Raw genomic sequence first — 55194 nt, forward strand, 5'->3', positions numbered from 1 at the left:
CGTCGTTGCCTGAATTGCGTGACATGGCACTGGCGCTTGGCAAAGTTGCCAACCCGGCCTGCCAGGTCGTAGGCATTTCGGTGAACACACAGCACATGCCCGAGGATGAGGCCAAGGCCTATCTGGCCGAACTGGAGGCCGACATGGGCCTGCCCGCCACCGACCCGTTCCGCTTTGGCGCGGAAAAGCTGGTGGATGCGCTGGCGGCAATCTGATCTAAGCGTGCCGCCGGAGGAGGAGTTGATCCGCCCCCGGCGGCCGTATTTTGAACGAGAAGAAGGATGGGGCGCGTGCAGATAGAAGTCACCCGTGATGTGTTCAAACTGGCGCAGGTGTTCACCATCTCGCGCGGATCGCGGACCGAGGCCCATGTGCTGACGGTGCGGATCACCGATGGCGAACACCAGGGCGTCGGCGAATGTGTGCCCTATGCCCGCTACAACGAAACGCTGGAGTCGGTCGAAGCCGAAATCCGCGGCCTACCCGAGACATTCGACCGCGAAAGGCTGATGGATCTGCTGCCCGCAGGGGCTGCGCGCAACGCGGTTGATTGCGCTTTGTGGGACCTGGAAGCCAAACGTGCAGGCAAACGCGCGTGGGAATTGGCGGGGCTTGAAGCTCCGGGTGCTGAGATCACCGCTTATACGCTGTCGCTGGCCTCGCCTGAGGAGATGCGAAAGCAGGCCGAAGAAAACGCGTACCGCCCGCTGCTCAAGATCAAGCTGGGTACGGCAGATGACATGCCGCGTCTGGAAGCAGTTCGCGCAGGCGCGCCGAACTCCAAGATCATCGTGGACGCCAACGAAGGCTGGTCGGCCGAGGTTTATGCCGATCTGGCACCGCATCTGGTGCGCCTTGGCGTGGCTCTGGTCGAGCAGCCGTTGCCTGCCGGTGAAGATGACGCGCTGATCGGGATGGATCGCCCGGTGCCAGTTTGTGCTGATGAAAGCTGCCATGACCGCACCAGCCTGCCCAAACTCAAGGGCAAGTATGATGTGGTCAACATCAAGCTGGACAAGACCGGTGGCCTGACCGAGGCGCTTAAGCTGCGCGATGCGGCCTTGGCCGAAGGGTACGAAGTCATGGTTGGCTGTATGGTTGGCAGCTCGCTGGCGATGGCCCCTGCGACACTGGTGGCACAAGGTGCGGTTGTGACCGACCTTGACGGCCCGCTCTTGTTGGCCGAAGACCGCGACACACCGCTGAATTTTGACGACGCCGGAGTGCACCCGCCGGAAGCGGCACTCTGGGGCTGAGGAGACAAACATGACCCGTACTGTTTATGTAAATGGCGAATACCTGCCCGAGACCGAGGCGAAGGTGTCGATTTTTGACCGCGGTTTCCTGATGGCGGATGCCGTTTACGAGGTGACCAGTGTTCTGGACGGCAAGCTGATTGATTTCGAAGGTCACGCCGTGCGCCTGAAACGCTCGCTGGACGAGTTGCAGATGGCCGAGCCCTGCACCAAGGACGAGCTTCTGGAGATCCACCGCAAGCTGGTGGAACTGAACGACATCAACGAAGGTCTGGTCTATCTGCAAGTCACCCGCGGCAGCGATGGCGACCGTGACTTTGTGTTCCCTTCAGCCGACACCAAGCCGACGATCGTGCTGTTCACCCAGAACAAACCTGGTCTGGCCGACAGCCCGGCAGCAAAGAAGGGCGCCAAGATCATCTCGATCGAGGATATCCGTTGGGGCCGTCGTGATATCAAGACCGTTCAGTTGCTGTACCCCTCGATGGGTAAGATGATGGCCAAGGCCGCCGGTTGTGACGATGCTTGGCTGATCGAGGATGGTCATGTGACCGAGGGCACCTCTAACAACGCTTATTTCGTCAAGGACGGCAAAATCGTGACCCGCCCGCTGTCGACCGACATCCTGCACGGCATCACCCGCAAGGCAGTTCTGCGTATGGCGGCTGAGGCCCAGATGGAAGTCGAAGAGCGTTTGTTCACCATCGACGAGGCAAAAGAGGCGGATGAAGCCTTCACCACCTCCGCCTCGGCCTTTGTGATGCCGGTTGTTGAGATCGACGGCGTTCAGCTGGGCGACGGCACTCCGGGCCCGATCGCCAAGCGTCTGCGCGAGATCTACCTGGATGAAAGTCGCAAGGCCGCCGTTTAAATTGCGGAACGCGACGCCTCTCTGACGAGAACGGAACAGTTTGCAATCCTCCCTTGGGTCAGCCTGACCTGAGGGAGGATTTTTTTATGCGACCGTTCGAAGGTTTGCGGGTGCTGGACCTGACCCATGTGTTTGCAGGTCCCTTTTGCACGTATCAACTGGGTGCTCTTGGGGCTGAGGTCATCAAGATCGAACCTGTCAATCAACCCGACATGACCCGTGCTGAAGGCGCAGATACAGCACTGAACGCTCAAGGCATGGGCCTATCTTTTCAGGCGCAGGGCGGCGGGAAGCGGACATTGGCCTTGGATTTGAAGGCCGAGGGTGGCCGTGAAGTGTTTGACCGACTGGTCGCGACGGCGGATGTTCTGGTGCAGAACTACACGGCACATGCGATTGAAGAGCTGGGGTTGGGATACGACCGCCTGTCTGCGCTAAAACCCGATCTGATCTATTGCGCGATCAGCGGGTTTGGAGCGACAGGACCCAAGGCGGCGCATGCGGCTTATGACGTCGTGATCCAGGCCTTTACCGGGATCATGGCCGCCAATGGCGAGGCCGACGGTGATCCGGTGCGGGTCGGGCCCGCGATGGTGGATTATGGCACCGGCGCACAGGCGGCGATGGCGATCTCGGCGGCTTTGTTCGGGCGGACGCAGACCGGATTGGGGCGGCGGATCGACGTATCCATGGCGGATTGCGCGCTGATGTTGATGAACTCGCACACGGCGACGACGCTGGCGACGGGGCAGGCGCCCAAGCCGCACGGCAATCAGGACCCCAACTTGGCGGGCTACGCGACTTATGACACGGCAGACGGGCAGGTGATGATTGGCGCCTTCTCCAACGCGCAGATGGCCAGCCTGATGCGCGCCATCGGCCATGACGCGCGGGCAGATGCCATCCTGGCAACGCCCCGGGCGAAGATCGGTGCACGACGAGAGGAGGATGCGGCGACTTTGGCTCAGGTCCTCGCGACGCGCTCAGCGGTTGAATGGGAGGACAGGCTGAATGGGGCCCACGTTCCGGTAGCACGGGTGCGCGGTTTGGCTGAGGCTTTGGAAGAGGAACAGATTACGACGCGTCCAGTGATCCAGTCGGTGGGCAACATGACATTGGCCGTAGCCGGATTTGGCTTTGATCACGGCGGGCCGTCGTTGAACCACGCTCCACACGCACACGGGGCCGACAGCCGGGGCATTCTGGCCGAGTTGGGGATCGGCCAAAGTGAGTTTGATGCCTTGCAGGCTAAGGGGGTGGTGTTCAGCCCTTCTTAGTCACGTTCTCTTCAAACGCGACCTCGAATGCGGCCTGTTTTTCGGGGCTGGCTTCGGTTTGATAGTTGGCTTTCCACTCATCCATGGTCATTCCATAAAAAACCTCCCGCGCCTCGGCCTTGCCCATCTCGATGCCTTTTTCGTTGGCGGCTTCCTGATACCAGCGCGACAGGCAGTTGCGGCAAAAACCGGTCAGGTTCATCATGTCGATGTTTTGTACATCGGTGCGATCTTCCATCAGGTGCTTTTGGAGGCGGCGAAAGGCGGCGGCACTGGAGTTCGATTTCTGTCTGCTGGTCCATGAGGTGGCTCCGAATGGCTGTGCTTTGACGTAGAGGTAACAACCAAGCGGGCGTGTTACAACGGGCGTGACGTTGACGGTTGGTTCTGTCCTTGCACACGGTGCCGTAAGTGGGCTGCGACCCCGGATTTGAGCAGGTAGAGATTTCGATGACCATCACGACGAGATTTGTAACAGGGGCTGCCCGTCCGGCGTGGGAGCGCATGTTTCTGGCCTATGCCACCTTTGGCAAGACCGAGCAGACAGAAGAAATGCGTGCGCGTGTCTGGGACTGGGTCTTGTCACCAACAGCACAGACCCGCTGTATTGTTGCCGAGACCGAGGCTGGCGAACTGGTGGGGTTCACGCATTTCAGATCTTACGAGCGACCATTGCCTGCCACCATCGGTGCCTACATCGACGACATGTTTGTCGATCCAAAGGTGCGGGGGCAGGGCGTAGTTGATCTGATGATCAAGGCCGTCGGGGACTTTGCCGAAAGCCAGGGCTGGGACGTGGTGCGCTGGATGACCCGCGAAGGCAATTACCGCGCACGCGCCGTCTATGATCGGCATGCGGACAAGACCGATTGGGTGACATACAGCTGGAGGAGATAAGAGTAGCGGAGCGCGCGTTAGCGCGTTCCGCCGAAGGTCAGGCGAGTTTCAACGCAAGGTACGGCGCCACGGCAAAGACCAGAGTCAGTGTCTTGTACTTTGCGAGGTAGGCGAAATACGCCTTGCGGACGTCAGCCTCTTCCATCTTGAACATCCGGGCATGAACCCCGGTTACCCAATTCTGCATCGCCAAAAGCATCACTGTGGTGAAGGTCAGAAAGCCTATGTTCAGAACGGTCATCCATCCAAAGACGGTGGTTAGGAATTCTACGGTCATGATACGCTCCTTTCTGGGGTATCTGTTGTCCTCCTTGCCCATAATATGGGGTGTGAGGCGCGATCTCACAAGAATGTGAGCGTCGAAACCCACACCTTTTGACCCTGCGTCATGTTGCAAGGTCAGAGCTCGCTGTCCTCCAACGCTGCAGTCAGGATCGGCGCCAGTCGCTCGGCCCATGCCCTCTGGCCGGTGTGATCTGCGATCAGGTCATTTCGCAGTTCAATCAATACGTTGGGGCGGCCATGAGCGGTGCAATGTGTGTCGATAGCATCGCCGGGCAAAACTCCGGTGTAGGGCTCGTTTTCACCCACGGTGAGATCCCCCTCGGCGTTCAGCCGGTTGATCAGGGGGCGCGAGAACCGCTCGTCTGGGGTGTAGAGAATGCCAATCTCCCACGGGCGGGGTTCGCGACCGCGCAGCTGGCGGGTGAAGGAGTGAACTGAGACGATCACCGCATGCGGTAGCGCGGCCATACGCGCCAGTTCGCGATGATAAGGGCGATAGCACATGTCCAGTCGTCGTTCTCGCTCGGCTGCGTCGGCGTGACGGTTTCCGGGAATGATCGAGCCATCATAGAGCTTCATCAGCAGGGTTGGGTCGTCCTCGCCCCGGTTGGGATCGATCACCAGACGCGAGAAGTTCGAGGCCACCACCGGCGCATTCAGGATCTCGCCCAGGTGGCGCGACACCTCATAGGCACCGACGTCGTAGGCGATATGACGCTCCATATCCTCACGCGGGAGGCCTAGGTCACCACCGTTAATCTCGGGCGGGACGGTGTTGGTGGCGTGATCGCAGGTGATCAGCCAGCGGGAGGGTTTGTTTTCGCCGTGGATATAAAACGGGGTGTATGTCATGCGCCTGTCATCTCTTTTGTCGCAGGTGTAGGACAGTTGCCGCAGAAAGGGAATTGCGCGATAAGCAGTGCAAGACCGTTTGCGGTAACATTTTGACGAACCAGAGGAGCAACCATGCGACGCCTTAGAAATGTGAAAATCGTGGCGACGCTGGGACCGGCGTCAGAAGACTACGACATGATCCGGTCGCTACACGAGGCGGGTGCTGACGTGTTTCGTCTGAACATGAGCCATGGCTCGCACGACGAAATCCGCGAAAAGCACCGCATAATCCGGCAGGTCGAAAAGGATCTAGATAGTCCGATCGCCATTCTGGCGGACCTGCAGGGGCCCAAGCTGCGAGTCGGTGTTTTTGCCAATGACGCCGAAGAGCTGGTGCAGGGCGCGACCTTTCGGTTGGATCTTGATGAGGCGCCGGGCGATGCAACCCGCGTGTGCTTGCCCCATCCCGAGATTTTTCAAGCGTTGGAGTCGGGCGCGCACTTGCTGGTCAACGACGGAAAAATCCGTTTGGTGGTCGACAGCTGCGGTACGGATCACGCAAATTGCACAGTCGAAATCGGTGGCACGATCTCCAACCGCAAGGGCGTGAATGTTCCCGATGTTGTGCTGCCACTGGCGGCTCTGTCGGAAAAGGACCGCGCCGATCTGGAATTTGTCTGTCAGCTGGGGGTCGACTGGCTGGCGCTGAGTTTCGTGCAGCGGCCTAAAGATGTGTTCGAGGCGCGCGCTTTGGCCGATGGCCGAGCCGCGATCCTTTCCAAGATTGAAAAGCCAGCCGCAGTTGAGGCGTTTGCTGACATTCTGGATGCCTCGGACGGAATTATGGTTGCTCGTGGTGATCTGGGGGTCGAATTGCCGGTGGCAGCCGTGCCCCCGATTCAAAAGCGCCTGGTGCGCAAGTGCCGGGCTGCAGCCAAACCGGTGATCGTTGCAACCCAGATGTTGGAAAGCATGATTGAAAGCCCGATGCCTACCCGGGCCGAAGTGTCCGACGTGGCCACTGCCATTTATGAGGGCACCGATGCGATCATGCTTAGCGCGGAATCGGCTGCGGGCGGCTATCCGGTTGAGGCGGTGCAAACCATGGACCGTGTCGCGACCGAGGTCGAGGCCGATCCGACGTATGAGCAGATCATCGCGGCCTCGCGTACGGCCAAGGGCACAACTGTGGCCGATGGCATCGTGGCAGCTGCGCGTGAGATTGCGGAAAAGACTGACGTCAAGGCGATCTGCTGTTTCACGCAAAGTGGGACGACCGCTCTCAAGACGGCACGTGAACGCCCGGGGGTTCCGATCATTGCGATGACGTCCCTGCGTGGGACAGCCCGCCGTTTGTGCCTGACTTGGGGATGCCACTGTGTGATGACACCCGAACTTGAACGGTTCAAAAGCGCGGTGGTCAATGCGGCTCGCGCGGCTCGATCAGATGGGTTCGCGATGGAGACGGATCAGATTGTTGTAACCGCTGGGATTCCGTTCAACGTGCCGGGCTCCACCAATATCCTGCGGGTTGCGCCCTGTGATGAACGGCTGATTTACAACACAGACCCAGGCTAATATCCTCTTCACATAGGTGGAGGGCAAAGCAATGGATACGGACCTGATGCTTGTGGTTGGGATGGTTCTCGCCGTATTTTCGGTTCCTGCCATGATCTCGGCTTACAGCGATGGTCGATCACCGCGAGCCCCGATGTTGATACTCTTGATTGCCGCGCGGTTTGTTCGTATACGCGATCAGCACGCACCCCGGCGGGTATACCATGGCCCAGATCCCGGACGTTTTTTTGGCGTTGTGGCACGAATCCTGCCCTGACCCTCTTGCCTAAGTGATCCGACTTGCGTACACGGCGCTTCTGACCGCGCGACCGGCTTATAGTGGCATGCCGAGTCGCGTCTGAACCGAACCCGAACTCAAGGAGACGGAAATGCCCAAGATGAAGACCAAGTCGAGCGCCAAGAAGCGCTTTAAGGTGACAGCTACTGGTAAGGTCCTGGCGGGCCGGCTAGCAAGCGCCACGGCATGATCAAGCGGACAAAGAAATTTATCCGTGATGCCCGCGGCAACACCACACTTTCTGCCCCCGACGCCAAGATCGTCAAGGGCTTCATGCCCTACGATCGTTAAGAGGAGATCTGAGATATGTCCCGCGTTAAAGGTGGAACCACGACTCACGCCCGTCACAAGAAGGTCATAAAGGCCGCCAAAGGTTACTATGGCCGCCGCAAGAACACCTTCAAGGTCGCAACTCAGGCCGTCGACAAGGCAAACCAGTATGCAACCCGTGACCGTAAGAACCGCAAGCGCAACTTCCGCGCTCTGTGGATCCAGCGTATCAATGCTGCTGTGCGCAGCCACGACGAGGCGCTGACGTATTCGCGCTTCATCAACGGCCTGAACCTGGCCGGTATCGAAGTTGACCGTAAGGTCCTGGCCGACCTGGCCGTGCACGAGCCCGACGCATTCGGTGCCATCGTTGCCAAGGCACAGGCGGCTCTGGCCGCGTAAGACGGTAAACGAGCGACAGTGAAAAGAAGGGTCGATCCAAAGCGGATCGGCCCTTTTTCTTTGTGTGCTAAGGCTTTGGGGTGGCGGGGCTCTGGTTGAACGGAGCACTCCCGTACCCGAGCGGTCCTGACTGTGTCAGCACCCATAGCGGCCTTGGTCCAGGCTCATAAGGGCAAGGCCCTCACGAGCCTGGCCCAACGGGAGGAGGTGTTTCGTCAGAAACATCGACGACGGGCGGGAGCACCCCTTAGATGGGCAACACACTTGCAGGTTCCCGAGCACAGAATAGTCATCTCTTTCTCAGTATGGCGGTCAACTTCGGGTAAGCGCCCTTTGGGTCAAGGCCAACAAAGCGCCTATCATCAACAAGACCGAGGCTGTCATCAGGCTATCACCGATGTCGCCCGTCATATCTCCAATCAGCCCGGCTCCGATGGGGCCAACGGTTTGGGAGACCGCAAAGACTACGGTGAACATGCTGATCGTTGCGCCCCAGCTGTCCTGCGGCATGTTTTGACGCGTAAAATTGGTGATCGCACCGGGTGCCATAAACACCGACAGGCCAAAAACGATGGCCGACACCATCAACCCTAGGGCCGATGGAGCAAAAATTGGCAATGCGGACCCAATTGCAATGCCAGTCAGGATCAGAGCCAGTGGAACACCGTTTGCAAATCGTGCAAAAACAGATCGCCAGATAAAGGGTGATAGGGTGATGCAAACCCCCAACAGAACCCAAGTGCTCGAGATCATGAATGCGCTGTAGTCGCGTTCTTTCATCCACAAGGCCAGGAACGTCAGATACACGATGTATCCTAGACCAAAGCCAGCATAGCCGCATATTTCGCCAAGCATCTTTCGTATTGGCACTGGGTCGCGGGTTGGCGCGGGGGCCGATTGGACCCGAAGCGACTCTCCGGCCCAGATGCTCAGAGGGCAGATGGCAAAACTGACCAAACCAATGCCAATCCAGCCCCAGGGCCACGCCCTTGGGCCCAGCCAGTCCAGCATCATTGGCAAGGTCGCACCGCAAACAATGATGCCAAGACCTCCTCCCCCGCCAAAATAGAAAGCGATCGACAGGGCATTGCGCTTTGGATCGTCCTGAAACAGGGCAGCCGCCAGGGCACCGCTGACCACAAAGGACCCAGCACCAAAGACCCCCGCCAGAATACGCCAAAAGCTTTGGGCAAAAATCGATGTGTTTGTCCCGGTGGCAAACAGGCAAATGGCAGTCAGAACAACGCCGGTGCTGAACAGCCGAGATGGCCCTACCCGACGGATCAGGGTCGCGGTGAACAAGGCACCCAGGACATAACCCAAAGCATTGGCCGTGTTGAGCCAACCGGCTTCGGCATAGGTCCAATTTTGCGATGATTTCATTGCAGGCAGGATCAGCCCATAGGCAAAACGAGCAAAGCCGTTGGTGACACAAACACCCAAGGCCAGTCCCAAAAGGACCAGCCAGGGTCTGGGTGGGGTTGCGATCTGCATGTCGAAAGGTCTCTCCTCACTGCAAACGCTCGGGCAGGAAGGACGCCGGTGCAAGCGGAACGCTGCGCAATACTGCTATTTTGATGCTGATTTCAAAATTAGACCCTACTTTTGCCAGTTTGCGACAACATATAGAAACCCAGAAACAAAGAGTGATGCTAAGCCGTGGCCCGTATCAGTGAACTTCACTACTCCAATGCCTATGCCCGTGCTTCGGGTGTGTCGGAATTTCTTGAGGTTTCGCTTGGGGCAAACCAGGATCCGGCAGACTTTACGGTGTCCTTCTACCAAGCCAACGGGAATGTTGGGGTTGAGGTTCAACTGGACAACCCGCTTGTTCAGGTCTCGATTGATCCGGATAATGGTGAAATCGTCTATGTGATCTCGGCGGATTATTTCAATATTCTGCTGACTGATCCGAATGGCGGTGGCGCAAACAACTTTGAAGCCTATGCGCTGACAAACACCGCCGAGAATGAGGTGGTCGATTTCTACGACATTGGCGGCGGCACCCAGAACATCACGGCAAACAACGGCGCGGCGGCGGGGGCGACCTCGGACAATTTGCCGGTGCTGGTTGGTCCAAATTCCACAACGACCACTTTGCAGTTCAATCAACCGAACCCGGACGTGCTGACATACGGCACAGTCAGTCCCGGCGATTCGGGGATGGCGTGTTTTGTTGCCGGTACATTGATCGATACCGCGAGCGGCGAACGCCCGGTCGAGATGATAGAACCCGGCGATTTGGTGATGACTCGGGATCACGGATTGCAACCGGTACGCTGGGTCGGGTCACAAACGGTGCGGGGACTTGGACGGCTGGCTCCGGTTCGGATTGGAAGGGGCGCATTTGGGGCGAGCCGCGATGTGATGGTTTCGCCGCAGCATCGTATCCTGATCTCGGGCTGGCAGGTGGAGCTGTATTTTGGCGAGGATGAGGTTTTGGTTCCGGCCAAGTCCCTGATCGACGGCCGTGATGTGTGCCAGGTGCCCATGGACATTGTCCGCTACGTTCACATCCTGTTTGATGCGCATCAGATTGTTTCGACAGGTGGTGTCGACAGTGAGAGTTTTTACCCCGGACAATTGGGGTTGGGTGCGCTGGTCAATGAAACGGCGCAAGAGCTCTTTGCACTTTTCCCCGAGTTGCGTGACACGCCCGAGGTCTATGGAGCTCCCGCCCGCGCGATCCAAAGCGGCCCACAGGCCACATTGTTGCGCCGCGCCTGACGCCGTGCTCTTGCTTTCGGTGACTGCTGTGATAGCAGGGCAACAACATGTGATCAGGGGACCGTCATGGACGATCTTAAGGCAAAATATCTGGGTCAGATCGCCGATGCGGGCGACGAGGCAGCGCTTGAGGCGATCCGCGTCGCAGCGGTTGGCAAAAAGGGCGAAGTGGCGCTGAAGATGCGCGAACTGGGCAAGATGACGCCCGAGGAACGCCAGGTGGCAGGCCCCGCGCTCAACGCGCTCAAGGATGAGATCAACTCGGCACTGACCGCCAAGAAGGCCGGTCTTGCCGACGCCGCTCTGGATGAGCGTCTGCGGACCGAGTGGCTGGATGTGACTTTGCCCGTGCGCCCGCGCCGTCAGGGCAGCCTGCACCCGATCAGCCAGGCTAGCGAAGAGCTGACCGCGATTTTTGCCGAAATGGGCTTTGCCGTGGCCGAAGGGCCCCGGATTGAGACCGATTGGTATAACTTTGATGCGCTGAACATCCCCGGTCACCACCCCGCGCGGGCTGAGATGGACACGTTCTATATGCACCGTGCCGATGGCGACAACCGCCCGCCGCATGTGCTGCGCACGCATACCTCGCCCGTTCAGATCCGTTCGATGGAGAAAACCGGCGCGCCGATCCGAGTGATCTGTCCCGGTGGTGTGTACCGCGCCGATTATGACCAGACTCACACGCCGATGTTCCATCAAGTCGAAGGTCTGGCCATCGACAAGGACATTTCGATGGCGAACCTGAAATGGGTGCTCGAAGAGTTTGTGAAGGCGTTTTTTGAGGTCGATGGCGTCGACCTGCGCTTCCGCGCCTCGCATTTCCCGTTCACCGAGCCGTCGGCCGAGGTCGACATCCGCTGCTCGTGGGAGGGCGGGACGCTCAAGATTGGGGAAGGTGATGACTGGCTGGAGATCCTGGGCTCGGGCATGGTCCACCCCAAGGTGATCGCCGCCGGTGGTATTGATCCTGACGAGTATCAGGGCTTTGCCTTTGGCATGGGGATCGACCGGATCGCGATGCTGAAATATGGCATCCCCGACCTGCGCGCCTTCTTTGAAAGCGACCTGCGTTGGCTGCGCCACTATGGCTTTGCCGCGCTGGACATGCCGAACCTGCATGGTGGTTTGAGCCGCTAGATGTACAGTGTCAGCCATTACATGGCTGTCATTTACAATTGGATGTTGCGGCACGCCGAGGCGATGCCACGCTGGAAAGGCCGCGTCATCATTGGCGTGGCCTTTGTTTTTTCTGTGGTCGTTTTGTTCTTCACGCCGGTTTGGGTGTTCTTGGCCTATTCCGTTTTCGTATGGGGTCCTGTTTCCGTTTTCGCGCACGCGTTCGATTCGGTTTGGAAAAAACGAGATCAAATTGCGCGGCATCGAAGCGAAGGTGTCTACCGCACCAAAAAACTACTAAAAAGCTTCAGAAAGTAGATCGTTTCGCGGCGCAGAATCAAGGCCGTAGGCCTCCGCGCCATCGACAGACCGACCGCCAGGGCTGGCGATTTGGATACGTCGCATTTTCAATCAGAGCACAGACGAATTTGGCGGGGACAAAGTGGCCCAAGCCCCCGTTACATCGCCATTCAGTGGTCTGCCGATGGCGCGACTTTCTCCCCACAGAGATGTGACGTGACATGGTCCGCAGGGCGGGTAGGGTCGAGCCATGATCAGAACCGCGCTTGCCTGCTTTCTCCTCTCTGCAACTTCGGCCCTTGCCATGGGGCCGTGGAAATCCGACTGCCACGGGCAGACCGCCTGTGAACTGGGCGATCGGTCGTATCACGTGCTGGAGCCTGATGGCTGGGATGGCGAGACGCCCCTGCCGGTGCTGATGCATTTCCACGGTTGGTCGCGGCAGGGCGATCTGGTGGTGCGGCATCAGCGAATTGCAGGGCACACGAAATTGCGCGGCGTCTTGTTGGTGGCCCCGAACGGGCGGCACAAAAGCTGGGATTTCTGGACCTCGGACACCGATGACGTGGGTTTTGGTGATGATGTATTGGCCGATGTGGCTAAGCATTACCCGGTAGACCCCGAGCGTATTTATGTCTCGGGGTATTCTTATGGCGGCGCGATGGCGTGGCGCTTTGCTTGCCAGTCCGAAACGTCAGTTGCTGCACTCATGGGCATCGCAGGCACCATTCGCCAGACCGAACATTGTCCCAGCACCCCGCGTGAGGTGCGCCATGTGCATGGGCTGCGCGATACTGTGATGGGTTTTCCCTTTGGTCCTAACGGGGAAACCACTCATCCCGTCGCCTTGTGGCGGGCGCAATATGATTGCGGCGATGCGACTCCCAAAGGTGATTGGAGTGTTGAGCCGTTCCTGACCCTCAGCCGAACAGAATGGACCAGTTGCGCGCAGGGCAAGGTCACGCTCGACACCCACCCAGGCGGGCATTTCATCCCGCACGGTTGGGTCGGGCGTCAATTGGACGAGCTGTTGGGCCGCGCGCCGACTTACCCCTGAGCACCGATCAATTCACCCACGTCCTTTTGCCTGTCGGGGGCAAGCGATGCATCCTCGGCCAGCCAATTGGTACAGATCTCTTTCAGGCGATTGATCCGGTTTTCCTTGTCCGGGACGATGATCGACTTCAGCTTTTTCTTGACCATGCCGGTCATCAGCCGCCCCATCAGGTTGCCGCCTTTGGGCGTTGCAAAGCGGATCTTGATCATCGTGCCATCGCCAACCGACACCAGCTCGTTGGTTTCATACATCGTCAAGCCCATCGGCAGATTGTAGCGGCCTGTCACGTATTCACCGGGGCGCCAATCGATGATCTCGAAAGGGAATATGTCGTCGCCGTGGTGACAATGATACATTGTGCCGGGTTCGACTTTGCCTTTGTTCAAGCCCAGCAGATCAATGGCATCTGCGCCCAACCACTTGGCGCGCATGTCTGGGCGGGTGCATGCTGTAAATGCGGCCGCAGGAGATACCGTTACCGGGATGGCCCATTCTTCCATCAGTAAGTCTTCGTCGGGTTTGACGAACACCTGTTCCGAGCCACGCCTGCGTTCCCACGCCTGTTTCAGGTCACGCACCACATACTCGAGCTCTCCAATGTGCTCGATGTCCTCGGTATAGAACTCGTCTTGGGAAAACAGCTCTTTCATGTCCATCTTACGCAGTGCGTCGCATGAGACGAGCATATAGGCGTCCATTCCGGTGCGTTCTTTGACCGTGTTCTTGAGAAGGCGAAATGCGGTGATCACATCCGTCCCAGCCAGTTCTTGTCGCCCGCCGGTTTCCTGCACGACACATTCGCCGTAATGCACCACAATTTTGAGCTCAAGCCCGTCCACATTGGCGCAGGCCCCGCATTCGCATGAGGTGTTGATCTGCATCTTTTCCTTGCTGCGGGCAAAGGCGCAGTAGATCTGTTCGGCAAAATCGATGATGAATTGTTTGGTCATCACATCGCTTTCGAACGCAAAGGCAAAGACAGCGTCGCCCTGTAGGCCAGATATGGTTAGTGGAGATCGGATTGCCGGGACTAACGCACCAAACAATTGCTCTAGGATTCCCTTAGCGTGCGTGATCTCCGTCTCGGACATGAATTTAGTGTACCCGGATATGTCCGCAATCACGAAAAATGCAGACTGCGGCCCGGTATTTTCGGATGTCATATTGATACGCCCCCAAGATCAATATCCCCAGCGTACGCACAATTTCGCGAACAGGTCAAAACATTCTGATTTGTGCATTCGGCCAACGGATGTAGGCAAATTGCCATTGCAGGCCCTTGTCCCCTTTCCCCATCCGTGCTGATCCGATAAAGCCTGCTGTAACTTTCTGATCAATCGCGGACGAGACGCAATGAAATTCACCCTATCCTGGCTGAAGGATCACCTCGACACTGACGCATCGGTGGACGAGATCGCTGAGGCCCTGACCGATCTGGGTCTTGAAGTCGAAGAGATCACCAACCCGGCCGACCGGCTGAAGGGGTTCACCCTAGGTTATGTGAAACATGCCGAAAAGCACCCTGATGCCGACAAGCTGCGGGTGTGCAAGGTCGACACCGACGAGGGCGAGATGCAGATCATCTGTGGCGCCCCCAATGCCCGCGAAGGCATCACTGTCGTGGTTTGCAAGCCGGGCATGTACATCCCCGGCCTCGACATCACCATTGGTGTCGGCAAAATCCGCGGTGTTGAGAGCTTTGGCATGATGGCCTCCGAGCGTGAGTTGGAGCTGTCGGACGAACATGATGGCATCATCGAGTTGCCGTCGGGCGAAGTGGGTGACAGCTTTGTTGATTGGCTGGCCGAGAACGCGCCTGCCAAGGTTGACCCGATGATCGAGATCGCGATCACGCCCAACCGTCCCGACGCGCTTGGCGTCTATGGCATCGCCCGCGATCTGGCGGCGCGTGGTTTGGGTACGATCAAGGCGCGCGAGATTGCCCCGGTTGAGGGTGAATTCTCGAACCCGATTAACGTGACCATCGACGACGATACGCGTGAGGCGTGCCCGGTGTTTTATGGCCGCCTGATCCGCAACGTCAAAAACGGCCCCTCGCCGCAGTGGCTGCAGGATCGTCTGACCGCGATTGGCTTGCGTCCGATCTCGGCACTGGTGGACATCACCAACTTCTTCACCTTTGACCGTAACCGCCCTCTGCATGTGTTCGACGCAGACAAGGTGCAGGGCGACCTGCGGGTGCATCGGTCCAAAGCGGGCGAGACGCTGGTGGGGCTGGACGAGAAAGAGTACACCTTCGGCGACGACATGACCGTGATCTCGGATGACACTGGCATCGAGAGCATTGCTGGGGTCATGGGCGGTCTGCACACGGGCTGTACTCAAGAGACAACCAATGTTTATGTCGAGGCGGCGTTCTTTGACACGGTGCGTACCGCACTGACGGGCCGCGCTCTCAAGATCAACTCGGACGCGCGCTATCGCAACGAGCGCGGGATTGACCCCGATTGGTGCAAGGACGGGATGGAAGCGGCGACGCAGATGATCCTGGACCTGTGCGGCGGTGAGCCGTCGAATGTGATCATGGCAGGCGCACAGCCCGACCACAGCCGTGCCTATAAGTTGGACCCCGAGCGGGTGAAATCGCTGGTCGGCATGGATATTCCGGAGGCGGAACAGCGCCAGACCTTGACCCGTTTGGGCTTCAAGATCGAAGGAAACATGGCGCAGGTGCCTAGCTGGCGCCCGGATGTACAGGGTGAGGCGGACCTGGTGGAAGAGGTGGCGCGGATTGCGTCGCTGACCAAGCTCGAAGGCAAACCGCTGCCGCGTCTGACCGACGGCATCCCAAAGCCGGTGATGACGCCGCAACAGCGCCGCCAGCAGATGGCACGCCGGACCTGTGCGGCTTTGGGCTACAACGAATGCGTAACGTATTCCTTTATCGATCAGGCCTCGGCGGCCCTGTTTGGCGGCGGCGATGACGCGACCATGCTGGCCAATCCGATCAGCTCGGATATGTCGCACATGCGTCCCGCGCTGTTGCCCGGCCTGTTGCAGGCCGCAGCCCGCAATCAGGCGCGTGGGTATATGGATTTGGCCCTGTTCGAGGTTGGCCCCGCCTTTCACGGTGGTGAGCCAGGCGAGCAGCACAATCTGATCTCGGGCCTGTTGGTGGGGCGCACTGGACCGAAGGACGTGCACGGTGCTTCGCGTGCGGTTGATGTCTATGACGCCAAGGCGGATGTCGAGGCGGTACTGGCCGCTATCGGAGCGCCCGCAAAGGTGCAGATACTGCGCGGCGCACAGGACTGGTGGCATCCGGGCCGTCATGGCAAGATCTGCCTTGGTCCCAAGAAGGTATTAGGTGTCTTTGGTGAGTTGCACCCGCGCGTGCTGCAAGCGATGGACATCAAAGGTTCGGCCGTGGCGTTCACCATCTGGCCGGATGAGGTGCCGATGCCGCGCAAATCGGGCGCCAGCCGTGGTGCGCTGGAACTGCGTGACCTGCAAGCGGTCGAGCGTGACTTTGCCTTTGTTGTGGATGAGGGCGTCGAGGCGCTGACGCTGGTGAATGCAGCCGCTGGTGCTGACAAGGCGATGATCGAAGACGTCCGTGTCTTTGACGAGTTCATCGGCGGCTCGGTTGGTGAGGGTAAGAAGTCCCTCGCGATAACCGTGCGATTGCAGCCCACCGAAAAGACGCTCAAGGAAAAGGACATCGAGGCGATCAGTGATAAGATCGTTGCCAAGGTGACCAAGGCCACAGGCGGTGCGCTGCGCGGTTGATGTCGCGCAGGCCCGTATTTGAAACGAGAAGAAGGGGCCGGATGTGCCCCTTTTTTGATGGAGGGAGAGAAAGATGATGAAAGTTTACCTGTCCGGTGAAATTCACACCGATTGGCGCGAGCAGATCACCCAAGGAGCCGAGGGGCTGGATGTAACGTTCTCAAGTCCGGTGACCGATCACGATGCCAGCGACGATTGCGGTGTGGCTATCCTGGGGGCGGAGCCCAACAAGTATTGGCACGACCACAAGGGCGCGATGGTCAACGCCATTCGTACCCGCAAGGGTATCGAGGATGCGGATGTTGTCGTTGTGCGCTTTGGCGACAAGTACAAGCAGTGGAATGCCGCCTTTGACGCGGGTTATGCCGCAGCACTTGGTAAGTCGATCATCGTGCTGAACCCGCCCGAGCATCAGCACGCGCTGAAAGAGGTTCATGCCGCGGCCCTGGCCGTCGCCGAAGAGCCGCAGCAGGTTGTTGAAATCCTGCGCTATGTGCTGACAGGAAAGCTGCCCGTTTAATCGCGGGGAGGGATGTTTGCGCCGCGCTGTACGGCGGGGCGCTGCATGAAGCGGTCGAGATAGGCTAGCACGTTTTTGCGATCTGCCAATTCAACCACCTCGGTCGCGCCGTAGAAGTCCAACCCCTTGAGCCAGGGCGCAATGGCCATGTCGGCGATGGAGTAGTCGCCGGCAATCCAATCGCGACCTTCCAGCTGGCCATCGATCACACCCAACAGGCGCTTGGCCTCGTTGATGTAGCGCTCGCGGGGGCGGGGATCTTCGATCTCGGCGCTAAGCAAATTTGTAGAAAAAGCCCAATTGGCCCAGCATCGGGCCGACACCGCCCATCTGGAACATCAGCCATTGGGTGATGTGATGTTTGTCGGCGGCCGTCTGACCGATGAACTTGCCGGTCTTTTCGGCCAGATACAGCAGGATTGCGCCGCTTTCAAAAAGACCGATAGGCGTGCCATCCGGTCCGTTGGGGTCAATGATGGCAGGAATCTTGTTGTTGGGATTCAACGACAGGAATTCCGGGCTTTTGACATCCGCATCAGCCAATGTGACTTTGTGTGCTTCATACTCCAGCCCGGTCTCTTCGAGCATGATCGAGGCTTTCACCCCGTTGGGCGTCGGAAAAGAATAAAGCTGCAGAATGTCAGGGTTTTGAGCGGGCCATCTGCGCGTGATAGGAAAAGCGGACAAGTCGGTCATTTCGGTCTCCGGTTGCGATGTCACCAACCTATGGTACGTATCACGCAATAACAGGGGGTAATCTGTGCATTTGGTGCTGCCCAACTGTTCGCTGGTGAACATCAGTTCACGCACTGCGGGGAACAGAGGCCTTGCAAAAACCTAGACGTCGCAAAGTTTTCTCTTAATTTCTGCTCAAATTCTGCGCAGGGTCACCCTGATGCGAAATGAATGTGCCGATGTAAAAGGAGACGCACGTGGAAGAAGTTGTTACACAAGCCGGTGCTTTTGGTCCGGTCCTGTTGAATGCGATCAAGGCCTTGATCGTTCTAGTAGTTGGCTGGATTGTTGCCGGTGCCGTAGCTGGAATGGTGCGCCGACGCATCAACAGCACGCCGCAGATTGACCCAACACTGGGAAATTTTGTCGCCAGCATGGTGAAATGGGTGATCTTGGCAATCGTCTTGGTCGCGGTTTTGGGCATCTTCGGTATCCAGGCCACAAGTATCGTCGCCATTTTGGGCGCTGCATCCCTGGCGATCGGCCTGGCATTGCAAGGCACATTGAGCGATTTGGCGGCAGGCGTCATGCTGGTTGTTTTTCGCCCATACAAGTTGGGTCAGTATGTGGACATTGGGGGTACTGCGGGCACGGTGAAAGACTTAAACCTCTTTGTGACCGAGCTTGTGACACCCGATAATGTACAGATCATTGTTCCCAATGGTCAGGCCTGGGGCTCAGTCATTACAAACTATTCCGCACATGACACGCGTCGCGTCGACCTCGTGTTTGGTATCGACTATGGCGATAGTGCGGACACAGCAAAAGAAATCATTCTGGAGGTGGCCAAGGCGGATCTCGCGCATTCATTCAGATCCCGAACCTTGGGTCAAAGTTACCAATCTTGGTGACAGTTCCGTAGATTTGACCGCGCGTCTGTGGTGCGATGCGATCGACTATTGGGACGCCAAATTTGAACTGACACAAGCAGTAAAAGAGGCATTTGATGCCAAGGGAATATCGATCCCTTATCCGCACTCGGTCGAGATTCAGAAAAAGGGCTGAGATGCCAAAAAATTTGGGCCGGTCTGTCAGGAATCCGTTTGACACCGGCCCAAGCCTTGGGTAGTGGACGCCCCACTGGTTACGGCGTGATAGCTCAGTTGGTTAGAGCACAGCACTCATAATGCTGGGGTCGGCGGTTCAAGTCCGCCTCACGCTACCAGTCCTACCTTACCGATGCAGAAACAGACGAATGTCGCGATGTTGCATTTGTGGCCTTTGGACATGGTGAATTTGTATCAAAACCAAAAAGCCCCGGCGCAGTGGCCGGGGCTTTGGTGTCTTATCTGGTCGGGTCTTACTTGATTACCAGTTGGGGCGAAACGACGTCGATCCCCAGAGCTTTGCCAACAGCGTAGTAGGTCAACTGACCCGCGTGCACATTCAAGCCGTTGAGCAAATGCGGATCGTCGGCGCAGGCCTGTTTCCAGCCTTTGTTGGCCAAGTTGAGCATGAAGGGCAGGGTGGCGTTGCCCAAGGCCTGAGTCGAAGTGCGGGCCACGGCGCCGGGCATGTTTGCCACGCAGTAGTGCATTACGCCATCAACCTCATAGATCGGGTCGGCGTGGGTGGTCGCTTTGGAGGTTTCAAAACAGCCGCCTTGGTCGATGGCCACGTCAACAAGTGCTGCGCCGGGCTTCATCTCACTCAGCTGGGCCCGTGATACCAGTTTGGGGGCTTCGGCGCCGGGGATCAGAACCGCGCCGATCACCATGTCGGCTTCGCGAACCAGTTCAGCTGTGGCGCCTGCAGTAGAGTACTGGTTTTTGAAGTCACGGCCAAAGACGTCATCGAGGTATTTCAGGCGGTTCAGCGAGCGGTCCAGAACTGTGACGTCTGCACCCATGCCTGCGGCGATCTTGGCGGCGTGGGTGCCGACGACGCCGCCGCCGATGACCACGACCTTGGCTGGAGCCACGCCCGGAACACCACCCATCAGAACGCCACGGCCGCCGTTGGCCTTTTGCAGAGTCCATGCACCGACCTGGGGCGCCAGGCGTCCGGCGACTTCGGACATTGGCGCCAGCAGCGGCAGGCCACCACGGTCATCGGTCACGGTTTCATAGGCAATCGCGGTACAGCCAGATTCGATCAGGTCGTGGGTCTGATCTGGATCGGGTGCCAAATGCAGATAAGTGAACAACAGCTGGCCTTCACGAAGCATCTTTCGTTCAACGGCCTGGGGTTCTTTGACTTTCACGATCATGTCGGCCGTGGCAAAGATCTCTTCTGCGGTGTCGATGGTTGCCGCGCCGGCCGAGACATAGTCCTCGTCGGTGAACCCGGCACCTGCACCTGCGCCTTTTTGTATGACCACCTGGTGGCCGTGGTTAACCGCCTCGCGGGCGGCATCCGGCGTCATGCCGACGCGGAATTCCTGGGGTTTGATTTCTGTGGGGCACCCGATTTTCATTGTGCTTCCTCCGTTCACAATCTGCCTAAAATATGGGCAGGTCAGAGCCGCAAATCTTCTGAAACCCCCTCGTATACTGTGGCATTTTCGGGATAATATCGCGCCAATGGGGTCAACGACGCAAAGGATGTGCACGAATGAGCTTGGACGCAACAGATCGACGGATTCTGCGGGCGCTGCAAATCAAAGGCCGCATGTCCAATGCGGAATTGTCGGAAAAGGCCAATCTGTCTCCGTCGGCTTGTCATCGACGAGTGCAGCGGCTTGAGGCGGATGGATACATCCGCGACTACGTTGCATTGCTTGATTCCCGAAAGCTCGGCGTTCCTACGACAGTTTTTGTAGAGATCACGTTACAGGGGCAAGCGGACGAGGTTCTGGATGCATTTGAAAAAGCAGTGGGTCGGATACCGGACGTATTGGAATGCCACCTGATGGCGGGAACGGCGGACTACATTCTGAAGGTCGTCGCCGAAAACACCGAGGATTTTGCGCGTATTCACCGCCAATATTTGGCCCGTCTTCCGGGCGTGGCGCAGATGCAAAGTTCGTTTGCCTTGCGTACCGTGTTTAAAACCACTGCCCTGCCGGTCTAAGAGGGGCCAGAGCCGCCGAGAGCAGCAGGGGCACCGCCTGAGTGCGATGATCCTGTTCCAACAACGGGCGCCATGACAGTAGCAGGGCAAAGAATACCAACGGTTTGTCGGCATTCAAATGGAGGGTAAAGGGACTGCTGTCTGGCCCCGACAGGACATTGTCCAGAGCAGTGGGGTTGTTGAACCCCGGTACCAGATGCGCGGCCATGGCCAGCGACCACAGGATCAGCGCGCTCCACCCCGCAGCAGCTAATGGCCCGGAAGCGTTTCGGAGCCATGCGGCCAACCCCAACCCTATGGCGACAGCTATTAAAGCCGTGGTGGATAGGATGCCAAAATATGTCGCAACGCAGATCCATGCCGCAAGCAGAGCAAAGGCCGCGCGACGGAACCCGACCCAACCGCTGCCCAACGCAAGCATAAAGATCAGCCATGGCCAAAGCTCGGGCAAATGAGACAGCAGATAGATCATGCCGTTTCCTGCAAGTTTTTTTGTGTTCGAGCGCCCCACGTTGATCAAAATCAATGCATTGGCAAGCACAGGCCTGCAAACAAATTGCGGTTGTGTTGATTTGCCAGCCATATCATCATGTCATGTCTCAAACCTGCCGTTCTTCTTTGGTAGGTTGTGTCCGCCGTATTGAAGGCTGACACCAAAGCGTTACCTGATCTTCGTATTAGGTGTTTGTTGAATTGAAGGAAGGAACCGGCCCCGTGACCGAGGAATCTAACACATCTGCAATGGACTGGTTGGAAGCCGAGCTCGAGGACACGCTGGACGAGGATTTTGAGATCGAGTTCAGCGAACCGATGCTGTCGATGGAAATCCGCAAGATCTATCGCGCGCAGCACCCCGAGATGCTCGACCGAAAAGTGTATTTTCGCAACCTTCTGCGTCTGCAGGCCGAATTGATCAAGCTGCAGGATTGGGTGCAGCACACGGGCCAAAAGGTGGTGATCCTGATGGAGGGGCGTGATTCTGCTGGCAAAGGGGGCGTGATCAAGCGGATCACCCAACGCCTGAACCCGCGAATTGCACGCGTGGTTGCGTTGCCTGCGCCCTCGCGCCGCGAACAGAGCCAGTGGTATTTCCAACGCTACGTGCCGCACTTGCCCGCAGGCGGAGAAATCGTGCTGTTCGACAGGTCATGGTACAATCGTGCCGGGGTGGAGCGCGTTATGGGCTTTGCCACCGAAGACGAGGTTGAGGCGTTTTTTCGTGACGTGCCCGAATTTGAAAGGATGCTGGTGAGGTCGGGCATCATCCTGTTGAAATATTGGTTCTCGATCACCGACGAAGAGCAGCAGCTGCGCTTCCTCATGCGCATCCACGATCCGATGAAACAGTGGAAACTGTCCCCCATGGACTTGGAAAGTCGAATTCGGTGGGAGCAGTACACAAAAGCCAAAGAAGAGATGTTCGAACGCACCAATATCGCCGAAGCGCCTTGGTATATTGTCGAAGGCAACGACAAGAAGCGTGAACGGTTGAATTGCATCGAACACTTGCTGACGCAGATTCCGTACGAGGATGTGCCGAGCGAGAAGGTCAATCTGCCAGACCGCAAGTACAACCCCGAGTATGAACGGCAGTTTCTGCCAGACGAACTTTATGTTCCCAAGATCTACTAGGATTGTCCCGCGCTAGATCTTGTCTGCCAACAAAACCTTCTGCGCATTTTCGATCAGGACCCGCGCGTGCTCGCGAGGGTCCTGATCCGTACGTCCTGATAACCAGCCACGGCAAAACACCTGTGCCGGACCTATCAGTTGGGCAAAGAACATGATGTCGGACATTGGCGTGAGCAGTTCTGCCTTCAACAGTGGGGTTCGCCAAGCGGCCACCTCTTGGGCAAACCTTTCGTTTTCAGCAGCTTGATCTGCGCGGATTTCCTGAAGCCATTCTGTGTGTGCGTGTTCAAACAGGAACCGTGCCGATGGGCCTGATGTGACAACCCATTTCAAATGGGCTTGGATCAAAGCGGCAATACCTTCGTCCGGGTTCGGCGGAAGATCTGCACAAAGTGCGGAATGATAGTCTTTCAAGGCGCGCAGATAGAGGTCGGAGCACAGGCTGTCCCGGTTTTTGTAGGCGTGAAAGAAACTGCCGTTCGATACGCCTGCCGCAGCCCGAATTTGCGCGATCGTGGTGCCAGTAACACCTTGCTGGTCGAAGAGATTTAGAGCGGCTGCTCGGATTTGTTGTTTTGTGGATCCGGACATGTATTGAAACATTATTGGCTAGAGTTGTACTCTAGAGTATCGCTCTGATTCTGATTTGCCAATAGGAGACCACCAAGATGGAGATTGTCGACGCATGGGGTCAGCACCCGACGTTGAGGCATGCGCAGGACCCGGTTTTTGCTTCGCTACGGCGTTGGACCAAAACTGATGTTCCCACCGAGGAATTACCAGTTTCAGCAACGATTTCCCTGATGGATCAGGGGGTGTAGACCGCATGTTGATCAACGCATGGGAAGCACCGGGAAAGACAATGATCTCGAATGATGAGGTTGCTAGTTTTATTGGGCAAGCACCCGAACGCCTGATTGGAGTGGGATCTGTCGACATCTCGCGCCCGATGCAGGCCGTTCGGGAAATCCGGCGCTGCGTCAATGACTTGGGTTTCAAAGCAATCCGGGTTTTGCCATGGCTTTGGGAAGTCCCCCAACAGATCGACGGTTTTATCCTGTGTTCGCAACCTGCGTTGATCTTGGGGTGCCGTTTTGCACGCAAATTGGTCATACCGGGCCGTTGATGCCGTCCGAAGTCGGTCGTCCCTTGTACTTGGATCAAGTTGCGCTGGATTTCCCTGAGTTGGTCATAGTAGGGGGCCACATCGGCTACCCCTGGACCGAAGAGGCTGTTGCTGTCGCCACCAAACACGAGAACGTCTACATTGATACGTCCGCCTATTCGACCAAGCGATACCCGCCGGAACTCATCCGTTTTCTAAAGGGGCACGGAGCGGAGAAAGTCCTATTTGGAACAAACTATCCAATGATGACGCCAGCCCAAGCATTGTCGGGTCTTGATGGCTTGGGCTTGGAAAAAAGCCGGAAAGAACTTTTCCTTGCAGGCAATGCAAAGCGTGTCTTTGGACTTTGAAGAAGGTTGCACAGCCCCAGCTCAAACAAACATTGGCTGGGGCCGTTTTGTCAGAAAATGAAATCTGAACTATCCAGTTCCGTCAGCTCAACATTTCGGATTGATAGGCTGTTGCCAGCAGTATCTTCGATTAGGACATGTTTACCTGTTTGGCGCATGTGATTGTCGGTCAAATCATCGTAGTTCGAGATTCCCGAAGCCGCAGAAAGATCGATTTGCTCGTCCACGTCACCGGCGTCGAAATCAGAAATGACATCATCACCATCAGAGAAGATAAAGACATCGCTACCGGATTTACCGACTAGCCTGTCGTCGCCTTGCCCCCCGTCTAATGTGTCGTCCCCATTTCCACCGACAAGCCGATCGTTGCCGGTTGATCCCAGCAATTCGTCGTCGCTGCTGCCTCCGTAGAGAGTGTCGTTTCCGCCACCTCCGTTCAACGAGTCTCTTCCGCCACCGCCGCGCAGCTGGTCGTGACCAGAGTTTCCGTCGATCTCGTCCTTGCCCGAGTTCCCGCGCAAGTCATCGTTGCCGCTGCTGCCTTCGATCGTATCGTTTCCGTCCAGCGCGCTCAGGCTGCCTGGGGTATCCAAGACTAAGTTATCGTCTCCATTGGTCGGGGAATTCGTGTTGGCCGGGTTGCCCCCGCCTCCTCCGTTGCCGGGATCGAGTTGCACCGAAGCAGAGGTTTTGGCGTAGTTCTGAGTTACGAAAATCCAGGTTCTGCCATTGTATTCGCCAACCTCGATACCGATACCGATGTAGTCAACGTTCGGGTTGACCATGTTTTGGTAGTGGCCGCTGCTATTCACCAATTGCTGGTGCAGGGCGATAACCTCGTCGTCGTATCCAGGAGCACCTCCGACGGTTCGACCGGCAATGTTCTCGGACCAGGCCCAACTGCCATTGAACACAAAACCTGCGTCCCGCATCCTGTCACCCGGCGAGTTGCCGTCGGGCCCGTCATGCTGAAACATGTCAGTGTTCAGCATCCATTGGGAATGGACCTCGGCGGCGACGTTCAGCCGTAATTCCAGCTCGACCGGATCAGCGCCGGCAGCAGCGCGTTCCGCATTGATCAGCGCCAACATATCTCTTTCGAGGGCATTTGCCTGTGACATTCTCTCATCTCCCTTGAGTGGTAGGGTGCCTCATTTTCGCTTTGCTTAACGGCAGATTTGTGTCTGGAACATGCCCAACCTGCCCCAGTTGGGGTGGGCGGCAACCCTATGCCGGTCAGCGTTTGTGTGATGCGCGGGATGTTGCTTGGGAGATTGGCGTTCGGGCTCAACGGCGTTTCACCGCCACCCAAAAGCAATGATTTGGCTGAAACTTGCGGGTTGAACACATGGCGGCGTGCCGACCCCGACGGTATCTCGAATCTCTCCGATGCAGGAGAGGGACCAGGTTGCCTAAACTAAAACCGGTGGTTTCGCTGGTGCACCGTTTAGGCAGGTTCGTTTCGCGTTTAGCTACTTTTTGTGCTATCATGGCTCATATCGGCGTCACCGTATTTTAAGGCGCACGATCATTTTTGGAGAGATATTATGAGCGAATTCAAAGGCGACGCCGGTCGCATTGTCGACGATTCCCCGTATATCGAAGCCGCCGAAGATCTGGGGTGCGAACTGGCCGCCATCCAAGCGGTTTCCGAGGTCGAGAGCAGAGGCGAGCCCTTTCACGGTCCTCCGGACGACCGACCCAAGATCTTGTACGAGCGGCATATCTTCAGCCGCAGAACAGGGCGAGCGTTTGACGCGCAGCATCCAGACATTTCGAACAAGAAGCCGGGAGGCTACAAAGGAGGGACAGCAGAATACGATCGGCTGGAACAGGCGATTGATCTGAACCGCAAGGCAGCTCTGGAATCGGCGTCCTGGGGGAAATTTCAAATCATGGGCTTCAACGCGGGTATCTGCGGATTTTCTGATGTCGAGGATTTCGTCGACGCGATGAGCGCACATGAAGAACTGCACCTCCAGGCGTTTGTCGCTTTCGTCAAAACAAACAAACTCGACCGTCACCTGAGGGCACTGGACTGGAAGTCCTTTGCCAGAGGGTACAATGGGCCGGGTTTTGCAAAGAACAAATACGACACGAAGATGGCCGCAGCCTACAAGAAATATTCGCGTGGTCTGAACATGGGGTTTCGCGTGCAGACTTTGCGGGACTTACAGGCGGCGTTGAACTTTTTGGGCGCCGATGCAGGGTCGGTTGACGGGTTGTTAGGGCCAAAGACCCAGCAGGCAATTCGGAAATTTCAGCGTGAAACTCGACTGGCAGAAACTGGCGACCCCACACCCAGCCTGATGCAGGCCGTTCAGGCCGTTTATTACTCCCTTGGGGGTGGCGATAATCTGATGACTGGCGGTTGAGGAGGACATGATATGTTACCAGCAATATTGACCCCGCTCCTTGCAACACTTGCTCCATCCTTGATCCGTATGGTGACCGGGTCGGATCGTGCGGCACAGGTCGCGACAGAAGTCTCGGCAGCCGTCAAAAAGGTGACCGGTACCGAGCCCACGACACCTGAACAGGTCATTCAACTGGCGCAGCAGGTTCAGGTGGATCCAAAACTTCGGGCCAAATTGGAGGCAGAGTTCAGACGCATAGAGCAAAAGGAATTGGAGGCGATCCTGCAGGATCGGGAAGATGCCAGAGATCGCGATCTGGAAATACAACGGCAGCAAGGTGGCAATGAACGGGCCAATCAAATGATCATATCGGCGTTTGTGGCTATCATCACCATTGTGATTGTTCTGCTGGGCGCCTACTGGATCAGCGATCAAAGCGGTAAAAACAAAGAGATCCTGGGGACTATTGTCGGTTTCCTGACAGGGATTGGTGGAATGTTCGCCCGCAACATAGGTAGCGCATTCGATTTCGAATTTGGATCGTCCCGTGGATCAAAGAACAAGGATATCAAGCTGGCGCAAATGGCCAGTCGCGCGTCTAAGCATGAAAATGTCCCTGAAACTTTGGCTGGTGAAGTTGCGCATTCCGTAGCAGATGCGATCACCGGAAATGCGGAACTGGCCAATTTCCGAAAGCGGATGGTAGGCAATTAACTGCACTGAGGGGCACAAAAAGACAAACCCCCGCGGCGGGGCCTCGGGGGTCGTCAAAAAGCGTCAGAAATTAGCCGCTGATCTGCTTAGAGCAAACCTTCGCGCTGTGCTTTCTTACGTGCCAGTTTACGGGCACGACGGATCGCTTCAGCCTTCTCGCGCGCTTTTTTCTCGGACGGCTTTTCGAAATGTTGCTTGAGCTTCATTTCGCGGAAGACGCCTTCACGCTGCAGCTTTTTCTTCAGGGCACGAAGCGCCTGATCGACATTGTTGTCACGAACACTAACCTGCATGTGGTTTTCACCACCTTTCTAGATAGAGTTGCAAGGATTTGCAGGAAGTGGCCGTATAGCAAAGGCCTGCTATTATGTCTAGTACGTGAGTAACGGTTCGGAGATTGATCATGACCATGCCTTACGAAGACCTGCGCGAATCCCTTTTGGACGCCGCCCTGACCCATGTGCCATTTGATGGCTGGACCGAGGCTACCTTTGCCGCTGCTGTGGCGGATACAGATATGGACATGGCGTTTGCGCGCGCGGTTTGTCCACGCGGTGCAGTGGATTTGGCGTTGGCCTATCATGCGCGCGGCGATGCACAAATGGTTGCGCGGATGCAGTCCGAAGACCTGAGTGAGTTGCGGTTCAGCGAAAAGGTAGCGGCCGCCGTGCGGTTCCGGCTGGAAGCATCGGACGACAAAGAAGCAGTGCGCCGGGGCACGACTTTGTTTGCTCTGCCCGCCTATGCAGCCGAGGGGGCCAAGGCGATTTGGGGCACCTGTGATCTGATTTGGGATACGCTCGGCGACACCTCTGATGACGCCAATTGGTACACCAAACGCGCGACGCTGTCGGCGGTCTACTCCTCGACAGTGCTGTTCTGGCTGGGCGATGATTCGGCCGAGCATCACGCGACCTGGGAATTCCTCGATCGTCGGATCGAAAATGTGATGCAGTTCGAAAAGCTCAAAGCACAGGTCAACAAGAACCCCTTGTTCAAGCCTTTTCTGGCTGGGCCGAATTGGTTGATGAGCCAAATCAAGGCGCCTTCGCGCCTCAAGGACCTACCGGGATCGTTGACACCGCGCGGTTGATTGCCTGACATGCGAACAAATTAATTCCTGGAGATCGTGGATGACCGAAACAATGCGCGCCGTCGAAATCACCAAACCCGGCGGCCCCGAGGTTCTGCAACTCACCGACCGTCCTGTGCCTACGCCTGCGCATGGTCAGGTGGTGCTCAAGGTCGCTTATGCGGGTGTAAACCGTCCTGACGCCTTGCAGCGGGCAGGGGCCTATGACCCACCCCCGGTGCCAGCGATCTGCCGGGTTTGGAATGCTCGGGTGAGGTCGTGGCCATTGGCGATGGGGTCGATTCGCTTAACATCGGCGATCAGGTCTGCGCGCTCCTGCCGGGCGGCGGTTATGCGGAATTCGTAGCAACGCCTGCCGCGCATTGTCTAAGGGTGCCAGCGGGGATGGGGATGAAGGAGGCGGCGTGCCTGCCCGAGACGTTTTTCACCGTCTGGTCCAATGTCTTTACTCGTGGCGGTTTGAAAGCGGGTGAGCGGTTCCTTGTGCATGGTGGCTCCAGCGGCATTGGAACGACGGCGATCCAACTGGCCAAAGCCTTTGGCGCTCGTGTCTTTGCGACTGCCGGGTCCGATGACAAATGCCAGGCATGTCTGGATTTGGGCGCCGAAAAGGCGATCAACTACCGGGACGAGGATTTCGTAAAGGTGATGAAGCCCGAGGGCGGTGCCAACCTGATCCTGGACATGGTGGGCGGGGACTATATTCCGCGCAACGTGAAATGCCTGGCCGAGGATGGTCGTCTTGTGCAGATCGCGTTTCTACAGGGGCCAGTGGTCGAGTTGAACTTTGCCCTGATGATGGTCAAGCGCCTGACCCTGACCGGCAGTACTCTGCGTCCGCAAAGCGATCTGGCCAAGGCGCGGATCGCGCAGGACCTGGGCGAGGCAGTCTGGCCGCTTCTGGATGCAGGCACGGTTGCCCCGGTCATGGACAGCCAGTTTGATTTTGCGCAGGCGGCTGACGCGCACGCGCGCATGGAAAGCTCTGGCCACATCGGCAAGATCGTCATGAAGGTTGGCGGTTAAGCCAGCTAGGCGCAGGCCGGTCCAAGGCCTGCGCTAATTCTCAGGCGATGGCCCGACGATACAGGTGCCACGTCGCGTGCCCCAAAATGGGCATGACGAAGATCAACCCCAACAGCATCGGGATCGAGCCGATCACCAGCATGGTCGCGACGATGGCACCCCACGTTAGGACAACGCGAGGATTCTGCCGCATGACGCGAACGGACGTGACAACCGCCACCGGGACGCCGACCTGACGATCCAGCAGCAAAGGAAAGCTCACGATGCTGATGGCTAGAGCAATCAGGGCAAACAGGAACCCGACCGCAACGCCCACGATCATCATGGTCCAGCCTGCGGTGGTGGTGGTCACGTCGGTCAGGAACGCCATCAGGGATACAGGCGCCTCTGGGCCCAAGGTCTGGGAATAGATGCTTTGCGCGGTCAGGATCCAAGTCACGAAAAGGGCGGTCAGATACAGCCCCAAAGCCAGAATCGCCCCAAAGGCCGGGGATCGGAAGACGCCGAACGCATCCAGCCAATGCACTTCTTGGCCCTGTTCCCGACGACGGCTGATTTCGTAAAGGCCAACGGCGGCCACGGGTCCCAACAGAGCAAAGCCCATCACCAGCGGCGCCAATAGCGGCACCAGGTCCATGCGCATGCCCAGTCCGAACAGCACCAGACCTGCCAAAGGATAGACCACCGCAATGAAAATTGCGTCTGCCCGACTGGCAAGGAAATCTTCATAACCTGCGCGCAAGGCGTGCCGGATATCGTCTGTGCTCAACTTTCGGATTTCGGGTAAGTTTCCAGTGTCTTCACTGCCAAGTTGGGTTACCGCTTCACCTACGTGATCGCCGGTCGCGCCTAGGTTTTGGGCGGCCCAACTGATCGGATTGCCGATTGTTTTCGCCATATCTTTCCCCTTCCATAAAGCGAAGATCGCGCCATGAAAGCGGCCTGACACATCGTTGCGCCCGGCCCGGCCGATCTGCAACGCATGGGACAAGTATAGCACAGTCCGATTTCGCGCGCCTTCACAGCTACGAGATCATGTGTCAGTCGCGCGGTTTCTCCATTTGCCAGGTCAAGTTCGCGCGCACCGCAGGCCATTCCCCGGCGATGATGGAATAGACGGCCGTGTCGCGCAGGGTGCCGTTGGCCATCACCATATGCGACCGCAATACACCGTCCAGTTTGGCCCCCAGCCGTTCGATCGCGCGGCGGCTTTGGTGGTTGAGGGCGTGGGTCCGAAACTCGACCGCGATGGCATCGAGCGTTTCAAAGGCATGACGCAACAGCATCAGCTTGCATTCGGTATTCAACGGCCCCCGTTGAGCGGAACGGGCATACCAGGTCGAACCGATTTCCAACCGTTTCGCGCCATGGTCGATGTTCATATAGGTAGTCATACCAACGGCTCGACCCGAAGTATCAAGAACTGCAAAAGGCACCATGCTGCCCTCGTTTTGCAGGGATAGGCGGCGGGTGATTTCCTCACCGACCTGATCGGGGGCGGGGATCCAAGTGTACCACAACCGATGCAGCTCGCCGTCAGCGCCCGCAGCAGCCAAGTCGTCGGCATGTACATGGTTCAACGGGACAAGGCTGGCGTGTTGGCCGCGCAAGGTGACAGGGGTGGCCCACATGTCGGAGCTCCTTAAACTTAATCGGGTTTCAGGCGATGTGCCGCAAAACCGGAGGGTGAAGAAGTTCCAAAAGCTGAAAAGATGAACAGTCCAATTCGCGCGGACAAGAAAAAAACCGGCGCGAAGGACGCGCCGGTTTTAAGTTTGCACCCCCAAGCGGGGAGAGAGGGGTTGCAAATATCAGTTAGCCAAAGACCCGACCCAGGGCGCCATCAACGGCGTCGGTGATCTGGTCAATGTCATCTGCCGTAGCGATCAGTGCGGGCGAGAAGCACAGGGTGTTGTTGCGGCCCGGCAGCGAACGGTTGGTCGCGCCAATGATCACGCCCTGGTTCATACAGTCGGCCACAACGGCCTGAACCAGTTTCTCTTCGACAGGGTCCTTGGTCGCACGGTCAGTGACCAACTCGGCACCCAGGAAAAGGCCCTTGCCGCGTACGTCGCCAACGATCTTGTGCTTTTCCATCAGCCCTTGCAGGTTGCCCAACATGCGCTCGCCCATGTTGGTGCAGTTGCCCAGCAGGTCTTCGTCTTCGATGATGCGCATGTTTTCGATCGCAGCAGCCGGACCGGCGGTGCAGCCTCCAAAGGTCGAGATGTCGCGGAAGTAACCCATCGGATCAGCCGCGTCGTCCTTGAACATGTCAAAGACTTCTTCAGTTGTGACCATGCAGGCAATCGCCGCGTAACCCGAGGCGACACCTTTCGCCATGGTCACGAAGTCGGGCTTGATGCCGTACTGCTGATAGCCGAACCAGGTGCCGGTGCGGCCAACGCCACAGACAACCTCGTCGATGTGCAGCAGCACGTCGTACTTTTTGCAGATCTCTTGCACACGCTCCCAGTAGCCTTCGGGCGCTTCGATCACACCGCCGCCTGCGGTCACCGGTTCCAGGCACAGAGCGCCGACGGTTTCAGGACCTTCGCGCAGGATCACCTCTTCGATGGCGTCTGCGGCGGCCTTACCGAATGCTTCGCCCGACAGGTCCTCGTGACCCAACTCGTGCTTGCGGTATTCCATACAGTGGGGCACGCGGACAAAGCCCGGCGCAAAGGGGCCGTACTGCGCGTTGCGCTCGTCCTGGCCACCTGCCGACATCGTCGCCAGGGTCGAGCCGTGGTAGTCGCGGTCGCGGTACAGGATCTTGGTCTTCTTGCCGCCATAGCGCTTGTGCGCGATCTGACGGACCATCTTGAAGGCCTTCTCGTTCGCCTCGGAACCCGAGTTGGTGTAGTAGACGCGGCTCATGCCGGGCATCTTGTCGATCAGCTTTTCAGCAAAGATAGCGCCGGGAATCGAACCTGCGGTGTTTGCGAAATAGCACAGCTTCATCAGCTGGTCGTAAACCGCCTTGCAGATAGATTCGCGGCCATAGCCTACGTTAACGGTCCAGACACCGCCGGAAACAGCATCCAGATGCTCTTTGCCTTTCTGGTCCCAGACACGCATGCCTTTGCCTTCGACAATGATACGGGGGTCATTGGTTTCAAAGGATTTATGCTGGATCAAGTGATGCCAGATGTGGGCGCGGTCGGCTTCGACCACGCGCGAAAGATCGTTCTCGTTGAACGTGCCGTCCATGACATGTCCTTTCAAAATTCTGCCAGATATCGACTCTATCTTTCTTGAGAAAACCAGAGCCATCTTCTGGACTCCAGAGACTTTAAAACACAGGGGTGCGAATAGGGCCAGATGGTGGGGCGGCATAAGTCCAGAGTTGAATTCACACCAAAATTTCACTTGCCTGTTACATCAATATTTGTCTGAAAAACCACGGAAATCTGCGGTTTCAAATTTTGAAAGCCCCAATTTCATATTCTCTCTTTTTAGTGAACCACCATAAAAGGCATTGATCGCGCGAGGATTTTCGGCTCCGATCATGGTGCGGGCTCCATAAAACCTCCTGGGGTGCCGTCCTGAACACTTATAGAGGCGGAATACCGCCCAAGATATCCGACCTGCCCTGACGGCAGGCAACAGGGAGACAACGTATGACTTTCAAATCCAAGCTGATGGGCGCGGTGGCTGGTGTGGCCATGCTGGCGGGTGCTGCACCTGCCATGGCCGAAGACCTGACCGTGGCTTACTTCCTGGAGTGGCCGATGCCGTTCCAGTTTGCCAAGGAATCCGGCATGTATGACGAAGCGCTGGGCACCAAGATCAACTGGGTCAGCTTTGACACCGGCACCGCGATGTCCGCCGCGATGGCGTCGGGTGACGTTCAATTGTCGGTCAGCCAGGGCATCCCGCCCTTCGTGGTTGCGGCTTCAGCTGGTCAGGACCTGCAGGTCGTTGACGTGGCCGTGTCCTATGCGGACAACGACAACTGTGTGGTGCGTGCAGATCATGAGATCGACAAAGACAGCGCAAGCGAGCTGGCAGGCAAGAAGGTTGCTGTTCCGCTGGGAACCGCTGCTCACTATGGCTTCCTGAAGCAGATGGAGCACTTTGGTGTTGCGCTTGATAGCCTCGAAATCGTCGATATGGCCCCCGCCGAAGGCGAAGCGGCACTGAGCCAGGGTGCTGTTGACATGGCCTGTGGCTGGGGTGGCGCGCTGCGCCGCATGCTTGGTTCGGGCAACGTATTGTTGACCGGTGCTGAAAAGACCGAACTGGGTATCCTGGTGTTTGACGCGACAACCGCGCCTGCGATCGTATGTGGCACAAAACGGCGACATGGTTGCCAAGTTCCTGGCTGTGACCGCCGAAGCCAACGCAATGTGGGCGGATGAAGCTAACCACGCCAAGATGTTGCCGGTTATCGCCAAGGACGCGGGTATGAGCGAAGATGATGCAGCAGCAACGCTGAACACCTTTGTTTTCCCGACTGTTGACGAGCAGCTGAGCGACGCATGGTTGGGCGGCAACGCGGCGACGTTTATGAAGGGCGTTGCGGACGTCTTTGTTGCATCGGGTTCGATCGATGCTGCCAAAGCCTCGTATGAGGACAACGTGAACGCAGGTCCTCTGGGCGGCAACTAAGCCTAAATGTGAAGCGGGGTGGGTGTTTGACAAAACACCCACCCCTTTTTCGCTTTACATGTAAGGCGATCCCACCTTGGAAAGAAGGGGATCCAGGTGTCTGGACTTCTTATAAACGATATCTCGATGCGCTTTGACCTGCCCAATGGCGGGCATGTCCAAGCGCTGCAGAACGTGACGCTGGACATCAAGTCTGGCGAATTGATGAGCGTTTTGGGCCCGTCGGGCTGTGGCAAGACAACGCTTTTGAACATTGTTGCGGGCTTTCTGGCCCCAACCGAAGGCACGATCGAACTGAATGGGCACGTCGAGACTGGCCCCAGCCCGGAACGTGGCATGGTGTTTCAGCAGGGCGCGCTGTTTGAGTGGATGAATGTCCGCGACAACGTCAGCTTTGGTCCCGACATGAAAGGCGTCAGCCGGGCGGAAAGCAAAGACAAGGTTGAACACCTTCTTGAAGTTGTTGGTCTGCAGGACTTCAAGGAAAAGGCCATCTACGAGCTTTCGGGCGGTATGCAGCAGCGTGTTGCCTTGGCCCGTTGTCTGGCCAATGACCCAGACGTGATCCTGATGGACGAACCGCTGGGGGCCTTGGACGCACTGACGCGCGAAAAGATGCAGTCGCTGGTTCTGGACCTGTGGAAGGACACTGGCAAAACCATCATCCTGATCACCCACTCGGTTGAAGAGGCGTTGCTGCTTGGCGAACGCTTGCTGGTGATGGCACCGCGTCCGGGCCGCGTGCACAAGGAATACCGCCTACCGTTTGCCAGTCTTGGTGTTGGCAACGATCTGCGCGAAGTGAAGAAACACAAGGATTACGCCGGAACGCGTGAAGAGATCCTTGAGATGATCTGGGGCATGGAAGAAGAAATCATGGGCCGGACGGAGGAAAGCGCATGACTGGTTTGCTCGTCCTCGCCCTCTATGTAGGTGCGTTCTTTGGGTCGTTTTTCGTCGCCAAGCGTGTTTTTAAAAGTGCGTTTGAGAAAAAGGGCTTCAACAGGCTGAAAACGGTAACCTTTGGTGATGAAAGTGCGATTACCGCCAACCGCGTCGCCTCGGTCATTTCGGTCATCACCGTGTTCTGGCTCTGGGTGGCCTTCACCAACTCGGTCATTCCTTTGCCCAAGATGCCTGGTCCCTTCTCGGGCGACACAAGCTTTACCTACACGGTACAGCAAGCAGATGGCACGACCGATGACGCGACTGTGTCGGTGCGGGTTTATCGCGAAGACATTCAGCAGACGCTTGATGAAAATGGCGAGCCCGGGCGGGAGCCTGACCCCATCGAAGTTGAGCCGGGTGAAGGATTCGCCAAGAACGATACGCTGACAATTGCACGCTACGCGTTCAAGGTGGTGAACGTCTGGAAGAACGACGAAGTCAGCAAGAAAGAAGGCTCAAAGATCATTACGATCAACGGTCAGCCGATCGAACCCGGTGGTGAGGTCAAGACCGATGACGGCACGATCCGACTGACCGATAAGGGCACGCCGACGTTTGAACCTGCCAAAGGACTGCGTATGGCGCGTCTGTATCTGCCAGCCCCAGAAGTGGTGCTTCAGCGCTTTATCTGGCTGAACAAGGAAGGCTATCAGGGCTACACCCTGTTCGAACATACACGCTATTCTTTGCAGCGTGTTTTGCTGGGCTTTTTCTTTGGTGCGTTGATCGGTATCCCGATTGGCTATGCCATGGGCCTGACAGGGTGGGCACGCGGTTGGTTCGACCCCATCGTCGAATTTATGCGTCCGATCCCACCTCTTGCGCTGATCCCGCTGATTATCATCTGGTTCGGTATCGGGGAATTGGGCAAGGTCGTGCTGCTCTTCTTGGCGGCACTATGGATTATGATCATTGCCGCCCGATCTGGGGTGTCCGGTGTTGCGATCTCTAAGGTGCACGCGGCCTATTCGCTGGGGGCGTCCAAGTGGCAGATCCTGAGCAAGGTCATCGTCCCGAATTCGTTGCCTGACATCTTCACTGGTGCCCGTGTCGCCATGGGTGTTTGTTGGGGTACGGTTGTTGCGGCCGAACTGGTTGCGGCAAACGTGGGTCTCGGCAAGATGATCGTGACCGCGTCCAAGTTCCAGCTGACCGACATCATCATCGTCGGTATCATCGTGATTGGTGTCATCGGCTTTGCCATCGAAGTTGGCATGCGCAAGCTGGAAAGCTGGCTGATCCCGTGGAAAGGCAAAGTCTGATCCACGCATGATTTGATTGTGAACCGGGGCTTGCCAGATGGCAGGCCCCGGTTGCTTTTTGGCACCGCGACTGAGACACTTTGCCGGTTGTGGATGATCAGGAACTAAACCAGCTTTTCCCTATGAATGAACAAGGTCTTTCCATGTCCCTGGCAGCTCAAGTTGCGGACGTGATGGCGCGCCCAACAGTGACGGTCATGGATGCACATTGCGCTCTTTGCGCGCGCGGTGCGGCCTGGATTGCCCGCAATGACCATGATCAAAAGTTTCTAATTGTACCGATGCAGACCGAACTTGGCCGGGAGCTGCTTGAGAAGCATGGGCTGGACCCAGATAACCCAACATCGTGGTTGCTTCTTGATCAGGGGCAGGCTCACACGTCGTCTGACGCCATCATCCGAACTGGGCAAAAGCTGGGTGGTAAATGGCGGTTTCTGATTGCAATGCAGATCATCCCAAGACCCTTGCGCGATGCCTTCTACCGAATGGTTGCACGCAATCGCTATCGTTGGTTTGGGCGAAGTGACCTTTGCAGTTTGCCCGACACTGATGTGCAACAACGATTGTTCAGATGACCTCTCTTTATCATCGGGTTTTGGGCGAGGCCTTTAGTGATCTGCCGCCGCAATTGCAGGCGCTTCATGGCATCGCAACGCCCCGAACCTGGATTGGTCAGGCAAAGGTATCACGCGGCGCGGGCCTTCTGTCTCGTCTGGTCGGATGGGTGATGCGTCTGCCACCGCAAGGGGACAGTGTTCCTGTGTCAGTTGCATTCATTCCAGAAAACGGGGGTGAGATGTGGCGCCGTGACTTTGCCGGGCACATATTTACGTCATTCCAATACCAGACATCAAATGCGCTACCCAACGTCGTGCAAGAACGATTTGGGCTGATCGACGTGACCGTTGCCTTGAAAATCGACGGTGATCGATTGGTTCTAGAGCCAATCGCTTGGTCAATTGGGCGTCTGCCTTTGCCCAAGTTTCTGTTGCCCGCTGGTCAGAGTTACGAGACACAGATCGACGGCCGTTTTGTGTTTGATGTTGAAATCTCCATGCCTTGGGTGGGCCGGATCGCGGCCTATCGTGGCTGCTTGTCGCCAATAAATCAGACCTTGAACCGGTAACAGAAAACCGGGTCCGGTGAGCGCCGGACCCGGTCTTTCCGCCAATAACCCTCATGGCGGAAGTGTGATGCAAGCTTGAGAGGAGAGATAGGCTTGCATCGGGTGGTTCTTGTGCCGCTAGAGACTATGTTTTCAGCAGCAGAAGAAATCAGGCCGCCTTTTGGGTGCCTGATCGTCGGTCCTGCAAGATCATGTCGCTGGCCTTTTCGCCGATCATGATGGCGGGTGCGTTGGTGTTGCCACTGACGATAGCGGGCATGATCGATGCATCCGCGATGCGAAGCCCGCCAATACCGTGCACCCGCAACCTGTCATCAACCACGGCCTGATCATCATGACCCATCCGGCAAGTCGAGGTCGGATGATAGATGGTTTGGGCGATGTTGCGAGCCGCTTCAAGATATTGCTCGTCGGTTTCCACCGGGCCTTCGGGCACGTGTTCGCGTACGACAAACGGTGACAGGGCCTTGGTTTTGGTCATTGCGCGGGCGAATTTTACCGCGCGAATGGCGCAAAGCTGATCGGCGGTTGCGGACAGATAGTTCGGCACGATCAGTGGATGATCTTCGGACCTTGGGCTGTGGATGTGGATGTGTCCGCGGCTTTCAGGGCGTAATTGGCAAACCGACGATGTGAAGCCCGAGAATGGGTGCATCTCGATCCCCGGTTTGTCAGCTGACAGGGGTTGAAAGTGGAATTGAATGTCAGGGGTTTCCAACCCTTCCATCGATTTGGCGAAAATAGCCACTTGGCTTGCGCCAAGACTCATCGGACCGGTGCGCTTAAGCGCGTATTCCAGCCCGATCCCCATTCGGTGGACAAACGAGTTGATGGCGTCATTCAGAGTTGGAACGTTGACTTCATAGACTAGGCGGATCTGCAGGTGGTCCTGCAAACATTCTCCCACGCCCGGCAATTCATGGCGCACAACGATCCCTGCCTTTTGCAACACCTGCCCTTGGCCAATGCCTGAAAGCTCTAGAATCTGTGGTGAGCCGATGGCTCCAGCTGACAAGATGACTTCGCCACCCTCGCGCAGGCGCGCTGTTTTGGGCGCAAGTTGATGAATGAAGTTCACGCCCACGACCTGTTTGGGGGCGTCACTGGCAAAAGCCAGTCCGGTGGTGTGGGCATGAGTAAAGACCGTCAGATTGTCCCGTTTGCCCTTGAGCGGTGTCAGGAATGCCTTCGCGGACGAACAGCGAAAGCCTCCTTTGGCGGTCTGGTGGAAATAACCTGCGCCTTCCTGGTTTTCGCCGTTGTAGTCCTCAGTCCGGGGTACACCCATTTCGACGGCCGCTTCGATGAACGCCTCGGAGATCTCGGACTTGGCGCGGATCAGAGAAACCGACAGTTCGCCATCCTGACCATGCAGATCAGCATCGCCGCCTTCATGGGTTTCCGAGCGTTTGAAGAGCGGAAGCACATCGTCATAAGACCATCCCCGATTGCCTAGTTGAGCCCAGTGGTCATAGTCTTGTTTCTGACCTCGCACATATAGCAACCCATTGATCGAAGATGACCCGCCGAGCGTTTTCCCGCGCGGCCAATCCAGGCTACGCCCGTTTAGTCCCGGATCCGGCTGCGCCTTGTAACACCAGTCGGTGTTTGGATTGTGCAGGGTCTTGAAATAGCCAACGGGGATATGGATCCACGGGTTGTTGTCCTTACCGCCAGCCTCGAGCAGAAGCACCTTGATCGACGGGTCCTTGGATAGGCGGTTGGCCAGTACACAGCCGGCTGATCCGGCGCCCACGATGATGTAGTCATAGTCCATTGTTCACGCGACCTTGTCGGGTTTTGCCGGGGCCACATAGGGCAGCCGGGCTTTGGCCTTGGTGTCAGCAGCACCCGCGTTGCGGATGTAGCGGCGGTCGTCATCCTCACGCACGACATTGACGTACGAGGGTTCGCCCCCCGTGATGTTGTGAATGGCAAGACGGCGTTCCTGGCTGGCGCGGATCTGCACCCGCAGCGCGTCCGGGTCCCAACCGTCAAACAGGATCGTCTCCAGCTCAGCGCGCAAGTCGGCATGGGCCGGATCATCGGCCAGGTTGTTGACCTCGTTTGGGTCGTCGTCGGTGTTGTAGAGCAGGGTATCCACCCCTTCGAGCCACATCAGCTTCCACGGTCCACGCTTGACCATACGACTGGGGCCAGTGGAGCCGTCGGCGGCAAACTCGCCAATGCACAGATCGGTCATGGCATCGGTGTTGCCGTTCAAGGCAGGCACCAAAGAGTTCCCGTCGATGGGTGACGCGTAACCGTCCCAGGCCTCGCCTGCCGCCATGTCCATCAGCGTGGGCATCAGGTCCACCAGCGAGCAGTTTTCTTTCACACGGGCAGCGGCATAACGGTTGGGCGCGTGCACGATGAACGGGACTTTCGATGCCCACTCAAAGAAATGCTGCTTGAACCACATCCCCCGCTCACCCATCATTTCGCCATGGTCGGCGGTGACGATGACGATGGTGTTCTCGGCCAAGCCGGTCTTTTCCAGAACCTCCATCATCTGGCCGATTTTCTCGTCGATGTAGGAAATCATGCCGTAGTATCCGTGCCGGGCCATGCGGCGATGCTCATCCGTGACGGTGAATTCGTGCCGCGACTGGCAATAGTGCAGATTGCGACTCAGGTGATCCATCGCGTTTTCTTCGAGCGGCGGAACAGCGGGGCTTTCGATGTCGTCGTGATCATAAAGGTCCCAATATTCCTGTCCGATCACGAACGGCGAATGCGGGGAGGTGAATGAGACCGTCAGCATGAAGGGGCGGCCATCGTCCTTTCGCGCCAGATCATAGAGCGCCTGAGTGCCGTGATAGGCGACCTCGTCATCGTAATCCATTTGCAGGGTGCGCACGGCAGGGCCGCTTTCGATGATCGGGGCCATGGTCAGGTTTGTGGGCTTGTAGTCGCGGCCCTTGGACCAATCGACTGTCCAGGCGAAGTTCGCCGGATAGATCTCGGTTGTGTGGCGTTTTTCGTAGCCGTGCATCTGGTCAGGGCCGACAAAGTGCATCTTGCCCGACATCTCGACGCGGTAATCCAACCCGCGCAGGTAATGGGCAAAGGTCGGAATGTCGGCGTGGAATTCGTTGGCGTTGTCGTACATCTCGATGGCGAACGGCAGCCGTCCGGCATGCATCGAGGCGCGCGAGGGGCCGCACATGGGCAGATTGCAATAGCAGTTTTCGAAAACGACCCCTTCGTCCGCCAGCCGGTCGATGTTCGGCGCCTTGACGGTCTTGTTGCCATAGGGCGCAAGGGCGTTGGCAGCGAGTTGGTCGGCCTGAATAAATAAGATGTTGGGACGGGTCATCGTGTTAAATCCGATTGAGTTGTTTCAAGTGGGCGGCACGGTGGGCGCGCCGCCCAAAGGTCTCTCGTGAGTGGTGGTTCAGCGAATGGTGAGACCCAGTTTGTCCAGAGCAGTGTTGAAGACGTTGTATTGCGCTTCGACGAAGGCCTTGGTTTCTTCGGGGCTGCGAATGTCGACGACGTTGCCCAGCTGGGTGGTCATGCGGTTCCAGGCCTTGTCGTCCTTCAGCTTTTGCAGCGTGTCGGTCCAGGTTGCGACAACATCTTCGGGCAGGTCGGGGGGGCCGTAGATGGCGCTCCAACCGATGATCTGCTCCATGTCCGGGTAACCCAGTTCGCCAACGGTCGGGATGTCACCCACGGCTTCGAACCGCTCGGGCGTGGTGATGGCCAGCGCCTTGAGCTGACCGCCCTCGATGGCGTTGATCACACCCGACAGGTTCTGCCACATGAAATCCACCTGACCACCGATGATCGCGGCACGTGCCTTTCCGCCACCTTTGTAAGGGACGTGGATCAGGTTGTCGGCGTTGGCCCCCATGGTGTCGGCCATAACGGCGGTTGCGATGTGCAGCAGCGTGCCAACCCCGGCCGAGCCGTAGGTCATTTCGGTGCCGTCTTTGATGGCGGCCTCAAACTCGGCAAAGCTGTTGATCGGGCTGTCACCGGCCACCACCAGAACAAAGGGGTTGGTTTCGATCAGACCCAGCATGGTGAAGTCGTCCCACTCATACGGGATGGTCTTGTTCATCGCCGGCACACCCATTTGCGAGCCGACGCGAGCGGACAAAAGGGTGTAGCCATCTGCTTTGGAGTTGATGACGAAGTTCGAACCCACGACGCCAGCCGCACCAGTGCGGTTCACGGCGAGAATTGGCTGGCCAAGATAGCTGGGCGCGGTGCCCGAAATCAGGCGTGCGGACAGGTCGGCGGCGCCGCCGGGACCGTATGGGATGACCATGGTAATCGGACGATCAGGATAGCCTTCGGCCTGGGCTGAGGTCAGCGATGCAACTGCAATCGCGGCGCCTGCTGCCAGTGATTTGATGAGTGTTTTCATGAGTTCCTCCCAGAGAGATTCGGCCTGTTTTTCCTTGGCCGTGTAAGGTTTTGGTTGACTTCAGTCCTTTCTCAGGACAGTTTGTTACTGTCTGTAATTAACTCGGAACCGAAAACAAATGCAAGACACTTTGCCAAATACACTTTCCACGGCGGGCATCAGGCGCGCCAATCGAGAGGAGATTTTGCGCACGGTTTTCTCGCAGGGTGGGACGACCCGATTGCAGCTCGTCAAGCACACCGGGCTAACCGGTGCTGCGGTATCCCGGATCACTCGTGAATTGATCGAGGCTGGATTGCTGATCGAAGGCGAGCGTGTTCAATCCAAAGGGAAAACGGGACGTAAAGAGGTCACGTTGAGCATGGCCCAGAATACCGCGTTTGTTCTTGGTTTCACTGTGACGGCCAACCGCCTTTCTGTGGGTGTATCGGATGTGTCAGGGGCCGAGATTGAGACGCGTCAGCTGCACATCAGCCGCACCCGTGCTGAAGAGGTTTTGCGCGCTTTGTGCGAGACGGCTCATGCCATGATTGCCGAACTGGGCCTTGATTCAGAATCGCATCATTGGCGTCGGCGTTATGGTTGCCGCAGCTAGCCGAAACTGCATCGACGGGGTGGTGACATCCGCGCCTTTGGGTTGGACGAAGGTTCCTGTGGGCCAGTTGATCGAAGAAAACATGTGCCTGCCGGTAAGCGTCGAGGTTCGTGCCGTGTCGCTTCTTCAGGTCGAGATGACCCGCGGGCAAGGTGCCGGTCAGGGCGATCTGGTGCTGGTCAACAACAGTCTTGGTGTTGGAGCCGCTGCGGTGTTGGGCGGTGTTCAGCTGGCTGGGGCGTCCTGTGACATCGCGCATTTGGCTTTTGCAGGTGACAGCCGCCCATGTGCCTGCGGGCGGAAAGGATGTCTGGAAAGTACGGCATCGGGTTTTGCCGTCGTCGACCAACTGATTGCCGCCGGTAAACTGGAACCAGCACGCGACAGCAGCCGTAAGGCGGCAGCTTTGGCTCGCGCGCTACAGATGGCCGAGGCCGGAGACAACGAAGTCAAACGCGTATTTTTCGAAGCAGGTCAGCGTATGGCGCTTGGTTTGGATGCAGTGGCCGCACTTTTGGGCCCGTCGAGCATAATCCTGGCAGGGGAAACGGGTCGTCAGCCGGATTTTGTCGAAGGCGCGCGCAATCATCTGCGGTCGTTGCGGGTCACAGACCCTGGCTTTGAGCTGCTGGTTAGCCAGGTCACCTCAAACACTGCCGTCATAAATTATGCGCTGGAGCGGTTCCTGTTCTCCAGCGAACTCAATCTGGACCGCCTGAAGGCGGTCTAAAGGGAACCGAAGGGAGGAAATATGTCAAAATCTTCGGACATTGCGGCGGGGGCGGTCTTCTTTGCCCTAGGACTGTTGCTGATTTTTGTGTTGATACCGGTGGGTGTCGATGAACCCCGTAAGGTACCATTTGCGGCTGCTTCGCCGTCTTACTATCCCAAGCTGATCGCCTATGTGATTGCGCTTCTGGGCGCGGCCATCTTGGTTCTGGGTCTACGCCGCTCGGCGGATGACACACCGTCGGTTGGTTTGGCACCCTATGCCAAGGTGCCTGTAGCGATGGGAATCATGGCAGTGTTCTACCTTGTGCTACCGTTTCTGGGTTTCATCATTGGCGCAATGCTCGCGTTGTGCGCTTTGATGCTGCTTGCGGGTGAGCGTTCTCCCAAGGTTCTGGTTCTGGTGTCGGTTCTGCTGCCGCTTGGCCTGTATCTCTTTTTTGCCAAGGTCGCGGGGATTCCGATCCCGTCCGGTCCCTTGGAACCCTACCTGATAAGGATCTGAACCGATGCTGGATACACTGGCCAATGCCTTTGCCCTGTTTGCGTCGATCGACAACGTTATCGTTTTGTTTGTTGGCGTTGTAGTCGGAACAGTTGTGGGGGCGATCCCCGGCATGACAACCCCGATGGCGGTCGCACTGACGCTGCCGTTCACCTTTTCCATGCCGCCCGTCACCGGCATCCTGCTGTTGTTGGGTGTTTACAAGGGCGGCATTTACGGCGGTTCGATCACGGCAATCCTGATCAACGCTCCGGGCACACCTGCCGCATCTTGTACCGTGCTTGATGGATACCCATTGGCACGTAAGGGACAAGCCCGACGCGCGCTGGACATCGCTCTTTATGCATCCTGTGTGGCGGACTTCATCTCAAACATCTCGCTAATCCTGTTCGCCGGTGTATTGGCGGGCTTTGCGCTCAAGTTCCAATCACCCGAGGTTTTCACACTGGTCGTCTTCTCGCTGACCATCATTGCAGGGGTTTCGGGGGATCAACTGCTCAAAGGATTGGGGTCGGCTGCCTTGGGCTTGCTTTTGGCTACCGTCGGTCTGGATCTTCTCTATGGCACCAATCGCTTCGTCTTTGGTGACGTCAATTTGATGAGCGGCCTGAACTTCATCCCTGTTCTGATTGGTCTGTTTGCGGTGCCAGAAATCATCAACTATTTCGTCAAGAAAGATGTTGAGCTTGAGCAATCCAAACTCGCCGGAATTGGGGCAAGCTGGACCGATTTCAAAAGCTGTTTGAAATCGATCATTCGTGGTTCGTTCATCGGGGTTATTCTGGGTGCGGTTCCGGGCATTGGCGGAGCACCATCAGCGTTCCTGTCCTATTCCGAAGCCCGCCGGACATCGAAGAACAAAGACAATTTCGGTAAGGGCGAGATCGAAGGCGTCGCAGCGGCCGAGGCCGGCAACAACGGCGTGGCCGGTGCGACAATGATCCCGTTGCTGGCACTTGGCATTCCGGGTGACATCATCACGGCAATCATTCTGGGAGCCTTCATGATCCACGGGTTGCGCCCCGGTCCGTTGATGTTCCAGCAGAACATTGATCTGATCTATGCCATCTTCATCGGCATCATGCTCAGCTCGTTCTACCTGCTGATCGTGGGCAAGGCGTCGATCCGGATCATTTCCAAGATCGCGGACATCCCGCAACGCGTGCTGTTCCCGATCGTACTGATCCTCTGTGTTTTTGGCGCCTATGCGGTCAACAACTCGACCTATGATGTTGGCGTCATGCTGGTAATGGGGCTGGTAGGCTATGCCATGCTCAAGATGTCGATACCTGCGGCACCGTTCCTGATTGCCTTTATCCTTGGCCCGCTGCTAGAGGACAACTTCCGCCAGTCGCTGACGATCTCGAGGGGGGATTACAGTATCTTCTTCAGTTCGACGATCTGCTGGGTATTCTGGGGCTGACCGCGCTAACCGTGGGGCTGCTGATCTGGCAGCGCGTGGGTGGCGTCAAAACCGAGGTGCCATTGTCTTGACCGACCCGCTGTTCACATTCGCCGTCTTCACCGACACTCATATCCGCGCGCCCGAAGGGGACCTGTCATCGCCCTACGCGGTGAACACAAAGGCCAACGCGCGGGCCGAGGTGGCGGCGGCGCTTGTGGCGGCTCAGGAACCGGCGTTGACGATCCACCTGGGTGACATGGTCCACCCTCTGCCGCATATGGCGGCCTATGGTCCGGCGTGTCAGGAGGCGCGCCGGGTCTTTGCCTGTCTGGAGCCCAACCTGCATTTTGTCCCGGGCAACCACGACATTGGCGACAAACCGCATGACGCCTCGCCAGCGGGGGCGGTGACGCCCGATGCGGTTGCGGCCTATTCGGGTCAATTCGGTGATCAGTGGTCCCATGTAGATCATGGGGGCTGCCGGTTCGTCCTGATCAATTCCTCCATTGTCGGCAGTGGTTTGGATGTGGAGCAGGAGCAATTCGACTGGCTCGAAGAGGTGCTGGCAACCGACAAGCGCACCTTCTTGTTCTCTCACTATCCGCTCTTCATCGACTCAGTTGATGAGGACGAACACTATGACAACTACGGGCCCGAGGGGCGCGCGCGACTGCTCGAGGTGATCGAGCGGCATGGGGTCGAGGCGGTGCTGTCCGGCCATGTGCATCAGTTCTTTTATAACCGCGCAGGCGAGACGAAATTCTATTGTCTGCTTAGCCACAAGCTTTACTCGTCAGGATTTTGCCGAGTTGTACAATGCTGGCCCCGAGGCCGAGTTTGGCCGCAATGATCGTGGCAAGTTCGGGATCATGCTGGTTGACGTTTTTGCAGACGGGCATCGGTTGCGGTTCGTGCCCACGGGCGGCGCGGAATCCGATGCCGTGGTGGACATGAGCCAACGCAAGCCGCCCGCAAAGTCGGGTCTTGTCCCCTTCATGCGCCATGCCTGGTATCAAAGCCGCGATTTGCCCTACACCGGCGCGATGGAGGAGTTCTCGCGCAAGCGGGCGCGCAATGACTATCCGCTGTTGCGGCTATGGCAGATGGGGATAGAGACAGTTCGCACACCGCTGGCCGATCTGGCTCGCCCCGATAGCTTGCGCCGAGTGCAGGATTTTGCGGCGACTGGCGTCCGTTTTAACATGTTCACGACGGCGATGCCGAGTAAGTCTGTGCTGGATCTGATCGCTGCCAACGTGGACGCTCTGGCCGGACTAGAGATTGTGCAAGTTGAACCGGATTTGGTCCGGGTCAAAGAAATAGCCAAGGCGCTGATGAAAGTGGCTGACGTGCCTTTGTATGTCAGCCGCGCGGCAACCTCGGCTGACAACGCGGTCGAGGGGCAGATCTATGCGCACAACGTCTGGACCGGCTACCGCTATGCGCGCCGGGCTGAGGTTTTGGACGCCCTTGCCGACACCGGCCTGCCACTGCGACCGGTCTTTGCCGTAGGATGGAGGGCGGACTGGCTGGGCAAGATCGGAGGCCTGCAGGATGCATTCGAACATCGCGGCATCGAAGGTGCCGTAGCCGTCCAACTGATGACCGGCAGCCCGGCGACTGCGAATTTCGATGACGACTATATCGTTGAAAGTGTGGCTGAACTGGTGCGCGGCCGGGCAAGACATCCCCGCGTGACGGTTATGCTGGATACGTTCGAAACCATCGATCGCGGCTACAATCCACGCCACGGGCTAATCGATCGGCTGGGCAATCTGACTCCGGCGGGAAGGTCTTTGACCCTGTCGCGTGACTGACCCCTGTGACGTCAGCGTCGCAAACAACATGCAGTCCGACGTCAACTTGATATTGGCGTTGGGCCTTTCCTGTGATCATTATCCCTGCACCTGCTTACTGCACGGCAGCGAAGGGAAGAGGTCATGGCGCAACCGAGCATTTACGAACAACATTTGGACCAAAATCGGGCCAACCATACCGCGCTGTCGCCGCTGAGTTACCTTGAGCGGACGGCTCTGATCTACCCTGACTATCCCGCCCTCGTGTATGGCGATCGCCGTCAGAACTGGGCCGAGACCTATGATCGCTGCCGCAGGCTGGCCAGTGCCCTGAACCAGCGTGGCATCGGCAAGGGTGACACCGTCTCGATCATCGCTGCCAACATCCCCGAGATGTACGAGGCACATTTTGGTGTACCGATGACTGGTGCCGTGTTGAACGCAATCAACACCCGACTGGACGCGCCTATTGTGGCCTTTATCCTGCAACATGCCGAAGCCAAAGTGCTGTTGGTTGATCCCGAATTCTCGGGTGTTGTTAAAGAGGCGCTAACACAGTTCGACCGCACGGATTTGTTGGTGATCGACATCGAAGACAACAGCTTTGATGACGGCGAGAAGTTGGGATCGCTGACCTATGACGCTTTGCTCGCCGAAGGTGATCCGGCTTTTGACTGGTCCCTGCCTGCGGACGAATGGGATGCGATCACACTCAACTATACCTCTGGCACGACGGGTAACCCCAAAGGTGTTGTGTATCACCACCGGGGGGCGGCGTTGAATGCGACCTCGAACATCCTGACCTGGGGCATGCCGCAGCATTCGGTGTATCTTTGGACTCTGCCCATGTTCCATTGCAACGGGTGGTGTTTCCCATGGACCATGGCCGCCAATGCGGGCGTGTCGGTCTGCTTGCGTGCGGTTCGCGATGAGCCGATCTATCACGCCTTCCGCGAAGAGAAAGTCACTCATTTCTGCGGCGCGCCCATCGTGCTGAACATGCTGGCCAATGCGCCGGATGAGCTGAAAGATTTCGACCACCAGATCAAGGTGATGACCGCTGGCGCTCCGCCACCAGCTGCCGTGATCGCTAATATGGAAGGGATGGGCGTTGAGGTTACCCACGTATATGGCCTGACCGAAACCTATGGTCCCTCAGTTGTCTGCGCATGGAAGGACGAATGGAACGACCGCCCAGCCGAGGATCGCGCTGCGCTCAAAGTTCGTCAGGGGGTTAAGTACCTCGCGCTTTCGGGTCTGATGGTGGCCGATCCCGAAACGCTGGAGCCTGTGCCAGCCGATGGCGAAACGATGGGTGAAATCTTCATGCAGGGCAACATTGTCATGAAGGGCTATCTCAAAAACCCCGAGGCGACAGACAAGGCGTTCAATGGTGGCTGGTTTGCCAGTGGCGATCTGGGGGTGATGCACCCTGATGGCTATGTCGCGCTTAAGGACCGGTCTAAGGACATCATTATCTCAGGCGGCGAAAACATCTCATCCGTAGAGGTCGAGGACATCCTGTATAAACATCCCGCCGTGATGGAGGCAGCAGTGGTCGCTCGCCCGGACGAAAAATGGGGCGAGACACCTTGTGCCTTCGTTGAACTGAAACCGGGACAAGACGCGACCGAAGTCGAGATCATCGCCTTTTGCCGCGAGCACATGGCCCGGTTCAAAGCGCCCAAGACGGTGGTGTTTGGCAGTCTTCCCAAAACTTCGACCGGCAAAATTCAGAAGTTTGTGTTGCGTGATAAAGCTCGAGCGCTCTGAGGTTGCTCAAGATCCCTCAAAGATTGACAGGTTCAGTTCTAGCAACTCACCCATCCAAACTGCTCGGTCACGGTGGTCTTCAAGGTGCTCGCCTGTGTCAGGGTGTGTGAATATCGTTAATCCCTGCCGGTTCAACATTAACCAAGGCAGCACTTGATCCAGCGCGTCGGGGCCGAAACCCAATTGACAGCTCCACCGAGGGTGCGGTCCCACATTGCGTTCATGAATGCGTCCCATGGTGACTGCGGGAAACAGGCGTGACGCTTCTTCACAGACCGCACGTGCAGTTTTGACAGTGGCCGCGTCAAAATAGACGTGGGCATGGTAACCTTTGATTTCTGGCATTGCGACGGCTCCTCTGGGCATGTCGAGAAATGGTAGGTGCCGAATTACAAAAGGAAAAGGGGGAGCACGCACATGGGTTTGGCCGCCAATCTCCGACATCTAGTGCGGGGGAGATTGACGGTCAGCCACTCTTGGGAACGTCGCCAAAGGGTTTAGGACGCGTGATCGACGATCTGCAAATGTTGCGCCAGCTTGTCGATTTCACCCATCCACTCCTCGACCAGTTTCGGGTCACTAGGGGCGGCATGGACACCAGCAGGAATGGCGCGGTTCATCACCGCTTCGATGGCGAGTGAAACGGGGATCGAAACCAGACGCGCCATTGCCGTGCCACGCTCGTCGCCCCAGGCGTCCATCACGTAGGTCTTGTGCCAGACTTCGCTGCCGTCTTTTTCAGCCAGGAGATCAACACAAAGCACCACGCGATCCGGTTCGCCCTCATCATAGGCATTTTCCGTCCAGAACTGGTCTGACATTTCCACAAGGCGTGCGTCGCCTTCCGGGCCAGACAGTGTCTCAACCTCTTTGAAAACATCGTCCCATGCCTCGGCCCAGCCATTCAGGCGCAGGGTACCGCGGACGAATTCCTTGACCGGCCAGTGCTCTTCGAAATGGTACTGATCCTTGAACGGGATTGAGTCACGGTTGGGATAGACCTCAAAGCTTTCGGGCGTTGGCAGCGGGGCCACATAGGTGCTGATTGCGTCCCACGGGCGGGCCACATCCAGCGGTGCATAATTGCGGATCGAGCGGGAGGGCGACCGCAAGGCCTTGAGCACGCCCAGGGGTGACCAGCTGAACTTGTAGCGGAACGGGTTGGCGATCTTGGGGATGCCTCCGCAATAGGATTTGAAGCTCAGGTGGTTGTCGGCATCGAATGCATTTGATGCGCGATAGTCGTCAATCAGTGCGTGCGCCATCAGATGGTCGATGCCGGGGTCAAGTCCAACCTCGTTCACCAGCACGACACCCGCTTCACGTGCGCGATCATCAAGCGCGCGCATTTCGGGCGCGATGTAGGAGGAGCTGACAAAGTTCGCGCCCTTTGCGATGGCAAGTTCCGCCAGTGGCACGTGCCAGTCGCCGGGCAGCATGGATACGACGACGTCGTCCTTGACCAGTTCACCCGCCAACACGTCGATGTCAAACGCCTTGATGTTGTTGGTCAGGTCGCCGACCTCGTCCTTGGCCTTTTCGACGGTCCGGTTCCAGACGGTCACGTCGTGACCAGCCTCGATCAGGCGTCGCAGTCCGGGGATGGCCGACAGGCCGGTTCCACACCAATGGATTGTCATCTGGATCTCTCCCTTATCCGAATTTGAGCTTGGCGGTGACGATAAACAGAACTGCAGTGACCGCACAGACGTTGGCCAGGATCAATGGCAGGTCGCCAACCATCAGGCCGTAAATCAACCACAGGCTAACCGTCAGCAACAACATCAAGTTCGACGGCAACGACAGACCAGAGGTGTCGCGGGTCGTCCAGGCCTGCCTGGCCTGTGGAATCCAGCAGATGGTGCCAACGATTGCAGCAGCGATCCCGATATAAAGTTCCATGTCAAACGTCCTGCATGTGGGTTTTGAACGTATCTCGCGCACGTCCCCAAACGCCGCTGTCCAGATCGGACAGGGTGAGCAACGAGGCCAACAACTGATCCGCGTAATCTTGCGAGCTCTCTGCGGGCAGCATGGACGGCAAATTGTCGATCGCCATCACATCCAGAACCGGGTTGGTTGCGACGCGCAAGGCAGGGGCGCCCCATGTGGTAGCGCGATCATAAACAGGGACCGGGTTGTAGTCACTGTCCGGGTCGCAGGCGACATCGCCGATTGCCGATAGTCTGCGATCTGCGTTCAGAGCCTCTTTCGGTACAAACACCGGTGTGCCGGGGCGGGCAAAGATGCAATTCAGAAATAGATCATGGTCCAGAATTTCGGAGAACGGCCCTCCGCTTGCGGTCTCGGCCATGTCCCATTTGGTGACGGCAACGCCCATGGCTTCACACAGATCTGCCGCACCCGAGCCGACCCGGCCAAGCGCGCCGATCACGATGGCCTTGGGGCGTGTGGAACCTGTTGCGTCCAATTCGGCAGCCAACTCAGCCAGCAGTGCATCCTTGCCCGGATAAGCCCCAACCGGACCGCATTCTTCGCCCCGCTGTTGCGCTGCCCAAGTCTTGAGCGTCACTGCCGCGCTCGGCGTAACCGGCCCAATACCCGAATGCGGCGACACGACGGCCAGTTTCATCCACCAGATACTCCAGATCATAGAGCGTTCCGCACCCGGCCTTGAACCGCTCCAGCAGGGCCCGGCCCGAATGCTGGCCCTTGAACGCATGGCCAAACATGATGTGCTTGTGCGGTAGGGGCGTGCCATCCTCGGGCAGTTCCTTGAGGCCAAAAATGATGGCGTCCGCCGGGGCCTGCGGCCAACTGTTCTCGGCCGCGATTTCACAGCCTGCGTCACGATAGCCATCAATGCCTATGGCGCGCGTGCCGCTTTCCTCGACCGTGACCTTGATGCCAGCGGCGATCAATTTTGCGGCCCCTTCGGGCGTCAGGCCAACGCGGTCTTCGTTCAGGCGCTGTTCGGCGCGAACCCACAGATGTGTCATGTCTAGTCCTATTCAGAGCATACCGGCGGCCTTGACCGCCTGAACCGAGGCGCGCGCCTCCATTGCGGCGCGGAAAGCGACGATCTTGGGAAAGGCCGAAACATCGACACCGTCCCCTTCGAGCCAGCTGCACACCACATAAAGATAAATGTCCGCAAGGCTGATGCTGTCGCCCAGCACAAACGGCCCACGCAGACCATTGCTTTCGACATAGGCGCAAGAGGCGGTCATGGTCTCGGCCACTTTGCCCTTCATGTCTGCCCAACTGCTTTTCTTGTCCGCCCACCGAGGGCCGCGCATCTTGTGGGCGTGGTTCACGTGCATGGTCGAGGCAAGGTAATACATCACCTCGCGCATCCGCGCCGCCATCACCGGATCAGCGGGCACCAGCCCAGCATTGGGCGCTTTGGCCGCAATGAAATCCAGAAGGGCGCCGGTTTCGGTCAGTATGCCGCCATCCACCACCAATGCGGGAACACGCCCCTTGGGGTTGATCTGGGCATACGCTGGGGTGGTCTGCTCGCCACTGGAAAAGTCCAGTTTCACCGCTTCATACTCCAACCCTGCCTCTTCCAGCGCGATGGCGACGGCAATCGAAATGGTTCCGGGGGCGTAATACAACTGCATCCGATGTCTCCTAGAGGTGGGTCTGGGCATAGTGCCGATCAGGGGCTTCCAGGTGCGGCACTGCGTTGAACAGAACCGGGCTAAGATGGTCGCCAATCGGGAACAGACGATGCATCGACGTGTTCATGATGGCAAGAGCCAGCCGAGACATCGACGGTATGTCCAGCCCCATCGCTTGCCGCATCACCATCGAGATGAACGCACCTGATGTGACCACAACGGCAGGACCGGCGCCTTTGGCGATCTCGTGGATCACGTCATGGGCGCGGGTTTCAAACTCCTGAAAGGTCTCGGGCGGATCCTCGATCTCGCCATTCTGCCAAGCCGTGAACACACGAGGCAGGTGTTGAATGAACCCCTCACGCTCAACCGGAACGGCAACGCCGTGCTGCTGTTCTAGCAGGGTGGCAAGAGTGAAATACTCGATCTCGTTCAGGCGGGCGTCTTGCTCGGGTGTGGGCAAGCCCATGCTGGCGGCGGTTTCCAGATGCCGGGTCAGGGTGCCAGCATAGACGCGCGGATGGTGGGCTTGCGCATCCGACAAATGCGCGCCTAGCCAAACAGCTTGTTGATGTCCCAGCGGGCTGAGCTTGTCATAGCTTTGCTCGTCACGGGCCTCGGTGTTGGCCTGACCGTGACGGATAAGTGTGATGTGGGACATGCGCGTGCTCCTGTTGGGGCAAGTCTTAGGCGAGGTCTCAGTCAGGGACCAGAGGCGTTTGACATGTGAGTGACGAAAACTGTCGTGGTGTCTTGTGGCGCGTCGCAGGCTGAATATGTTCAGGATACATCAACAGGAGATCGCGCCATGTCCATCAATCCCGAACGGTTTCTGAAATCACTGCATGACCTGCGTCAGTTTGGGGCCTCGGGCGTGGGCAAGGGCGTTGTGCGGCCTGCCTTTTCCGATGCCGACATTGCTGCCCGCAAATGGCTGGCGGATCAGATGCGGGATGCCGGTCTGTCACCGCATTTCGATCCAGTGGGCAACTTGTTTGGCTTGGCGGAAGGACCGTCGATCCTGCTCGGTTCACACACCGACAGCCAACCCGAGGGCGGATGGTTGGACGGAGCCCTTGGTGTGATGGCGGCGCTGGAAGTGGCGCGGACGTCTGACGTACCGGTTTCGGTCGTCAGTTTTCAGGACGAAGAGGGACGGTTTGGTGTCACTACCGGATCGGCCATCTGGTCTGGGAATTTGCCGTTGGAGAAGGCGGATGCTTTGACTGACAACGCGGGAATTCCCTTTGCAGAGGCACGCGCGAGCATGAAAGATGTTGCAGGCGATTTTGTCGACCCGTCACGCTTTACGGGTTACATCGAAATGCACATCGAACAGGGACCGACACTCGATGCCAGCAACGAGCAGATCGGTGTCGTGACCGAAATCGTTGGCATCCGCGATATGAAGATTACTTTTGACGGGCAACAGAACCACGCTGGAACTACACCTATGAATTTGCGGCGGGACGCGTTTCAGGCGCTGTCGGCATTCAGCTCGGAGCTCAACGACCGTTTCCGCAATGTTGTGACCCCTCGAACTGTCTGGACTATTGGGCATGTCAGCCTGCACCCCAATGCGTCTTCCATCGTACCCGGGCGGGCAACCTTTTCAATGCAATGGCGGGACGGTGATGTCGACCGGTTGAACCGAATGGAGGAGATCGTTCGCACAACCGCAAACGATATTGCGGCGACACGGAAGCTTGGGGTTAGCTTTGGTCCGCTTTTGGGATTGGAACCCGTAGCCATGGACGCTGGATTGCAACTAGCGTTGGAAAAAGCGGCTAAGAAGATCGCTCCGAACAATTGGCGCAACATGCCGTCCGGAGCTTTGCACGATGCAACCAATGTTGCCGAATTGATGCCGGTGGCCATGCTGTTCGTGCCGTCAATCAACGGCATCAGCCACGCGTTCGAAGAGGATACTGAAGAGTCCGATCTTGTGGCCGGGCTAGGTGTCCTTACAGATGGGGTGAACTCACTGTTTTAGAGATTTTCCTATCTCTCGCCCTGATTTTGCCTACAAATTCTGTTTCACTCTGGTTTCAAATAGCCAGAAGACAGGTCTTTTTTTGCATGCGGATTTCAGGTGTGAGAGTTAGTATCGTATTGATTTTTATTACTGCTTTGGTCGCGGCGTGCCAGGAGCAAGTGAGTCGAAACGATGGCGCCAGGATTCTGGCAGTTGGCGATTCCCTGATGGCCTGGAATTCGGCATTTGGCAATTCGATACCTCACGTGATCGAAGAACGGCTGGGCGAGCCCGTTGTTGACCGCTCTGTTCGAGGTGCGTGGATGACGGTGCGAAACGTGGACAATCCTGAACGCGGGATCAACATCCCCCAACAATACGTGCCTGGGGATTGGGATTGGGTAATCGTCAACGGGGGCGGTAATGACCTTTTGTTTGGCTGTGGTTGCGGAGTTTGTGACGGAATCCTTGACCGGATGATATCCAAAGACGGTTTGAGCGGTCAGATCCCCACATTTGCGCGCAGGGTTCGCGACAATGGCGCACGTGTGCTGTTTACGGGATATTTGCGCAGTCCAGGTCTCTTAACTCCTATCGAACACTGCAAGAACGAAGGAGACGAGCTCGAAGCCCGCCTCACGCGTTTGGCCCAGCAGGAAGACGGGATCGTTTTTGTATCGAACAAGGACGTCGTCCCTAGCGGGGGCATCACGTATTTCTCGCCCGACCTTATCCACCCTTCGCGTAAATCCAGCCGCATCATCGGAGCACGGCTGGCCACGGTTATCACCGACTTCGACAGCCGCTGATGTTCGTCAGCCCAGCAGCATGATTTCGGTGTCGCCTGCGCTGCGGCGCAATTCGTGCAGCTCAATCAGTTCAGGATCGTCGATCCAAGCTTTTGCGGATTCGGTATCTGGGAAGGACAACAGGGCCGCCACGTCTGGTAGATGAGGGGACCCATCCAGAGCACTTGTGTTAGGGGTTGCATACTCGACCTTACCACCATGCCGAGCCAATGCGGCCCCAGCCTGTT

At 57.5% G+C, this 55194-nt stretch carries 56 protein-coding genes, 1 tRNA gene and 7 pseudogenes (2 of these 64 running past the window's edge); 39 read left to right on the forward strand and 25 right to left on the reverse strand.

Going from position 1 to position 55194, the window contains the following annotated elements:
• The 4 genes from dgcN to ACZ1HE_RS03500 all read left to right on the forward strand — a co-directional run.
• Nucleotides 1-215 carry the 3' end of an N-acetyltransferase DgcN gene (gene dgcN / locus ACZ1HE_RS03485; protein ID WP_108789759.1) on the forward strand. 787 nt of this gene lie to the left of the window's left edge, so the window shows 215 of its 1002 coding nt (coding positions 788-1002); its start codon lies off the left edge, out of view; the stop codon is at nt 213-215.
• Nucleotides 216-290: 75 nt separating this feature from the next.
• On the forward strand, nt 291-1256 hold the full coding sequence (gene dgcA / locus ACZ1HE_RS03490; protein ID WP_108790078.1) for an N-acetyl-D-Glu racemase DgcA: 966 nt from the start codon (nt 291-293) through the stop codon (nt 1254-1256).
• Between the two features lie 10 nt (nt 1257-1266).
• The gene (locus tag ACZ1HE_RS03495) at nt 1267-2127 is read left to right on the forward strand and encodes a D-amino-acid transaminase (RefSeq protein WP_472619570.1); all 861 of its coding nucleotides are present in this window, start codon (nt 1267-1269) and stop codon (nt 2125-2127) included.
• Nucleotides 2128-2213: 86 nt separating this feature from the next.
• Nucleotides 2214-3404: a CaiB/BaiF CoA transferase family protein gene (locus ACZ1HE_RS03500; RefSeq protein ID WP_472619571.1), complete on the forward strand. Its 1191-nt coding sequence runs from the start codon at nt 2214-2216 to the stop codon at nt 3402-3404.
• On the opposite strand, the pseudogene ACZ1HE_RS03505 reads toward ACZ1HE_RS03500, so the two are convergent.
• Nucleotides 3391-3706, reverse strand: a pseudogene (locus ACZ1HE_RS03505) (DUF1244 domain-containing protein). The gene ACZ1HE_RS03500 and the pseudogene ACZ1HE_RS03505 overlap by 14 nt on opposite strands.
• Before the next feature lie 148 nt (nt 3707-3854).
• On the opposite strand from ACZ1HE_RS03505, the gene ACZ1HE_RS03510 reads away from it, so the two are divergent.
• Nucleotides 3855-4301: a GNAT family N-acetyltransferase gene (locus ACZ1HE_RS03510; protein WP_472619572.1), complete on the forward strand. Its 447-nt coding sequence runs from the start codon at nt 3855-3857 to the stop codon at nt 4299-4301.
• Between the two features lie 37 nt (nt 4302-4338).
• Here the strand turns inward: ACZ1HE_RS03510 and ACZ1HE_RS03515 are convergent, their stop codons facing one another.
• Together ACZ1HE_RS03515 and ACZ1HE_RS03520 are read right to left on the reverse strand one after the other, a co-directional pair.
• Nucleotides 4339-4578 (reverse strand): DUF6868 family protein, encoded by a 240-nt coding sequence (locus ACZ1HE_RS03515; RefSeq protein ID WP_472619573.1) that lies wholly within the window; start codon nt 4576-4578, stop codon nt 4339-4341.
• A gap of 122 nt (nt 4579-4700) precedes the next feature.
• On the reverse strand, nt 4701-5438 hold the full coding sequence (locus tag ACZ1HE_RS03520; RefSeq protein ID WP_472619574.1) for an N-formylglutamate amidohydrolase: 738 nt from the start codon (nt 5436-5438) through the stop codon (nt 4701-4703).
• Nucleotides 5439-5552: 114 nt separating this feature from the next.
• Between ACZ1HE_RS03520 and pyk the strand changes: the two genes are divergently transcribed.
• The 3 genes and pseudogenes from pyk (at nt 5553) to rplT (ending at nt 7947) form a co-directional block, all read left to right on the forward strand.
• A complete protein-coding gene (gene pyk, locus ACZ1HE_RS03525) occupies nt 5553-6998 on the forward strand; it encodes a pyruvate kinase (protein ID WP_472619575.1) in 1446 nt (481 codons plus the stop codon).
• 368 nt (nt 6999-7366) lie between these two features.
• A pseudogene (gene rpmI, locus ACZ1HE_RS03530) lies at nt 7367-7566 on the forward strand (50S ribosomal protein L35).
• A gap of 15 nt (nt 7567-7581) precedes the next feature.
• Complete coding sequence (gene rplT, locus ACZ1HE_RS03535) at nt 7582-7947, forward strand: 50S ribosomal protein L20 (protein WP_472619576.1); 366 nt, start codon at nt 7582-7584, stop codon at nt 7945-7947.
• Between the two features lie 312 nt (nt 7948-8259).
• Here rplT and ACZ1HE_RS03540 read toward each other — a convergent pair whose 3' ends face one another.
• Nucleotides 8260-9441 carry a YbfB/YjiJ family MFS transporter gene (locus ACZ1HE_RS03540; protein WP_472619577.1) on the reverse strand — a complete coding sequence of 394 codons (1182 nt, stop codon included), beginning with the start codon at nt 9439-9441 and terminating at the stop codon, nt 8260-8262.
• 165 nt (nt 9442-9606) lie between these two features.
• Here ACZ1HE_RS03540 and ACZ1HE_RS03545 point away from each other — a divergent pair, with 165 nt between their 5' ends.
• The 4 genes from ACZ1HE_RS03545 to ACZ1HE_RS03560 all read left to right on the forward strand — a co-directional run bounded on the left by ACZ1HE_RS03545 (nt 9607) and on the right by ACZ1HE_RS03560 (nt 13150).
• Nucleotides 9607-10674 carry a Hint domain-containing protein gene (locus ACZ1HE_RS03545; RefSeq protein WP_472619578.1) on the forward strand — a complete coding sequence of 356 codons (1068 nt, stop codon included), beginning with the start codon at nt 9607-9609 and terminating at the stop codon, nt 10672-10674.
• A gap of 66 nt (nt 10675-10740) precedes the next feature.
• Nucleotides 10741-11814 carry a phenylalanine--tRNA ligase subunit alpha gene (gene pheS, locus ACZ1HE_RS03550; RefSeq protein WP_472619579.1) on the forward strand — a complete coding sequence of 358 codons (1074 nt, stop codon included), beginning with the start codon at nt 10741-10743 and terminating at the stop codon, nt 11812-11814.
• Between the two features lie 42 nt (nt 11815-11856).
• The gene (locus tag ACZ1HE_RS03555; protein WP_472619580.1) at nt 11857-12111 is read left to right on the forward strand and encodes a hypothetical protein; all 255 of its coding nucleotides are present in this window, start codon (nt 11857-11859) and stop codon (nt 12109-12111) included.
• A gap of 232 nt (nt 12112-12343) precedes the next feature.
• Nucleotides 12344-13150, forward strand: a complete 807-nt coding sequence (locus ACZ1HE_RS03560; RefSeq protein WP_472619581.1) for a CE1 family esterase — start codon at nt 12344-12346, stop codon at nt 13148-13150.
• Here the strand turns inward: ACZ1HE_RS03560 and ACZ1HE_RS03565 are convergent.
• Complete coding sequence (locus ACZ1HE_RS03565; protein ID WP_472619582.1) at nt 13141-14313, reverse strand: DUF2652 domain-containing protein; 1173 nt, start codon at nt 14311-14313, stop codon at nt 13141-13143. The two genes, ACZ1HE_RS03560 and ACZ1HE_RS03565, sit on opposite strands and share 10 nt — an antisense overlap.
• A gap of 190 nt (nt 14314-14503) precedes the next feature.
• Here ACZ1HE_RS03565 and pheT point away from each other — a divergent pair, with 190 nt between their 5' ends.
• A complete protein-coding gene (gene pheT / locus ACZ1HE_RS03570; RefSeq protein WP_472619583.1) occupies nt 14504-16900 on the forward strand; it encodes a phenylalanine--tRNA ligase subunit beta in 2397 nt (798 codons plus the stop codon).
• Between the two features lie 73 nt (nt 16901-16973).
• The gene (locus tag ACZ1HE_RS03575; protein WP_472619584.1) at nt 16974-17420 is read left to right on the forward strand and encodes a YtoQ family protein; all 447 of its coding nucleotides are present in this window, start codon (nt 16974-16976) and stop codon (nt 17418-17420) included.
• Here ACZ1HE_RS03575 and ACZ1HE_RS03580 read toward each other — a convergent pair.
• Nucleotides 17417-18116: pseudogene (locus tag ACZ1HE_RS03580) on the reverse strand (glutathione S-transferase N-terminal domain-containing protein). The gene ACZ1HE_RS03575 and the pseudogene ACZ1HE_RS03580 overlap by 4 nt on opposite strands.
• A gap of 236 nt (nt 18117-18352) precedes the next feature.
• On the opposite strand from ACZ1HE_RS03580, the pseudogene ACZ1HE_RS03585 reads away from it, so the two are divergent.
• A pseudogene (locus tag ACZ1HE_RS03585) lies at nt 18353-19160 on the forward strand (mechanosensitive ion channel family protein).
• 83 nt (nt 19161-19243) lie between these two features.
• Nucleotides 19244-19320: transfer RNA gene (locus tag ACZ1HE_RS03590), tRNA-Met, on the forward strand.
• 135 nt (nt 19321-19455) lie between these two features.
• Here the strand turns inward: ACZ1HE_RS03590 and ald are convergent.
• The gene (ald, locus tag ACZ1HE_RS03595) at nt 19456-20571 is read right to left on the reverse strand and encodes an alanine dehydrogenase (protein WP_472619585.1); all 1116 of its coding nucleotides are present in this window, start codon (nt 20569-20571) and stop codon (nt 19456-19458) included.
• A gap of 137 nt (nt 20572-20708) precedes the next feature.
• Here ald and ACZ1HE_RS03600 point away from each other — a divergent pair, with 137 nt between their 5' ends.
• A complete protein-coding gene (locus ACZ1HE_RS03600; RefSeq protein WP_472619586.1) occupies nt 20709-21167 on the forward strand; it encodes an Lrp/AsnC family transcriptional regulator in 459 nt (152 codons plus the stop codon).
• Here ACZ1HE_RS03600 and ACZ1HE_RS03605 read toward each other — a convergent pair.
• Nucleotides 21142-21639, reverse strand: a complete 498-nt coding sequence (locus ACZ1HE_RS03605; RefSeq protein WP_472619587.1) for a hypothetical protein — start codon at nt 21637-21639, stop codon at nt 21142-21144. The genes ACZ1HE_RS03600 and ACZ1HE_RS03605 overlap by 26 nt on opposite strands.
• A 269-nt stretch (nt 21640-21908) precedes the next feature.
• Between ACZ1HE_RS03605 and ppk2 the strand changes: the two genes are divergently transcribed.
• Nucleotides 21909-22799 (forward strand): polyphosphate kinase 2, encoded by an 891-nt coding sequence (gene ppk2, locus ACZ1HE_RS03610; RefSeq protein WP_472624343.1) that lies wholly within the window; start codon nt 21909-21911, stop codon nt 22797-22799.
• A gap of 12 nt (nt 22800-22811) precedes the next feature.
• Here ppk2 and ACZ1HE_RS03615 read toward each other — a convergent pair whose 3' ends face one another.
• Nucleotides 22812-23390, reverse strand: a complete 579-nt coding sequence (locus ACZ1HE_RS03615) for a TetR/AcrR family transcriptional regulator (RefSeq protein ID WP_472619588.1) — start codon at nt 23388-23390, stop codon at nt 22812-22814.
• Between the two features lie 77 nt (nt 23391-23467).
• On the opposite strand from ACZ1HE_RS03615, the gene ACZ1HE_RS03620 reads away from it, so the two are divergent.
• Genes ACZ1HE_RS03620 through ACZ1HE_RS03630 form a run of 3 tightly spaced genes read left to right on the forward strand, consistent with a single transcriptional unit; the run spans nt 23468 to nt 24275 of the window.
• Complete coding sequence (locus tag ACZ1HE_RS03620) at nt 23468-23620, forward strand: hypothetical protein (RefSeq protein WP_472619589.1); 153 nt, start codon at nt 23468-23470, stop codon at nt 23618-23620.
• Between the two features lie 5 nt (nt 23621-23625).
• A complete protein-coding gene (locus ACZ1HE_RS03625; protein WP_472624607.1) occupies nt 23626-23925 on the forward strand; it encodes a hypothetical protein in 300 nt (99 codons plus the stop codon).
• Nucleotides 23817-24275 (forward strand): amidohydrolase family protein, encoded by a 459-nt coding sequence (locus ACZ1HE_RS03630; protein WP_472619590.1) that lies wholly within the window; start codon nt 23817-23819, stop codon nt 24273-24275. The genes ACZ1HE_RS03625 and ACZ1HE_RS03630 overlap by 109 nt, the downstream gene beginning before the upstream one ends.
• 50 nt (nt 24276-24325) lie before the next feature.
• Here ACZ1HE_RS03630 and ACZ1HE_RS03635 read toward each other — a convergent pair whose 3' ends face one another.
• Entirely contained in the window at nt 24326-25396 is a 1071-nt protein-coding gene (locus ACZ1HE_RS03635) for a CAP domain-containing protein (protein ID WP_472619591.1), read from the reverse strand.
• 426 nt (nt 25397-25822) lie between these two features.
• Here ACZ1HE_RS03635 and ACZ1HE_RS03640 point away from each other — a divergent pair, with 426 nt between their 5' ends.
• On the forward strand, nt 25823-26650 hold the full coding sequence (locus ACZ1HE_RS03640) for an N-acetylmuramidase domain-containing protein (protein ID WP_472619592.1): 828 nt from the start codon (nt 25823-25825) through the stop codon (nt 26648-26650).
• A 60-nt stretch (nt 26651-26710) separates the two neighbouring features.
• Nucleotides 26711-27346 (forward strand): hypothetical protein, encoded by a 636-nt coding sequence (locus ACZ1HE_RS03645; protein ID WP_472619593.1) that lies wholly within the window; start codon nt 26711-26713, stop codon nt 27344-27346.
• Between the two features lie 86 nt (nt 27347-27432).
• Here the strand turns inward: ACZ1HE_RS03645 and rpsU are convergent, their stop codons facing one another.
• On the reverse strand, nt 27433-27639 hold the full coding sequence (rpsU, locus tag ACZ1HE_RS03650) for a 30S ribosomal protein S21 (protein ID WP_005614280.1): 207 nt from the start codon (nt 27637-27639) through the stop codon (nt 27433-27435).
• A 110-nt stretch (nt 27640-27749) separates the two neighbouring features.
• Here rpsU and ACZ1HE_RS03655 point away from each other — a divergent pair, with 110 nt between their 5' ends.
• Together ACZ1HE_RS03655 and ACZ1HE_RS03660 are read left to right on the forward strand one after the other, a co-directional pair.
• The gene (locus ACZ1HE_RS03655) at nt 27750-28439 is read left to right on the forward strand and encodes a COQ9 family protein (protein ID WP_472619594.1); all 690 of its coding nucleotides are present in this window, start codon (nt 27750-27752) and stop codon (nt 28437-28439) included.
• 40 nt (nt 28440-28479) lie between these two features.
• Nucleotides 28480-29465: pseudogene (locus ACZ1HE_RS03660) on the forward strand (NAD(P)H-quinone oxidoreductase).
• A gap of 40 nt (nt 29466-29505) precedes the next feature.
• Here ACZ1HE_RS03660 and ACZ1HE_RS03665 read toward each other — a convergent pair.
• The 4 genes from ACZ1HE_RS03665 to ACZ1HE_RS03680 all read right to left on the reverse strand — a co-directional run bounded on the left by ACZ1HE_RS03665 (nt 29506) and on the right by ACZ1HE_RS03680 (nt 32978).
• Complete coding sequence (locus tag ACZ1HE_RS03665; RefSeq protein ID WP_472619595.1) at nt 29506-30363, reverse strand: DUF2189 domain-containing protein; 858 nt, start codon at nt 30361-30363, stop codon at nt 29506-29508.
• Between the two features lie 142 nt (nt 30364-30505).
• Nucleotides 30506-31096 carry a GNAT family N-acetyltransferase gene (locus ACZ1HE_RS03670; protein WP_472619596.1) on the reverse strand — a complete coding sequence of 197 codons (591 nt, stop codon included), beginning with the start codon at nt 31094-31096 and terminating at the stop codon, nt 30506-30508.
• Between the two features lie 184 nt (nt 31097-31280).
• A complete protein-coding gene (locus ACZ1HE_RS03675; RefSeq protein ID WP_472619597.1) occupies nt 31281-32678 on the reverse strand; it encodes an aminotransferase family protein in 1398 nt (465 codons plus the stop codon).
• Nucleotides 32679-32849: 171 nt separating this feature from the next.
• Nucleotides 32850-32978, reverse strand: coding sequence for a hypothetical protein (locus ACZ1HE_RS03680; protein ID WP_472619598.1), 129 nt, complete (start codon nt 32976-32978; stop codon nt 32850-32852).
• A 110-nt stretch (nt 32979-33088) separates the two neighbouring features.
• Here ACZ1HE_RS03680 and ACZ1HE_RS03685 point away from each other — a divergent pair.
• From ACZ1HE_RS03685 to ACZ1HE_RS03705, 5 genes and pseudogenes are all read left to right on the forward strand, one after another.
• Nucleotides 33089-34079: pseudogene (locus ACZ1HE_RS03685) on the forward strand (taurine ABC transporter substrate-binding protein).
• Nucleotides 34080-34175: 96 nt separating this feature from the next.
• On the forward strand, nt 34176-34982 hold the full coding sequence (locus tag ACZ1HE_RS03690; RefSeq protein ID WP_472619599.1) for a taurine ABC transporter ATP-binding protein: 807 nt from the start codon (nt 34176-34178) through the stop codon (nt 34980-34982).
• A 5-nt stretch (nt 34983-34987) separates the two neighbouring features.
• A complete protein-coding gene (locus ACZ1HE_RS03695) occupies nt 34988-36289 on the forward strand; it encodes an ABC transporter permease (protein ID WP_472624345.1) in 1302 nt (433 codons plus the stop codon).
• Nucleotides 36290-36432: 143 nt separating this feature from the next.
• Nucleotides 36433-36864, forward strand: a complete 432-nt coding sequence (locus tag ACZ1HE_RS03700) for a thiol-disulfide oxidoreductase DCC family protein (protein WP_472619600.1) — start codon at nt 36433-36435, stop codon at nt 36862-36864.
• The gene (locus ACZ1HE_RS03705) at nt 36861-37415 is read left to right on the forward strand and encodes a DUF4166 domain-containing protein (protein ID WP_472619601.1); all 555 of its coding nucleotides are present in this window, start codon (nt 36861-36863) and stop codon (nt 37413-37415) included. The genes ACZ1HE_RS03700 and ACZ1HE_RS03705 overlap by 4 nt, the downstream gene beginning before the upstream one ends.
• A 148-nt stretch (nt 37416-37563) precedes the next feature.
• On the opposite strand, the gene ACZ1HE_RS03710 is transcribed toward ACZ1HE_RS03705, so the two are convergent.
• The 3 genes from ACZ1HE_RS03710 to ACZ1HE_RS03720 all read right to left on the reverse strand — a co-directional run bounded on the left by ACZ1HE_RS03710 (nt 37564) and on the right by ACZ1HE_RS03720 (nt 41793).
• The gene (locus ACZ1HE_RS03710) at nt 37564-39192 is read right to left on the reverse strand and encodes a GMC family oxidoreductase (RefSeq protein WP_472619602.1); all 1629 of its coding nucleotides are present in this window, start codon (nt 39190-39192) and stop codon (nt 37564-37566) included.
• A gap of 3 nt (nt 39193-39195) precedes the next feature.
• Entirely contained in the window at nt 39196-40734 is a 1539-nt protein-coding gene (betC, locus tag ACZ1HE_RS03715; RefSeq protein ID WP_472619603.1) for a choline-sulfatase, read from the reverse strand.
• Nucleotides 40735-40812: 78 nt separating this feature from the next.
• Nucleotides 40813-41793, reverse strand: a complete 981-nt coding sequence (locus ACZ1HE_RS03720; protein ID WP_472619604.1) for a Bug family tripartite tricarboxylate transporter substrate binding protein — start codon at nt 41791-41793, stop codon at nt 40813-40815.
• Nucleotides 41794-41911: 118 nt separating this feature from the next.
• Between ACZ1HE_RS03720 and ACZ1HE_RS03725 the strand changes: the two genes are divergently transcribed.
• The 7 genes from ACZ1HE_RS03725 to ACZ1HE_RS03755 all read left to right on the forward strand — a co-directional run bounded on the left by ACZ1HE_RS03725 (nt 41912) and on the right by ACZ1HE_RS03755 (nt 48596).
• Nucleotides 41912-42388 (forward strand): winged helix-turn-helix domain-containing protein, encoded by a 477-nt coding sequence (locus ACZ1HE_RS03725; RefSeq protein ID WP_472619605.1) that lies wholly within the window; start codon nt 41912-41914, stop codon nt 42386-42388.
• Nucleotides 42339-43118: an ROK family protein gene (locus tag ACZ1HE_RS03730; protein WP_472619606.1), complete on the forward strand. Its 780-nt coding sequence runs from the start codon at nt 42339-42341 to the stop codon at nt 43116-43118. Before ACZ1HE_RS03725 ends, ACZ1HE_RS03730 begins: the two co-directional genes overlap by 50 nt.
• Before the next feature lie 21 nt (nt 43119-43139).
• Complete coding sequence (locus tag ACZ1HE_RS03735) at nt 43140-43622, forward strand: tripartite tricarboxylate transporter TctB family protein (RefSeq protein ID WP_472619607.1); 483 nt, start codon at nt 43140-43142, stop codon at nt 43620-43622.
• A 4-nt stretch (nt 43623-43626) separates the two neighbouring features.
• Complete coding sequence (locus tag ACZ1HE_RS03740) at nt 43627-45045, forward strand: tripartite tricarboxylate transporter permease (protein ID WP_472619608.1); 1419 nt, start codon at nt 43627-43629, stop codon at nt 45043-45045.
• 67 nt (nt 45046-45112) lie between these two features.
• A complete protein-coding gene (locus ACZ1HE_RS03745; RefSeq protein WP_472619609.1) occupies nt 45113-45877 on the forward strand; it encodes a metallophosphoesterase family protein in 765 nt (254 codons plus the stop codon).
• Nucleotides 45837-46844 carry a hypothetical protein gene (locus ACZ1HE_RS03750; protein ID WP_472619610.1) on the forward strand — a complete coding sequence of 336 codons (1008 nt, stop codon included), beginning with the start codon at nt 45837-45839 and terminating at the stop codon, nt 46842-46844. Before ACZ1HE_RS03745 ends, ACZ1HE_RS03750 begins: the two co-directional genes overlap by 41 nt.
• Before the next feature lie 123 nt (nt 46845-46967).
• A complete protein-coding gene (locus ACZ1HE_RS03755; protein WP_472619611.1) occupies nt 46968-48596 on the forward strand; it encodes an acyl-CoA synthetase in 1629 nt (542 codons plus the stop codon).
• A 6-nt stretch (nt 48597-48602) separates the two neighbouring features.
• Here ACZ1HE_RS03755 and ACZ1HE_RS03760 read toward each other — a convergent pair whose 3' ends face one another.
• The 6 genes and pseudogenes from ACZ1HE_RS03760 to ACZ1HE_RS03785 all read right to left on the reverse strand — a co-directional run bounded on the left by ACZ1HE_RS03760 (nt 48603) and on the right by ACZ1HE_RS03785 (nt 52844).
• Nucleotides 48603-48941, reverse strand: a complete 339-nt coding sequence (locus ACZ1HE_RS03760) for a DOPA 4,5-dioxygenase family protein (RefSeq protein ID WP_472619612.1) — start codon at nt 48939-48941, stop codon at nt 48603-48605.
• 152 nt (nt 48942-49093) lie between these two features.
• On the reverse strand, nt 49094-50236 hold the full coding sequence (locus ACZ1HE_RS03765; protein ID WP_472619613.1) for a saccharopine dehydrogenase family protein: 1143 nt from the start codon (nt 50234-50236) through the stop codon (nt 49094-49096).
• A gap of 13 nt (nt 50237-50249) precedes the next feature.
• Nucleotides 50250-50498 (reverse strand): SemiSWEET family sugar transporter, encoded by a 249-nt coding sequence (locus ACZ1HE_RS03770; protein ID WP_472619614.1) that lies wholly within the window; start codon nt 50496-50498, stop codon nt 50250-50252.
• 1 nt (nt 50499) lies between these two features.
• Nucleotides 50500-51556 (reverse strand): annotated as a pseudogene (locus ACZ1HE_RS03775) (saccharopine dehydrogenase).
• 12 nt (nt 51557-51568) lie between these two features.
• Complete coding sequence (locus tag ACZ1HE_RS03780; protein ID WP_472619615.1) at nt 51569-52183, reverse strand: glutathione S-transferase family protein; 615 nt, start codon at nt 52181-52183, stop codon at nt 51569-51571.
• A gap of 10 nt (nt 52184-52193) precedes the next feature.
• Entirely contained in the window at nt 52194-52844 is a 651-nt protein-coding gene (locus ACZ1HE_RS03785; protein ID WP_472619616.1) for a histidine phosphatase family protein, read from the reverse strand.
• 147 nt (nt 52845-52991) lie between these two features.
• On the opposite strand from ACZ1HE_RS03785, the gene ACZ1HE_RS03790 reads away from it, so the two are divergent.
• Nucleotides 52992-54176: a Zn-dependent hydrolase gene (locus tag ACZ1HE_RS03790; protein WP_472619617.1), complete on the forward strand. Its 1185-nt coding sequence runs from the start codon at nt 52992-52994 to the stop codon at nt 54174-54176.
• 86 nt (nt 54177-54262) lie between these two features.
• Complete coding sequence (locus tag ACZ1HE_RS03795; RefSeq protein WP_472619618.1) at nt 54263-54967, forward strand: SGNH/GDSL hydrolase family protein; 705 nt, start codon at nt 54263-54265, stop codon at nt 54965-54967.
• A 6-nt stretch (nt 54968-54973) separates the two neighbouring features.
• On the opposite strand, the gene ACZ1HE_RS03800 is transcribed toward ACZ1HE_RS03795, so the two are convergent.
• Nucleotides 54974-55194 carry the 3' portion of a DUF1330 domain-containing protein gene (locus ACZ1HE_RS03800; protein ID WP_472619619.1) on the reverse strand. The gene runs 61 nt beyond the window's last position, so only the last 221 of its 282 coding nucleotides appear in the window; its start codon lies off the right edge, out of view — the gene reads right to left on this strand; it ends in the stop codon at nt 54974-54976.

This window comes from Falsiruegeria sp. JB4-1, assembly GCF_055693495.1.

Coding starts and splice junctions, on each gene's coding strand:
- ACZ1HE_RS03495 (WP_472619570.1), top strand. CDS start 1,267: ATGACCCGTACTGTTTATGTAAATGGCGAATACCTGCCCGAGACCGAG.
- ACZ1HE_RS03500 (WP_472619571.1), top strand. CDS start 2,214: ATGCGACCGTTCGAAGGTTTGCGGGTGCTGGACCTGACCCATGTGTTT.
- ACZ1HE_RS03510 (WP_472619572.1), top strand. CDS start 3,855: ATGACCATCACGACGAGATTTGTAACAGGGGCTGCCCGTCCGGCGTGG.
- ACZ1HE_RS03515 (WP_472619573.1), bottom strand. CDS start 4,578: ATGACCGTAGAATTCCTAACCACCGTCTTTGGATGGATGACCGTTCTG.
- ACZ1HE_RS03520 (WP_472619574.1), bottom strand. CDS start 5,438: ATGACATACACCCCGTTTTATATCCACGGCGAAAACAAACCCTCCCGC.
- pyk (WP_472619575.1), top strand. CDS start 5,553: ATGCGACGCCTTAGAAATGTGAAAATCGTGGCGACGCTGGGACCGGCG.
- rplT (WP_472619576.1), top strand. CDS start 7,582: ATGTCCCGCGTTAAAGGTGGAACCACGACTCACGCCCGTCACAAGAAG.
- ACZ1HE_RS03540 (WP_472619577.1), bottom strand. CDS start 9,441: ATGCAGATCGCAACCCCACCCAGACCCTGGCTGGTCCTTTTGGGACTG.
- pheS (WP_472619579.1), top strand. CDS start 10,741: ATGGACGATCTTAAGGCAAAATATCTGGGTCAGATCGCCGATGCGGGC.
- ACZ1HE_RS03555 (WP_472619580.1), top strand. CDS start 11,857: ATGTTGCGGCACGCCGAGGCGATGCCACGCTGGAAAGGCCGCGTCATC.
- ACZ1HE_RS03560 (WP_472619581.1), top strand. CDS start 12,344: ATGATCAGAACCGCGCTTGCCTGCTTTCTCCTCTCTGCAACTTCGGCC.
- ACZ1HE_RS03565 (WP_472619582.1), bottom strand. CDS start 14,313: ATGACATCCGAAAATACCGGGCCGCAGTCTGCATTTTTCGTGATTGCG.
- pheT (WP_472619583.1), top strand. CDS start 14,504: ATGAAATTCACCCTATCCTGGCTGAAGGATCACCTCGACACTGACGCA.
- ACZ1HE_RS03575 (WP_472619584.1), top strand. CDS start 16,974: ATGATGAAAGTTTACCTGTCCGGTGAAATTCACACCGATTGGCGCGAG.
- ald (WP_472619585.1), bottom strand. CDS start 20,571: ATGAAAATCGGGTGCCCCACAGAAATCAAACCCCAGGAATTCCGCGTC.
- ACZ1HE_RS03600 (WP_472619586.1), top strand. CDS start 20,709: ATGAGCTTGGACGCAACAGATCGACGGATTCTGCGGGCGCTGCAAATC.
- ACZ1HE_RS03605 (WP_472619587.1), bottom strand. CDS start 21,639: ATGATCTATCTGCTGTCTCATTTGCCCGAGCTTTGGCCATGGCTGATC.
- ppk2 (WP_472624343.1), top strand. CDS start 21,909: ATGGACTGGTTGGAAGCCGAGCTCGAGGACACGCTGGACGAGGATTTT.
- ACZ1HE_RS03615 (WP_472619588.1), bottom strand. CDS start 23,390: ATGTCCGGATCCACAAAACAACAAATCCGAGCAGCCGCTCTAAATCTC.
- ACZ1HE_RS03620 (WP_472619589.1), top strand. CDS start 23,468: ATGGAGATTGTCGACGCATGGGGTCAGCACCCGACGTTGAGGCATGCG.
- ACZ1HE_RS03625 (WP_472624607.1), top strand. CDS start 23,626: ATGTTGATCAACGCATGGGAAGCACCGGGAAAGACAATGATCTCGAAT.
- ACZ1HE_RS03630 (WP_472619590.1), top strand. CDS start 23,817: ATGGCTTTGGGAAGTCCCCCAACAGATCGACGGTTTTATCCTGTGTTC.
- ACZ1HE_RS03635 (WP_472619591.1), bottom strand. CDS start 25,396: ATGTCACAGGCAAATGCCCTCGAAAGAGATATGTTGGCGCTGATCAAT.
- ACZ1HE_RS03640 (WP_472619592.1), top strand. CDS start 25,823: ATGAGCGAATTCAAAGGCGACGCCGGTCGCATTGTCGACGATTCCCCG.
- rpsU (WP_005614280.1), bottom strand. CDS start 27,639: ATGCAGGTTAGTGTTCGTGACAACAATGTCGATCAGGCGCTTCGTGCC.
- ACZ1HE_RS03655 (WP_472619594.1), top strand. CDS start 27,750: ATGACCATGCCTTACGAAGACCTGCGCGAATCCCTTTTGGACGCCGCC.
- ACZ1HE_RS03665 (WP_472619595.1), bottom strand. CDS start 30,363: ATGGCGAAAACAATCGGCAATCCGATCAGTTGGGCCGCCCAAAACCTA.
- ACZ1HE_RS03670 (WP_472619596.1), bottom strand. CDS start 31,096: ATGTGGGCCACCCCTGTCACCTTGCGCGGCCAACACGCCAGCCTTGTC.
- ACZ1HE_RS03675 (WP_472619597.1), bottom strand. CDS start 32,678: ATGGACGGCACGTTCAACGAGAACGATCTTTCGCGCGTGGTCGAAGCC.
- ACZ1HE_RS03680 (WP_472619598.1), bottom strand. CDS start 32,978: ATGATCGGAGCCGAAAATCCTCGCGCGATCAATGCCTTTTATGGTGGT.
- ACZ1HE_RS03700 (WP_472619600.1), top strand. CDS start 36,433: ATGTCCCTGGCAGCTCAAGTTGCGGACGTGATGGCGCGCCCAACAGTG.
- ACZ1HE_RS03705 (WP_472619601.1), top strand. CDS start 36,861: ATGACCTCTCTTTATCATCGGGTTTTGGGCGAGGCCTTTAGTGATCTG.
- ACZ1HE_RS03710 (WP_472619602.1), bottom strand. CDS start 39,192: ATGGACTATGACTACATCATCGTGGGCGCCGGATCAGCCGGCTGTGTA.
- betC (WP_472619603.1), bottom strand. CDS start 40,734: ATGACCCGTCCCAACATCTTATTTATTCAGGCCGACCAACTCGCTGCC.
- ACZ1HE_RS03720 (WP_472619604.1), bottom strand. CDS start 41,793: ATGAAAACACTCATCAAATCACTGGCAGCAGGCGCCGCGATTGCAGTT.
- ACZ1HE_RS03725 (WP_472619605.1), top strand. CDS start 41,912: ATGCAAGACACTTTGCCAAATACACTTTCCACGGCGGGCATCAGGCGC.
- ACZ1HE_RS03735 (WP_472619607.1), top strand. CDS start 43,140: ATGTCAAAATCTTCGGACATTGCGGCGGGGGCGGTCTTCTTTGCCCTA.
- ACZ1HE_RS03740 (WP_472619608.1), top strand. CDS start 43,627: ATGCTGGATACACTGGCCAATGCCTTTGCCCTGTTTGCGTCGATCGAC.
- ACZ1HE_RS03755 (WP_472619611.1), top strand. CDS start 46,968: ATGGCGCAACCGAGCATTTACGAACAACATTTGGACCAAAATCGGGCC.
- ACZ1HE_RS03760 (WP_472619612.1), bottom strand. CDS start 48,941: ATGCCAGAAATCAAAGGTTACCATGCCCACGTCTATTTTGACGCGGCC.
- ACZ1HE_RS03765 (WP_472619613.1), bottom strand. CDS start 50,236: ATGACAATCCATTGGTGTGGAACCGGCCTGTCGGCCATCCCCGGACTG.
- ACZ1HE_RS03770 (WP_472619614.1), bottom strand. CDS start 50,498: ATGGAACTTTATATCGGGATCGCTGCTGCAATCGTTGGCACCATCTGC.
- ACZ1HE_RS03780 (WP_472619615.1), bottom strand. CDS start 52,183: ATGCAGTTGTATTACGCCCCCGGAACCATTTCGATTGCCGTCGCCATC.
- ACZ1HE_RS03785 (WP_472619616.1), bottom strand. CDS start 52,844: ATGTCCCACATCACACTTATCCGTCACGGTCAGGCCAACACCGAGGCC.
- ACZ1HE_RS03790 (WP_472619617.1), top strand. CDS start 52,992: ATGTCCATCAATCCCGAACGGTTTCTGAAATCACTGCATGACCTGCGT.
- ACZ1HE_RS03795 (WP_472619618.1), top strand. CDS start 54,263: ATGCGGATTTCAGGTGTGAGAGTTAGTATCGTATTGATTTTTATTACT.